This is a genomic window from Streptosporangium sp. NPDC004631 (genome assembly GCF_053601935.1).
Genome location: NZ_JBSGCR010000029.1, coordinates 1 through 57671, shown reverse-complemented (window position 1 = coordinate 57671; position 57671 = coordinate 1). Strand labels below are relative to the sequence as shown.

The 57671-nt window shown below is 69.7% G+C and carries 49 protein-coding genes, 2 tRNA genes and 1 other RNA gene (1 of these 52 running past the window's edge); 31 read left to right on the top strand and 21 right to left on the bottom strand.

Going from position 1 to position 57671, the window contains the following annotated elements; translation table 11 throughout:
* A protein-coding gene (upp, locus tag ACWEF2_RS24920; RefSeq protein WP_453818796.1) for a uracil phosphoribosyltransferase crosses the window boundary here: on the bottom strand, positions 1-548 show its 5' portion. It extends 91 nt beyond the left edge of the window; only the first 548 of its 639 coding nucleotides appear in the window; it begins with the start codon at positions 546-548; the stop codon falls past the left edge of the window.
* Between the two features lie 170 nt (positions 549-718).
* On the opposite strand from upp, the gene ACWEF2_RS24915 reads away from it, so the two are divergent.
* The 5 genes from ACWEF2_RS24915 to ACWEF2_RS24895 all read left to right on the top strand — a co-directional run bounded on the left by ACWEF2_RS24915 (position 719) and on the right by ACWEF2_RS24895 (position 4206).
* Positions 719-1228: a tRNA adenosine deaminase-associated protein gene (locus ACWEF2_RS24915; RefSeq protein ID WP_453818765.1), complete on the top strand. Its 510-nt coding sequence runs from the start codon at positions 719-721 to the stop codon at positions 1226-1228.
* Between the two features lie 16 nt (positions 1229-1244).
* Positions 1245-1736 carry a tRNA adenosine deaminase-associated protein gene (locus ACWEF2_RS24910; RefSeq protein ID WP_355600113.1) on the top strand — a complete coding sequence of 164 codons (492 nt, stop codon included), beginning with the start codon at positions 1245-1247 and terminating at the stop codon, positions 1734-1736.
* A 26-nt stretch (positions 1737-1762) separates the two neighbouring features.
* Positions 1763-2227, top strand: a complete 465-nt coding sequence (tadA, locus tag ACWEF2_RS24905) for a tRNA adenosine(34) deaminase TadA (protein WP_453818764.1) — start codon at positions 1763-1765, stop codon at positions 2225-2227.
* A gap of 24 nt (positions 2228-2251) precedes the next feature.
* A tRNA-Ser gene (locus ACWEF2_RS24900) sits at positions 2252-2341 on the top strand.
* Positions 2342-3225: 884 nt separating this feature from the next.
* The gene (locus tag ACWEF2_RS24895) at positions 3226-4206 is read left to right on the top strand and encodes an alpha/beta hydrolase (RefSeq protein WP_453818763.1); all 981 of its coding nucleotides are present in this window, start codon (positions 3226-3228) and stop codon (positions 4204-4206) included.
* A 205-nt stretch (positions 4207-4411) separates the two neighbouring features.
* On the opposite strand, the gene ACWEF2_RS24890 is transcribed toward ACWEF2_RS24895, so the two are convergent.
* From ACWEF2_RS24890 to ACWEF2_RS24880, 3 genes are all read right to left on the bottom strand, one after another.
* On the bottom strand, positions 4412-4750 hold the full coding sequence (locus ACWEF2_RS24890) for a type II toxin-antitoxin system VapB family antitoxin (protein WP_453818762.1): 339 nt from the start codon (positions 4748-4750) through the stop codon (positions 4412-4414).
* Positions 4751-4820: 70 nt separating this feature from the next.
* Complete coding sequence (ypfJ, locus tag ACWEF2_RS24885; protein ID WP_453818761.1) at positions 4821-5675, bottom strand: KPN_02809 family neutral zinc metallopeptidase; 855 nt, start codon at positions 5673-5675, stop codon at positions 4821-4823.
* Between the two features lie 322 nt (positions 5676-5997).
* Positions 5998-6086 (bottom strand) — tRNA-Ser (locus ACWEF2_RS24880).
* A gap of 82 nt (positions 6087-6168) precedes the next feature.
* Between ACWEF2_RS24880 and ffs the strand changes: the two genes are divergently transcribed.
* An RNA gene (gene ffs / locus ACWEF2_RS24875) (signal recognition particle sRNA small type) lies at positions 6169-6264 on the top strand.
* A gap of 31 nt (positions 6265-6295) precedes the next feature.
* Entirely contained in the window at positions 6296-8653 is a 2358-nt protein-coding gene (locus tag ACWEF2_RS24870) for a DNA polymerase III subunit gamma and tau (RefSeq protein ID WP_453818760.1), read from the top strand.
* A gap of 352 nt (positions 8654-9005) precedes the next feature.
* On the opposite strand, the gene ACWEF2_RS24865 is transcribed toward ACWEF2_RS24870, so the two are convergent.
* Positions 9006-10478, bottom strand: coding sequence for a GAF domain-containing protein (locus ACWEF2_RS24865; protein ID WP_453818759.1), 1473 nt, complete (start codon positions 10476-10478; stop codon positions 9006-9008).
* A 422-nt stretch (positions 10479-10900) separates the two neighbouring features.
* On the opposite strand from ACWEF2_RS24865, the gene ACWEF2_RS24860 reads away from it, so the two are divergent.
* From ACWEF2_RS24860 to ACWEF2_RS24840, 5 genes are all read left to right on the top strand, one after another.
* Positions 10901-11254: a YbaB/EbfC family nucleoid-associated protein gene (locus ACWEF2_RS24860; RefSeq protein WP_355600278.1), complete on the top strand. Its 354-nt coding sequence runs from the start codon at positions 10901-10903 to the stop codon at positions 11252-11254.
* A 3-nt stretch (positions 11255-11257) separates the two neighbouring features.
* Positions 11258-11857, top strand: coding sequence for a recombination mediator RecR (recR, locus tag ACWEF2_RS24855; protein WP_355600272.1), 600 nt, complete (start codon positions 11258-11260; stop codon positions 11855-11857).
* Entirely contained in the window at positions 11850-12380 is a 531-nt protein-coding gene (locus ACWEF2_RS24850; RefSeq protein ID WP_355600273.1) for a DUF5063 domain-containing protein, read from the top strand. Before recR ends, ACWEF2_RS24850 begins: the two co-directional genes overlap by 8 nt.
* A 91-nt stretch (positions 12381-12471) precedes the next feature.
* The gene (locus ACWEF2_RS24845) at positions 12472-13746 is read left to right on the top strand and encodes an aspartate kinase (protein ID WP_453818758.1); all 1275 of its coding nucleotides are present in this window, start codon (positions 12472-12474) and stop codon (positions 13744-13746) included.
* On the top strand, positions 13743-14810 hold the full coding sequence (locus ACWEF2_RS24840; RefSeq protein WP_453818757.1) for an aspartate-semialdehyde dehydrogenase: 1068 nt from the start codon (positions 13743-13745) through the stop codon (positions 14808-14810). The genes ACWEF2_RS24845 and ACWEF2_RS24840 overlap by 4 nt, the downstream gene beginning before the upstream one ends.
* A gap of 120 nt (positions 14811-14930) precedes the next feature.
* Here ACWEF2_RS24840 and ACWEF2_RS24835 read toward each other — a convergent pair whose 3' ends face one another.
* The 3 genes from ACWEF2_RS24835 to ACWEF2_RS24825 form a co-directional block, all read right to left on the bottom strand.
* Positions 14931-15668, bottom strand: coding sequence for a hypothetical protein (locus ACWEF2_RS24835; protein ID WP_453818756.1), 738 nt, complete (start codon positions 15666-15668; stop codon positions 14931-14933).
* A gap of 235 nt (positions 15669-15903) precedes the next feature.
* Positions 15904-16992 carry a type III PLP-dependent enzyme gene (locus ACWEF2_RS24830; RefSeq protein ID WP_453818755.1) on the bottom strand — a complete coding sequence of 363 codons (1089 nt, stop codon included), beginning with the start codon at positions 16990-16992 and terminating at the stop codon, positions 15904-15906.
* Positions 16993-17113: 121 nt separating this feature from the next.
* The gene (locus tag ACWEF2_RS24825; protein WP_453818754.1) at positions 17114-17923 is read right to left on the bottom strand and encodes a UTRA domain-containing protein; all 810 of its coding nucleotides are present in this window, start codon (positions 17921-17923) and stop codon (positions 17114-17116) included.
* Positions 17924-18135: 212 nt separating this feature from the next.
* On the opposite strand from ACWEF2_RS24825, the gene ACWEF2_RS24820 reads away from it, so the two are divergent.
* A complete protein-coding gene (locus ACWEF2_RS24820) occupies positions 18136-18912 on the top strand; it encodes a bestrophin-like domain (protein WP_453818753.1) in 777 nt (258 codons plus the stop codon).
* 171 nt (positions 18913-19083) lie between these two features.
* On the opposite strand, the gene ACWEF2_RS24815 is transcribed toward ACWEF2_RS24820, so the two are convergent.
* Positions 19084-19296: a hypothetical protein gene (locus ACWEF2_RS24815; RefSeq protein WP_453818752.1), complete on the bottom strand. Its 213-nt coding sequence runs from the start codon at positions 19294-19296 to the stop codon at positions 19084-19086.
* A 1598-nt stretch (positions 19297-20894) separates the two neighbouring features.
* On the opposite strand from ACWEF2_RS24815, the gene ACWEF2_RS24810 reads away from it, so the two are divergent.
* Positions 20895-22352 (top strand): amidase, encoded by a 1458-nt coding sequence (locus tag ACWEF2_RS24810; protein ID WP_453818795.1) that lies wholly within the window; start codon positions 20895-20897, stop codon positions 22350-22352.
* A 52-nt stretch (positions 22353-22404) separates the two neighbouring features.
* The gene (locus ACWEF2_RS24805) at positions 22405-22752 is read left to right on the top strand and encodes a YkvA family protein (RefSeq protein ID WP_453818751.1); all 348 of its coding nucleotides are present in this window, start codon (positions 22405-22407) and stop codon (positions 22750-22752) included.
* Here the strand turns inward: ACWEF2_RS24805 and ACWEF2_RS24800 are convergent.
* Positions 22733-23929, bottom strand: coding sequence for an amidohydrolase family protein (locus ACWEF2_RS24800; RefSeq protein WP_453818750.1), 1197 nt, complete (start codon positions 23927-23929; stop codon positions 22733-22735). The two genes, ACWEF2_RS24805 and ACWEF2_RS24800, sit on opposite strands and share 20 nt — an antisense overlap.
* 380 nt (positions 23930-24309) lie before the next feature.
* Here ACWEF2_RS24800 and ACWEF2_RS24795 point away from each other — a divergent pair, with 380 nt between their 5' ends.
* Together ACWEF2_RS24795 and ACWEF2_RS24790 are read left to right on the top strand one after the other, a co-directional pair.
* Entirely contained in the window at positions 24310-25014 is a 705-nt protein-coding gene (locus ACWEF2_RS24795) for a hypothetical protein (protein WP_453818749.1), read from the top strand.
* A 20-nt stretch (positions 25015-25034) separates the two neighbouring features.
* On the top strand, positions 25035-25739 hold the full coding sequence (locus tag ACWEF2_RS24790) for a hypothetical protein (protein ID WP_453818748.1): 705 nt from the start codon (positions 25035-25037) through the stop codon (positions 25737-25739).
* Here the strand turns inward: ACWEF2_RS24790 and ACWEF2_RS24785 are convergent.
* Entirely contained in the window at positions 25736-26551 is an 816-nt protein-coding gene (locus tag ACWEF2_RS24785) for an SURF1 family cytochrome oxidase biogenesis protein (protein ID WP_453818747.1), read from the bottom strand. The two genes, ACWEF2_RS24790 and ACWEF2_RS24785, sit on opposite strands and share 4 nt — an antisense overlap.
* Positions 26552-26716: 165 nt before the next feature.
* Here ACWEF2_RS24785 and ACWEF2_RS24780 point away from each other — a divergent pair, with 165 nt between their 5' ends.
* Positions 26717-27355, top strand: a complete 639-nt coding sequence (locus ACWEF2_RS24780) for a VC0807 family protein (protein WP_453818746.1) — start codon at positions 26717-26719, stop codon at positions 27353-27355.
* A gap of 274 nt (positions 27356-27629) precedes the next feature.
* Here ACWEF2_RS24780 and ACWEF2_RS24775 read toward each other — a convergent pair whose 3' ends face one another.
* Complete coding sequence (locus ACWEF2_RS24775; RefSeq protein ID WP_453818745.1) at positions 27630-28250, bottom strand: hypothetical protein; 621 nt, start codon at positions 28248-28250, stop codon at positions 27630-27632.
* Positions 28251-28873: 623 nt separating this feature from the next.
* On the opposite strand from ACWEF2_RS24775, the gene ACWEF2_RS24770 reads away from it, so the two are divergent.
* Entirely contained in the window at positions 28874-31192 is a 2319-nt protein-coding gene (locus ACWEF2_RS24770) for a M9 family metallopeptidase (protein WP_453818744.1), read from the top strand.
* 176 nt (positions 31193-31368) lie between these two features.
* Here ACWEF2_RS24770 and ACWEF2_RS24765 read toward each other — a convergent pair whose 3' ends face one another.
* The 7 genes from ACWEF2_RS24765 to ACWEF2_RS24735 all read right to left on the bottom strand — a co-directional run bounded on the left by ACWEF2_RS24765 (position 31369) and on the right by ACWEF2_RS24735 (position 38555).
* Entirely contained in the window at positions 31369-32055 is a 687-nt protein-coding gene (locus tag ACWEF2_RS24765; protein ID WP_453818743.1) for a response regulator, read from the bottom strand.
* Complete coding sequence (locus ACWEF2_RS24760) at positions 32052-33308, bottom strand: sensor histidine kinase (RefSeq protein ID WP_453818742.1); 1257 nt, start codon at positions 33306-33308, stop codon at positions 32052-32054. The genes ACWEF2_RS24765 and ACWEF2_RS24760 overlap by 4 nt, the downstream gene beginning before the upstream one ends.
* 104 nt (positions 33309-33412) lie before the next feature.
* The gene (locus ACWEF2_RS24755; RefSeq protein WP_453818741.1) at positions 33413-34255 is read right to left on the bottom strand and encodes an amidohydrolase family protein; all 843 of its coding nucleotides are present in this window, start codon (positions 34253-34255) and stop codon (positions 33413-33415) included.
* Positions 34252-35466, bottom strand: coding sequence for a pyridoxal-phosphate-dependent aminotransferase family protein (locus ACWEF2_RS24750; protein ID WP_453818740.1), 1215 nt, complete (start codon positions 35464-35466; stop codon positions 34252-34254). The genes ACWEF2_RS24755 and ACWEF2_RS24750 overlap by 4 nt, the downstream gene beginning before the upstream one ends.
* Before the next feature lie 20 nt (positions 35467-35486).
* A complete protein-coding gene (locus ACWEF2_RS24745) occupies positions 35487-36728 on the bottom strand; it encodes a M20 family metallopeptidase (protein WP_453818739.1) in 1242 nt (413 codons plus the stop codon).
* Entirely contained in the window at positions 36709-37227 is a 519-nt protein-coding gene (locus ACWEF2_RS24740; protein ID WP_453818738.1) for a pyridoxamine 5'-phosphate oxidase family protein, read from the bottom strand. Before ACWEF2_RS24740 ends, ACWEF2_RS24745 begins: the two co-directional genes overlap by 20 nt.
* Positions 37224-38555, bottom strand: coding sequence for an MFS transporter (locus ACWEF2_RS24735; protein ID WP_453818737.1), 1332 nt, complete (start codon positions 38553-38555; stop codon positions 37224-37226). Before ACWEF2_RS24735 ends, ACWEF2_RS24740 begins: the two co-directional genes overlap by 4 nt.
* A gap of 268 nt (positions 38556-38823) precedes the next feature.
* On the opposite strand from ACWEF2_RS24735, the gene ACWEF2_RS24730 reads away from it, so the two are divergent.
* The 5 genes from ACWEF2_RS24730 to ACWEF2_RS24710 all read left to right on the top strand — a co-directional run bounded on the left by ACWEF2_RS24730 (position 38824) and on the right by ACWEF2_RS24710 (position 44173).
* Positions 38824-39975, top strand: coding sequence for a mandelate racemase/muconate lactonizing enzyme family protein (locus ACWEF2_RS24730; protein WP_453818736.1), 1152 nt, complete (start codon positions 38824-38826; stop codon positions 39973-39975).
* Positions 39972-41420, top strand: a complete 1449-nt coding sequence (locus ACWEF2_RS24725; protein WP_453818735.1) for an aldehyde dehydrogenase family protein — start codon at positions 39972-39974, stop codon at positions 41418-41420. The genes ACWEF2_RS24730 and ACWEF2_RS24725 overlap by 4 nt, the downstream gene beginning before the upstream one ends.
* A gap of 193 nt (positions 41421-41613) precedes the next feature.
* The gene (locus tag ACWEF2_RS24720; RefSeq protein WP_453818734.1) at positions 41614-42261 is read left to right on the top strand and encodes a bifunctional 4-hydroxy-2-oxoglutarate aldolase/2-dehydro-3-deoxy-phosphogluconate aldolase; all 648 of its coding nucleotides are present in this window, start codon (positions 41614-41616) and stop codon (positions 42259-42261) included.
* Positions 42262-42358: 97 nt separating this feature from the next.
* Positions 42359-43321 carry an NAD-dependent epimerase/dehydratase family protein gene (locus ACWEF2_RS24715; RefSeq protein ID WP_453818733.1) on the top strand — a complete coding sequence of 321 codons (963 nt, stop codon included), beginning with the start codon at positions 42359-42361 and terminating at the stop codon, positions 43319-43321.
* 111 nt (positions 43322-43432) lie between these two features.
* Positions 43433-44173 carry a GntR family transcriptional regulator gene (locus tag ACWEF2_RS24710; RefSeq protein WP_453818732.1) on the top strand — a complete coding sequence of 247 codons (741 nt, stop codon included), beginning with the start codon at positions 43433-43435 and terminating at the stop codon, positions 44171-44173.
* Positions 44174-44267: 94 nt separating this feature from the next.
* Here ACWEF2_RS24710 and ACWEF2_RS24705 read toward each other — a convergent pair whose 3' ends face one another.
* On the bottom strand, positions 44268-45086 hold the full coding sequence (locus ACWEF2_RS24705) for a DUF4190 domain-containing protein (RefSeq protein ID WP_453818731.1): 819 nt from the start codon (positions 45084-45086) through the stop codon (positions 44268-44270).
* Between the two features lie 297 nt (positions 45087-45383).
* Between ACWEF2_RS24705 and ACWEF2_RS24700 the strand changes: the two genes are divergently transcribed.
* Positions 45384-45659 (top strand): CPCC family cysteine-rich protein, encoded by a 276-nt coding sequence (locus ACWEF2_RS24700; protein ID WP_453818730.1) that lies wholly within the window; start codon positions 45384-45386, stop codon positions 45657-45659.
* Positions 45660-45966: 307 nt separating this feature from the next.
* On the opposite strand, the gene ACWEF2_RS24695 is transcribed toward ACWEF2_RS24700, so the two are convergent.
* Positions 45967-48891, bottom strand: coding sequence for a peroxidase family protein (locus ACWEF2_RS24695; RefSeq protein WP_453818729.1), 2925 nt, complete (start codon positions 48889-48891; stop codon positions 45967-45969).
* Between the two features lie 626 nt (positions 48892-49517).
* Between ACWEF2_RS24695 and ACWEF2_RS24690 the strand changes: the two genes are divergently transcribed.
* The 6 genes from ACWEF2_RS24690 to ACWEF2_RS24665 all read left to right on the top strand — a co-directional run bounded on the left by ACWEF2_RS24690 (position 49518) and on the right by ACWEF2_RS24665 (position 57323).
* Positions 49518-49646, top strand: a complete 129-nt coding sequence (locus ACWEF2_RS24690) for a hypothetical protein (RefSeq protein ID WP_453818728.1) — start codon at positions 49518-49520, stop codon at positions 49644-49646.
* 107 nt (positions 49647-49753) lie between these two features.
* Positions 49754-51055 (top strand): YcaO-like family protein, encoded by a 1302-nt coding sequence (locus ACWEF2_RS24685; protein WP_453818727.1) that lies wholly within the window; start codon positions 49754-49756, stop codon positions 51053-51055.
* A gap of 263 nt (positions 51056-51318) precedes the next feature.
* A complete protein-coding gene (locus ACWEF2_RS24680; protein ID WP_453818726.1) occupies positions 51319-53445 on the top strand; it encodes an NACHT domain-containing protein in 2127 nt (708 codons plus the stop codon).
* A 278-nt stretch (positions 53446-53723) separates the two neighbouring features.
* Positions 53724-54836 (top strand): zinc metalloprotease, encoded by a 1113-nt coding sequence (locus ACWEF2_RS24675; protein ID WP_453818725.1) that lies wholly within the window; start codon positions 53724-53726, stop codon positions 54834-54836.
* 34 nt (positions 54837-54870) lie between these two features.
* Positions 54871-55188, top strand: a complete 318-nt coding sequence (locus tag ACWEF2_RS24670) for a hypothetical protein (protein ID WP_453818724.1) — start codon at positions 54871-54873, stop codon at positions 55186-55188.
* Between the two features lie 50 nt (positions 55189-55238).
* Entirely contained in the window at positions 55239-57323 is a 2085-nt protein-coding gene (locus ACWEF2_RS24665) for a trypsin-like serine peptidase (RefSeq protein WP_453818723.1), read from the top strand.
* The last annotated feature ends 348 nt before the right edge of the window (positions 57324-57671 follow it).

Genomic DNA, 57671 nt, shown 5'->3' with positions numbered 1-57671 from the left:
ACCAGGCGGATCGGCCGGTCGCCGCCCGCGAAGACCCGGTCCAGGTGCGCGATGCCCTCGGGGGCCGCCAGCAGGCACAGCGCGGTCACGTCGTCGGCACCGCGCTCGAAGAGGAACTCGATCGCCGCGGCCAGGGTGCCGCCGGTGGCCAGCATCGGGTCGACCACGTAGACCTGACGCCCGGACAGGTCGTCCGGGAGCCGGGTGGCGTAGGTCTCCGCCTTCAGCGTGGACTCGTTGCGGATCATCCCGAGGAAGCCGACCTCGGCGGTCGGCAGCAGCCGGGTCATGCCCTCCAGCATGCCCAGCCCCGCGCGGAGGATCGGAACCACCAGCGGGTACGGCTGCGCCAGCCGTACGCCCCGCGCCGTCGCCACCGGGGTCCGCACGGTCAGCTCGGTGACGCGGACGTGCCGGGTCGCCTCGTAGGCGAGCAGTGTCACCAACTCGTCGGCGAGCCGGCGGAAGGTGGGCGAGTCCGTGTCCGCGTCCCGCAGAGCGGTCAGTTTGTGTGCCACGAGTGGGTGCTCGACGACCAGGGTTTCCATGGGCGTCAACGGTATCCCGGATGGGCACCCGGGAGACAACGGGTGTCGCCCGGATGGTATGACCCGTATCACCTGCGCACTTTGGTCACAATTTGATCGTCGGAGCGTACGCCGGTGGGATGGTTCTGAAAGCATTGGCGTCCATAGACAACGCATCGGTGGGGATGGCCATGTCGGACGAAGAAGCCCTGGACTTTGCCATCGTGGTCTACCGCGAGGACGACGGCTGGGAGGCGGAGATGCTCCCGGTGGCGCTCACCTCCGATCTGCACGGCCTGATCCACGCCCTCCGCCAGCAGCCGAGCATGAACGGGACGATTGGCCTGGTTGCCGTGGGGGATGAGTTCTTCGTGGCATTAAGGGTGTTCGGTGAGCGGGCGGAGGTTTTCCTCTCCGACATCGCCGCGTCCTGGGACTATCCTCTCGCCCGGCAGGCGCTTGAGTATCTCGACGTGCCGGTGCCCGACGAGGACGAGCTCGACGAGATCCTGCAGGACGAGGAGACGGCGCTTCCCGCCGGGGACCTGTCGATCTTCGCCGACCTGGGCCTCGACGAGATGGAGCTCGGCATCCTCTCGGGGGACATCGACCTGCTCCCCGAGGACGTTCTGTCCAGCATCGCCGCACGGCTGGGGTTCTCCGAGCCGTTCGAGCGCGCAATCGACTCGGTGTTCGGCTGACCTCGGGAGATCGGCCATGGCCTCCAGACCATCCGGTAACAGCGTGTTCTCGGCAGCCTTCGTCCGCACCCCGGACGGATGGAACGGCGCTGAGGTCGATCTCAGCGCCGCCGAGATAGTCGACGATCTCAGCGACGCCGTCCAGGAGAACCTCGGGCTCAACGGCGACGAGATGGTCCTGCTCTGCGTGGAGGTGGAGGACGAGTGGTTCGCGATCGTCCGCTACCAGGACGACGCCGAGCCCCGCACCTTCCTGTCGGACGCCCAGGCCGGCCTCTCCGACGAGCTCGGTGAGCTCTTCACCGAGCTGGCCGGGGTCGCCGCCGACAAGGAGACCCCCGACCTGGGCGTACGGCCCGCCGGTGACTTCGAGCTCCTCACCGACCTCGGCCTGAGCGCCGAGGAGCTCATCGAGCTCAGCATGGAGGAGGGCGCGCTTCCGGCGGACACGCTCTCGGTGATCGCCGACCGGCTGGCCTTCGCGGACGAGCTCGACCGGCTGAGATGACGGGCGCCGTGGTGACGGGCGCCGCGATGACGGATTACGTCCCGGGGATGCGGCTCGCCCTGGCGCAGGCCGTACGGGCGGGTGCCAGGGGTGAGGTGCCGGTCGGCGCCGTCGTCCTCGCCCCGGACGGCGCGGTGCTGGCCGAGGCCGGAAACGACCGCGAGTCTCTGAACGATCCGACCGCGCACGCCGAGATCCTCGCCCTGAGGCAGGCCGCGCGGCTCCGAGGCGAGTGGCGGCTGGCCGGGTGCACGCTGGTGGTCACGCTGGAGCCCTGCACGATGTGCGCCGGGGCGGCGGTGCTGGCCAGGGTCGACCGTGTCGTCTACGGTGCCGTGGACCCCAAGGGGGGTGCCGTGGGCTCGCTCTGGGACGTGGTGCGGGACCGTCGGCTCAACCACCGGCCCGAGGTGGTCACGGATGTGCTGGCCGGCGAGTGCGCCGAGGTCCTCACCGAGTTCTTCGCCGCCCGACGGATGCGCGAACAATAGCGGATATCCGGTAAGCTGCTCGGCGGTGGAGTCGCCTAGTGGCCGAGGGCGCACGCCTCGAAAGCGTGTGATGGGGCAACCTATCCGTGGGTTCAAATCCCACCTCCACCGCCATCCGGGCACCATGGGAACCCCCGGCGAACGAAGGTTCGCCGGGGGTTCTCGCCGTCCAGGCCCCGGCGGGGCCGCTTGGCCGGCCCGTCGAGGCCGTTCGCGGCGCCGTCGGCGACGTGGAGGCCCCGTTCCCTGAGGGCCTTCGTCCGGTCGCCGCAGCCCTGAGCCACTCCGCTGTGATACCCGCGCCCTGTTCGGCGCCCTCGACGAGCTGCCCGGCATCGGTCGGCCCGGTGTCATGAGGGGCTCGTGGCCGCCGTAGCGGAGCGCTCTTTCGAAGAGCGCCCTCCCCCGGGTGTGCGTTCGCCTCACCGCTGATATCCGGGCAGGCGGCCGTGTTCTTGTCTTCGGCGCTTTCCGTCTGGCCCGTGGAAAGAGAAAGGGCCGTCGCCGGAATTTGGTGGGCGGCCTGCCGCGGAGGGGTTTTCTTCGCTTCCCGCGATTTCGAATATTCCGCCGCCGGGCGGATTCGCGGGGTGTCGCGTACTCGGGTGACAGGCCGGTCCGCCGATGCGAACGCCTGCCGTGTGATGGGTTGAGTCCCCTGCCGGGGTGGCGGTCGCCGCTGACCGGCGTGTCTGCCGTGGCTGGGGCGGGAACGGCTCGATGCCTGAGGGGGCGGGTCGGCCGGCGCGCGTGGTCGGAGGTGCGCCGGCCGGGGATTGACAATATTTCACCCGTACTTTATATCTTGATGAAAAATGCAGGAAGAAAAACGTGAAGAACGAGGGCGGCGCCGTAGGACTTGGTTGACGTGGCGTGGCCGGATGGACGGATAAAGCGAAACGAGAAGTGGTCAGAATCGCCGACTCTGCACGAAAGGCGACGCAATGAAATGGCTGCCGAGATGGCGATTTAAATGGAGGCGGCCAGTCAGGCTTCCGGTGATTGTGCTCGGCGTTTTACTGGCCTTCCTGGTCGTGGTGACCTACGTGACGCCATGGCCGTCGGCGATGGTGATCCGTTATGTCTTCGAGCGGGGCGGTGCGAAGACGGCCGAGGAGATGGCCCCACATGTCCCCGCGTCTGGAGTTTCCGCGCGGTTCGACCTCGGCTACGGAAACGACGGTGCCGACACCACACTCGACGTCTTCACTCCCGATCGGGGAACGGGCAGGCTCCCGACCGTCGTCTGGATCCACGGTGGAGCGTGGATCTCCGGCTCCAAGGCCGATGTCGCCCCGTACCTGAAGATACTGGCCTCTCACGGCTACACGGTTGTCGGTGTCAACTACTCGATCGCCCCTGGACACCGCTATCCCACCGCGGTGCACCAGCTCAACAAGGCACTCCGTTACCTGCGGGAGCACGCCGACGCGCTGCGGGCCGATCCGGACAACGTCGTCCTGGCCGGTGACTCTGCCGGTGCTCAACTCGCGAGCCAGCTGGCCACCCTGGTGACGAACGCGGACTATGCGCGGTCGCTGGACATCCAGCCCGCGCTTGAGCCGGAGGAACTCCGTGGTGTCGTCCTCAACTGCGGTGTCTACGACCTGAGCTCGATGCGTCAGGCGCAATGGCTCAGCGCCTGGGGTTTCAACGTCGCGCTGTGGGCCTATTCGGGATCACGCGAATGGGAGTCGACCCCCGTGGGTGATCAGATGTCCGTCATCGAACACGTCACCGCGGAATTCCCGCCCACCTACATCTCCGGCGGCAACGGTGACTCGCTCACGCCGATTCAGTCGGTTCCCTTCGCCGCACGGCTGCGGAGCCTGGGTGTTTCGGTGGACGCGCTGTTCTGGGACGCCGGCCACGAACCCGCCCTTCCGCACGAATACCAGTTCCATCTCAACCGCTGGGAGGCCGGCGAGGCTCTCACCAGAACGCTCTCGTTCCTTGGGGCTCACATGCCGGATTCCTAGGCGGGCCACTCGGCGGCGTTCGGGATTTCCCATGTCGTCCGGCCGATGACCCGGCCGGTTCTGCCGCGACCGGGTGGCCGGGGCCGCTTCGCCGGGACCGTCGTCGCGCAGAAGGGCTCCCGGTTCACCGGGAGCCCTTCTCGTCGTCCTCTTCGCCGTCTTCGTTTTTCCACTCTTCGCAGCTCGCTTCGCCTCTGTCCCGGCCTCAGGATCCCTGGTTCCAGGATCCCTGGTCGAGCCCCCCGCCGTCGGCGGGCAGCTCAAGGACCCGGGCGTGCAGGACGGAGCGCTGATGCAGGGCCGAGCGCAGCGCCCGGTGCAGGCCGTCCTCCAGGTAGAGGTCGCCCCGCCACTGGACCACGTGCGGGAACAGGTCGCCGTAGAAAGTGGAGTCCTTGGCGAGCAGGGAGTGCAGGTCCAGCACCGCTTTTGTGGTGATCAGCGTGTCGAGCCGGACCTGTCGCGGTGGTATCTGCGCCCACTCGCGATGCGAGAGGCCGTGCTCGGGGTAGGGCCGGCCATCGCCGACCAGCTTGAAGATCACACTATGTAGTTTATGAGAGATTCGGGTTTTTTGCCCGCAGGGTCGCCCCCGCCCCAGGTCAGCGGCCCTGTCAGATGCTCCCGGCGAATGTGTCGCACGTGGCGGGGTCGCCGCTCTGATAACCGGTGGTGAACCACCTGACACGCTGCGCCGACGTCCCGTGGGTGAAACCCTCCGGGTCCACCCGGCCCCGGGCGCGCTTCTGGATGCTGTCGTCGCCCACGGCCGAGGCCGCGCTCAGCGCCTCCTCGATGTCCTGCCTGCTGAACGGCTTCTCGAACAGGCCCGTCTCGTAGGCGTTCTTGGCCCACGCGCCGGCGTAGCAGTCGGCCTGAAGCTCCAGCCGGACCGAGCCGCTCGTCGGGCCCTGCCGGTCGCCCCGGACCCTGGCGCTGGTGCCGAGCAGGTTCTGCACGTGATGGCCGTACTCGTGCCCGATGACGTACGCCTGGGCGAACGGTCCGCCCTTGGCGCCGAACCTGCTCTGCAACTGGTCGAAGAAGCTCAGGTCGAGATAGACCCGCTGGTCGGCCGGGCAGTAGAACGGTCCCACCGAGGAGTCGGCGGCGCCGCAGCCGGTGTTCACCTGACCGGAGAACAGGACGGTCTTGGCCGGGCGATAGTCCCCCATGGCCTTGGACCAGTAGTCCTGGACGCTGTTGACCACGCCGACCACCCGGCACTCCTCGTTCTGGTCGGCGTCCTGCCCGGTCCTGCACTGGGCGCCCAGGTTGGAACGGGGGCCCACCGGGGCGGGGTCGGAGCCGGTGATGTCTCCGGGGTTGATTCCGAATATCAGCGCCACAACGAGCGCGATGATCCCGGCCGCGCCGCCGCCGATCGCCAGGCCGCCCCCGGGGAGCCCTCTCCGCCCGCCGCTCTCGACCTGTGAACTGTCCAGCCGGGCATCGTCTCTGAAGTCCATCGCCGACGTCCCTTCGATCCTCTTGGTACCCCCCACTGCCCTCGGGAGGACCGGACATGCCGGTGGTTCGCCCACCTCCGGAGCCGGCGCCGTGACGCCGTTGGCCGCCACCCGGGTGGCCCTCCCCGCCCCTCCACCGTCTCATGGCCGGCCCCGGAGGCCGTGAGCTCCCTCGCCCTTCGGGGACGCCGAGAGGGGGGCGGTGCGGCGGACGGGGGTGGGGAGTCCTCCGGACAGGCCGGCTGAGACCCGAATTGAGACCCTGACGCACGGAAGCCCGCTCCGGGATGGAAGCGGGCTTCTGTAGTGTGGCTGTGAGCCGTGGCGGAGGATAGGAGATTCGAACTCCTGAGGGGTTGCCCCCAACACGCTTTCCAAGCGTGCGCCCTAGGCCAACTAGGCGAATCCTCCGCGAGAAGCCTACCGGACTTTTCCGGGTGCGTTGACCACATATTCCGGCACCCGAGCACTCCGATCAGAGGCTAGACTGGGCCCGGACCCCTCGCGCGGCGTCATCCTGTGAACCTCCCCAGGGCCGGAAGGCAGCAAGGATAAGCAGGCTCTGGCGGGTGTGCGAGGGGTCTCTTCGTTTCAGGCTCCCTCGCAGGTGGGATCGTCGCATGAGTCTTGCGCTGTACCGCAAGTACCGGCCCGGGACCTTCGCGGAGGTCAAGGGGCAGGAACACGTCACCGAGCCGCTGCGGCAGGCGCTGCGGAGCGGCCGGATCAACCACGCCTATCTGTTCAGCGGGCCCCGAGGGTGTGGCAAGACCTCCAGCGCCCGGATCCTGGCCCGCTCCCTGAACTGCGAGAAGGGCCCGACCCCCGACCCTTGCGGCGAGTGCGACTCCTGCGTGGCGCTGGCCCCCACCGGGCCCGGGCACCTCGACGTCATCGAGATCGACGCCGCGTCGCACGGCGGTGTGGACGACGCCCGCGACCTGCGTGAGCGGGCCTTCTTCGCGCCGGTGTCGGCGCGCTTCAAGATCTACATCATCGACGAGGCGCACATGGTGACCCGCGAGGGGTTCAACGCGCTGCTCAAGCTCGTCGAGGAGCCTCCCTCGCACCTGAAGTTCGTCTTCGCGACCACCGAGCCGGAGAAGGTCATCGGGACGATCAAGTCCCGGACCCACCACTACCCCTTCCGGCTGATCCCGCCCGCGGCGTTGCGCACCCTCATGGAGGAGATCCTCACCTCCGAGAGCGTCCCCTTCGAGCCCGCCGCGCTGCCGCTGGTGGTCCGGGCGGGCGCCGGGTCGGCCCGTGACTCCCTGTCGATCCTCGACCAGCTGTTCGCCGGGTCGGACGAGGCGGGCATCACCTATGCCCGCGCGGTCTCCCTGCTGGGTTACACCGACGGAGACCTGCTCGACGACGTGGTCGCCGCCTTCGCCGCCCGTGACGGCGCGCGGGTCTTCCACGCGGTGAACCGGGTGGTCGAGGGGGGGCACGACCCCCGCAGGTTCGCGATGGACCTGCTGGAGCGCTTCCGTGACCTGGTGATCCTGGCCAATGTGCCGGAGGCGGCCGGCAGCGGGCTGCTTGACCGGCCCGCCGACGAGCTGGAGCGGCTCCAGGAGCAGGCCGCCTCGATGGGCCCGGCCGAGCTGACCCGTGCCGCGGAGATCTTCAACGCGGGCCTGACCGAGATGCGCGGCGCGGCCTCGCCCCGGCTGCTGCTGGAGCTGATGTGCGCCAGGACGCTGCTGCCCGGCGTCGCGCGGGACGAGGCGGCGCTGCTCGCCCGGCTGGAGCGGCTGGAGAAGGGGGGCGTCGCCACATCCCCCGGCACCTTCGCTCCGGCCCCCGTCCACCTTTCCGTCTCCACCCCCGGCTCCGGCCCGGCGACCTCCACGGTGCCGGTCTCCCAGGATCGGCCCTCCGCCGCGCCCGCGCACTCCGCGGCCTCCGCGTCCACTCCGCCCCCCGCCGCTCCCTCCCCCGCCGCCGGTACGGCTCCCGCCGCCTCGCCCGGCGCCCCCCGCGCACGGGACGACGACTGGCCCACCCCCGCCAGGCCCGGCGCCCCGATGACCGAACCTCGGGCCCAGACCCCGCGCTCTCCCCACGCCTCCCAGGACGTCCCCCCGGCCTCGCGGGCCTCCGGCCCGACGGCCGCCGCCGACTCCGGGCAGGAGGGGGGAGCGGTCCACCAGATGTGGCCGCAGGTGCTCGGCGTGCTCAAACAGCGCAGCATCGTCGTCTGGGCGAACGTCAACACCAACGCCCAGGTCGTGGGGGTCGAGGGCAACATCGTCACCCTGGGTTTCGCCCAGGTCGGCGCGATGAGGAACTTCATCGGCGGCGGTAAGGACGCGGTGGTCGCCGCCGCGCTGCAGGAGGTTCTGGGCGGCAACTGGAAGGTCGAGGCGGTGGTCGGCGGCGGCCCCGCCCCGGCCGGAGGCACCCGTCCCCCCGCCCCGCCCCGGCCCTCGGCCTCACCGCGCCAGGAGCACGCAGCCAGGCCCGCTCCCGCACCGGGCTCCGCGCCGCCCGCGGGGCCGTCCACCGGGCCGTCCGGCACGCCGCCCGCGGGGCCGGCCGCCGCGTCCCCGGCCGCCTCGCAGCCCCCGGCCGAGCAGGGCCGGCCGCGTCCCCGGCCGCAGGCCCGGCCCGCCACCGACGAGTCCTGGCCGGACGCTCCGCTCCCCGAGGATCCCGGCTCGCCTCCCGGCCCAAATCCCGGTTCAAACCATGCCTCAAACCGTGGCTCAAGCCACGGTTCAAACCCCGGCTCGAATCCCGGCCTCGCCGCCGCACGCTCGGCGGCCAGGGCCGCGGCCCAGTCGGGGCCGAAAGCCGGTGGCGGCAGGGCGGCCTGGCCGGACGCGGTGCCCCGCCGTGACCCCGCCCCCGACGCCGACGAGGTCGATCCGCTGAACGACGCCGACGCCGACGTCGACGCACTCACCGGCATGGCCCTCATCCAGCGTGAGCTGGGCGGCCAGATCATCGGTGAGATCGACCACACCTGAGCGGCCACCCCGTAGGAAGCTCTCGGACCCGCGGGACACGACGTTCCGCCCTCCGCGATCAAGTCGAGCGGCCACCCGTAGAAAGGTCTCGGACGGGGAAGGCCGGGGCCGCCGGTGTGCCGCCGTACCCGTGGATGCGGCCGGTGAGCATCGCGGCCCGGCCTGGGCCGGTTCCCGGGTGAGTGCTGTGGTTGCCCGGGTGAGGACCGTGGCGCGGCCGGTTGGGGCCGGACAGGTTGGGGGTGTTCGTGGCCGCGGCGTGGTCGGCTCCGCCTGTGCGGGTTGCCGGGAGGCGAGGGTCGCGACCGGTCCGGGAAGACCGGTTGCCCGGGGCGAGACGATGTCGGCCGGGCTAGGGCGGGCCGAGGCCGATGAGGCGGATCCGGGCCGCGGCCCCGCGATGGTCGTCTGCGGGGAGCATGGCGGCGAGCCGCTCCAGGACGTGCGGATCGTTCTTGGCGTATTCGGTGTTCGCGTAGGCCCACAGGTCGTCGGGGGAGCCCCGGAGCAGAAGGTGGGCGCGGACCTGGCCTTCGAGCTCGTCACGTTCGCCGCGGATGGCCGGGGACTCCGACCGGGGCAGCAGCGGGCCGCCGTAGGCGCGGGCGACCGGGGCGGCCTCCTGTCCGGCGAGGAGGCGTCTGAGATGGAGAAAGTCGGCCTCGACCGCGCAGGCCAGCCGGTACGGCTTGGCGGCGATGACGGGCCCGAGCCGGGCGCGGAGGCGGTGGATCTCGGCGCGGACGGTCACCGGGTTGCCCATGTCGCCGTACAGGTGGAAGGAGAGCTGGTCGGCCGTCGCCCCCTGGGGGTTGAGGGCCAGCAGCGTGAGGATCTCGGCGTGACGCAGGGAGAGTGGGACGCGGGCCCCGTCGAGGCCTGCGGACGGATGCTCGGCGCCGAGGAAGGACAGGGTGAGCACCGGGACGTGCGGCTGGTCGGGGAGACGGAGCAGGAAACCCTCGCCGAGCGGGTCGAGCAGCGCGGCACGGCCGTCGGGCAGGACCACCCGGTCGCCCGACTCGGGCAGGCGGACTCGGCGGTTCCACCGCTGGGTCCGGCCGCCGGCCACGACGCGTCCCGTCGCGGTGACCAGGGCGCCCGGCTCGCCGCGCAGTGCCCGCAGGTGTCTGCCGTGGTGGGTGCGGAACCGGTCGTCGCGTTCGCGCATGCGCAGCGCGAGATGGCTCTCGGCCAGGCGTGCCGTCGTCTCGACGAGGGCCACGGTCGCCGGGTGCAGGGTGTGCATGGTCCCGCTGAGGTCGACGCAGCCGAGCACCTCGCCGCTGTCCGGGTCGATGATCGGCGCGGCGGAGCAGGACCAGAGGTGAAGGGCTCTGACCAGATGTTCGGCGGCGAAGATGTGGACCGGCCGCCGGGTCGCGAGCGCGGTGCCCATGCCGTTCGTGCCGATCGCCCGCTCCCCCCAGTGGAAGCCGTCGGCCAGCCCCACCTCGTCGGCCCTGCTCATCGCCCGGTGGTCGCCGTCGCGCCAGAGCACCCGGCCGTCGGCGTCGGTGACGATCAGGATGTGCTCGCTCGCCGAGGCGGTATCCAGGAGCGTCTCGGCGATGAGCGGCAGCAGCGCGCTCATGGGGTGCGCCGACCGGACCTCCTGGATGTCGCGGTGTTCGAAGGCAGGCGGGGCCGACCTGGCGTCGGGATCGACGCCCGCTTCCATGGAGCGGCGCCACGAGGCGGAGATCAGGCTCCGCAGCGCCCTGTCCGGTGGCCGCCCGGAGTTCAGGGCGGCCTCGTGCAGGCGGCTTAGCCGTACCGAGTAGGCGTCCGGATCCGAGACGGCTCTCGGGCGGCCGTCGGGCATGTGCCACCCCCAGGAATCAGACCGGTGGGCGAAGCATCTGCGGTGGAGACCTCCGCCCGCAACCGATTCGGCCAAAAGGAAGTGCGAAGGGTGATGGGTCGATCGCAACGTGTGTGCAACCTGGAGTTGGATACCTTCGGGACCACACGCCGCCGTGTGCGGCCGCTCCGGTGCGTGTGACGTCGGGTCCCGGACGTCGTGGAGGGGGGCCGGGACCCGACGGAGCGCCTGCCTGTCCCGGCACCGTGACGGGGTGCCGCCGGGATGGCGCGGTGGTCGTGGAGGAGTTCCGCCGGCGCGGATCGGGACCCTTGAGTGGTTTGGCCGCAGTCCAGGGGGAACACGGCATGCGCCAGTGCGATACCGGCCTCCGACCCCGTAGGCTCGTGACGACTGACGTCACGGACGAGGAGCACACGACGGTGAATCCAGGGGATGTCAACCTGCAGCAGTTGCTGGAACAGGCGCAGCTGATGCAGCAGCAGCTGGTGAGCGCCCAGCAGGAGTTGAACGACGCCCAGGTCGAGGGCACGGCGGGCGGTGGTCTTGTCGTGGCCACGGTCAACGGCGGGGGCGAACTGCTCGAACTGAGGATCAGTCCCGAGGTCGTCGACCCCGGTGACCCCCAGGACACGGCCGACACCATCGCCGACCTGGTCATCGCCGCGATCCGGGATGCCGTCCGGGCGGCCGCGGACCTCCAGCAGGAGAAGCTCGGGCCGCTCGCACAGGGGCTGGGAGGCGGGAGCGGGCTCGGCCAGCTGCCCGGGTTCTGAGTCATGTACGAGGGGGTCGTCCAGAACCTGATCGACGAGCTGGGGATGCTGCCCGGCGTCGGTCCCAAGAGCGCGCAGCGGATCGCGTTCCACCTGCTGGCCGCGGAGCCGGCCGATGTGAAGCGGCTCGCCCACGCGCTGCTGGAGGTCAAGGACAAGGTCCGCTTCTGCCGGGTCTGCGGGAACGTCGCAGCCGAGGAGGAGTGCCGGATCTGCCGTGACGTCCGGCGCGATCCCCAGGTGATCTGCGTCGTCGAGGAGTCCAAGGACGTCGTGGCGATCGAGAAGACCCGCGAGTTCCGGGGCCGTTACCATGTGCTCGGTGGGGCGATCAGCCCGATCGACGGGGTGGGCCCCGACGACCTGCGCATCCGTGAGCTGATGACGCGCCTGGCCGACGGCCGGGTCACCGAGTTGATCCTCGCCACCGACCCCAATCTGGAGGGGGAGGCGACGGCGACCTATCTCGCCCGTCTGGTGAAGCCGATGGGGCTGAGAGTCACACGACTGGCCAGCGGCCTGCCGGTAGGCGGTGACCTTGAGTATGCCGACGAGGTCACCTTGGGCCGCGCGTTCGAGGGTAGGAGGCTGCTGGATGTCTGACGCATGGGGTGCTCTCGCGGAACGGGTCGCCGGTCACGCGGAGAACTACATCGACGGCCTGACCAGGCTGGCGGGCGGCGAGGGCGGTGACGCCATTCTGCCGCTGCTCCTTGTGGAGGTCGCGCAGGTCAGCTCGGCCGGCGCGCAGCTCGGGGCCAGCCAGGACGTGATCCTGTCCGGTAACTGGGAACCGCATCTGAGCGAGGACCCGGACGTCGACGCCGTCCGTACGGCCCTCGCCGAGCGGCTCGGCCCGGTGGACGACTACGCGGAGGTCTTCGACCCCTACAAGGACACCTCGGTCACTCCGTACCGGCTGTCGGACGATCTCACCGCCGTGGCCGCCGATCTTCTCCACGGCCTGCGGCACTATCAGGCGGGGCGTCCGCTGGAGGCGCTGTGGTGGTGGCAGTACTCCTACTTCAACACCTGGGGTAACCACGCGGGGGCGGCCATGCGCGCCCTTCAGGCGCTTGTCGCGCACACCCGGTTGGATGTGGCGGAAGAGCGCACAACGGTGTGATCGTCCACATACTGGGCCAGACCAGAAGTGCTCCGCCGGTGCGCCATTAGACTGAGAGCTCCACAGCCCTAGATTGCTTCGGAGACATCTCGTGGCGCTCGTTGTTCAGAAGTACGGTGGTTCGTCCGTCGCCGACGCGTCCTGCATCAAGCGGGTCGCCCAGCGTATCGTCACGACGAAAAAAGCCGGCAACGACGTCGTGGTGATCGTCTCGGCGATGGGCGACACCACCGACGAGCTGCTGGACCTCGCCCAGCAGGTCTCGCCGCTGCCGCCGGGCCGTGAGCTCGACATGCTGCTCACCTCCGGTGAGCGCATCTCGATGGCTCTGCTGGCGATGGCGATCGCCAACCTGGGACAGGAGGCGTGCTCGTTCACCGGTTCCCAGGCCGGTGTGATCACCGACTCCTCCCACGGCCGGGCCCGCATCATCGACGTGACGCCCGGCCGGATAAAGGGCGCGCTCGACGCCGGTCAGGTGGCGATCGTGGCCGGTTTCCAGGGGGTCTCCCAGGACACCAAGGACATCACCACGCTCGGCCGGGGCGGTTCCGACACGACCGCCGTCGCGCTCGCCGCCGCCCTGAACGCCGACGTGTGCGAGATCTACACCGATGTGGACGGCGTTTTCACCGCGGATCCGCGGATCGTCCCGGTCGCCCGCAAGGTCCCCAGGATCTCCTACGAGGAGATGATGGAGATGGCGGCCTGTGGAGCCAAGATCCTGCACCTGCGCTGCGTCGAGTATGCTCGCCGCTTCAACCTGCCGATCCACGTCAGAAGTTCGTTCAGCACCAAGGAAGGCACGTGGGTCGTCTCGGACCCCGACAGCGAAGGAACAGAGATGGAGCAGCCGATCATCTCCGGCGTCGCGCACGACCGGAGCGAGGCCAAGATCACCGTTGTCGGGGTGCCCGACAAGGTCGGCGAGGCTGCCACGATCTTCAAGACGCTGGCCGACGCCGAGGTCAACATCGACATGATCGTGCAGAACGTGTCGGCGGCGGCGACCGGCCGGACGGACATCTCCTTCACGCTGCCCGCGAGCGACGGCTCCACGGCGCTCACCGCGCTGAAGAAGATCCAGGAGAACATCGGCTTCGAGTCGCTGCTCTTCGACGACCAGATCGGGAAGGTGTCGCTGGTCGGGGCGGGCATGCGCTCGCACCCCGGCGTCACCGCGACGTTCTTCGCCGCCCTCGCCGACGCGGGGGTGAACATCGAGATGATCTCCACCTCGGAGATCCGCATCTCGGTGATCGTCGGGCAGGACGAGGTGGACTCGGCGGTCACCGCCGCGCACCGCGCGTTCAACCTCGACGCCGACCAGGTCGAAGCCGTGATCTACGGAGGTACCGGCCGATGAGCCGCAAGCCCACCCTCGCCCTGATCGGCGCGACCGGTGCCGTGGGCACCGTCATGCGCGACATCATCTCCAACCGGGAGGACGTCTACGGCGACGTCAAGCTCGTCGCGTCCGCCAGGTCGGCGGGGAGGGTCCTGCGGGTCCGCGGGGAGGACCTGGTCGTCCAGGAGCTGACCGCCGAGGTCTTCGACGGGGTCGACATCGCGATCTTCGACGTGCCGGACGAGGTCTCCGCCGTGTGGGTGCCGATCGCCGCCGGGCGCGGCGCGGTCGTCATCGACAAGTCGGGCACCTTCCGGATGAACCCCGACGTCCCGCTGGTCGTGCCGGAGGTCAACCCCGAGGCGGTGCGCAGCCGCCCGCTGGGCATCGTCTCCACCCCGAACTGCACCACGCTGTCGATGATGGCCGCGATAGGCGCGCTCCACGGGGAGTACGGCCTGCGCGAGCTGGTGGTCGCCTCCTACCAGGCGGTCTCCGGCGCGGGCGTGGCCGGCTCAGCCCGCCTCTACGACGAGATCGAGGCCCTCGCCGGTGACCGGACGGTGGGGCAGAGCGCCGGCGACGTGCGCAAGGCCCTGCAGAACAAGCTGGGTGAGGACGAGTCGCCCTTCCCGGCGCCGGTGGCGTTCAACGTCGTGCCGTGGGCCGGCTCGCTCAAGGACGGCGGCTGGGCCTCCGAGGAGCTCAAGCTCCGCAACGAGTCCCGGAAGATCCTGGGGATCGGCGACCTGAAGGTCTCGGCGACCTGCGTCCGGGTTCCGGTGATCACCACCCACTCGCTGGCCGTGCACGCGACCTTCGAGCGTGAGATCACCGTCGCCGACGCGCACCGGATCCTGGAGGCGGCCCCGACCGTGGTCGTCATGGACGACCCGGCCAACGGCGTCTTCCCGACCCCCGCCGACGTCGTCGGCACCGACCCGACCTACGTGGGCCGCATCCGTCAGGCCCTCGACTTCCCCAACACCCTCGACCTGTTCGTCTGCGGCGACAACCTCCGCAAGGGCGCGGCCCTGAACGCGGCGGAGATCGCCGAACTGGTCGCGGCCGAGTTCGCGTAGCCGGCCGTCCGCCGCGCGGTGATGTCACCGCGCGGCGGACGCCGGGCACCTTCCCCCGCTCCGCCGTCCGGTCCGCGGCCTTCACGCCGGTTCGCATCCGGCCCGTACGGCTCGCCGACGTCAGCGGAAGAGAATGTCCCAGTGGTCGGGCTCTCGGGCGTAGACGGTTCCCGCGGAGCCGTAGAGAGGGGCTCCGTCGCCGCGGACCCGCTGGTACGGGTACTCCCGCTTGATGTAGCGGCTGATGCAGCGGTTGGGCGTGATGTCCAGCTTGTAGCCCGCGTGGTGGCTGTAGGGCCCCGGGGAGTGGCCGATCTCGGTGCCCCCGGTGATGACGACCGGGCATCCGCTCCGGCGCTTCAGCGCGATCACGTCGGTCACGGTGGCGGTTCTGACCGCCTCCAGTGAGGTGCACTGCCTCACGTTGCGGTTGGTGCATCCTCCGGACGACTTCCAGCCCAGGCCGGCCCGCTTCAGACGCTGCGCCGCCTCCGCGTGGCGGAGCCGTAGCGGCGGCAGGTGCTGTGCCGTCCTCTCCGGTGGCCTGGCCTTCTCCGCAGGCCGGGCTCTCTCCGCCGGCCGGGTCTGGATCTCCTGCGCTCGCCGGTACAGGTTCCGGGTGTAGCGCCGGGCGGTCTCCAGGGTGCCGAGGCGGTGGGCGGTGGTCGCCGTGGCCCGCCGCGCCGTGGCGGACGGGACCACCAGGGGTGGGTCCACGACCATGACGGTGAGCGGTGGCCGGGCGGTGTCGGCCGAGGCCGGGCCGTCCGCGGCCAGCGCGATGAACGAGATCTGCAGAGTCAGAAGTGCTCCGGCGGTAAGCCGGGCCGCTCTCCGTCTACAGGGACGTGTCCCCATAATTTATCCCTTGTCGCGGGAGCCCTTCCGCCAGAAGGATCAATCCCACACCCGGACGGGTGTGACCCCTCCGGTAACCGGGAATTTGCCCTGGGATGGTGATCATCGTGCGCTTCAATGACCTAACCGCGTTATCGGTCGTACGGTGACGAACACGGCTGATCCGACACTCTGCGCGTAACGTGAGAGCTTGGTCGCCGCCCGAGCCCGGGGCCGGACGACGGTGACGTCTTGATCAGACGTAGGAGAACTCCGGGTGCGGGTGCATCAGGAAGTCGTGGTGGGAGATGTTCCAGGCGTAGGCGCCGGCCATGAGGAACTGCACGACGTCGCCGGGTGCCAGGGCCGCCGGGACCCGGCGGGTGAGGGTGTCCCTGGGGGTGCAGAGCTGGCCGACGATCGTGACCGGCTCGCCCGCCTCGGCGATGACCATCGGCTGGTCGTGGCCCTTGGTCGCGGGGGTGCGGAGGTGATGGGTGCCGCCCGCCACGACGGCGAACAGCTCACCGTGGACGCGCTTGACGTCGAGCACGCGGGTCACGTACCGGCCGCAGTAGACCGACAGCGAGCGGCCCGGCTCGATCCGCAGGGTCTCGCCGGGGCGGCGCAGGCCGGCCAGGCCCCTGCCATAGGTCTCCCAGTCGAATCGTGTGTCGGGGTCGGCGTAGTCGACGGCCATGCCGCCGCCGAGGTTGATCTCGGCCAGGCCGAGGCCGCGGGCGTACCGGAGCACGCCGTCGGCCAGCTCCAGCATGCGCGAGGCGTCCAGGCCGCTCGCCAGGTGGGCGTGGATGCCGTGCAGGCGTACGGCGTCCTGTCCTTCCAGGAGCGTGACGCACTCGGCGATGCCTGCCGGGTCCATGCCGAAGGGGGTCGCGCCGCCGCCCATGGCCAGGGCCACGTCTCCGATGGAGAGGGCGAGATTGGCCCGGAGGAGCACGTCGGCCTCCCGGCCGGTCGCGATCAGGCGGCGCAGCTCGTTCGGGCTCTCCACGTGCAGGCGCCCGACTCCGCGATCGAGGGCGAGCCGGAGCTCGCCGTCGGTCTTTCCCGGGCCGCCGAAGGCGATCCGGGCCGTGGGGAGCACGCCCAGGACGTGTTCCAGCTCGCCGCCGGAGGCGACCTCGACGCCGTCCAGATGCCGGGCCAGGACTCGCAGCAGCTCCGGGTCCGGGTTCGCCTTGGCCGCGTAGTACAGCTCGATTCCGGGCAGCGCGGCCCGCACCGCCGCTGCATGGGCGTCGAGCGCGGCCAGGTCGTAGACGTAGGCGGGCAGCCGCCCGGCCTCCGCCAGTTCACGGGCTCTTCGGGGGAGAGCGTCCACAAGGTCTCCGATCAAGAGGTGACGTGCCGGGGCTCAGATGAGGGGAACGTCGATTCGACGATCAGGTGCTCGGTGGGCGTGACCGTGGTGGTCGTCTCCCCGATCCGGCGATATCCGGCGATCAGAAATGGTCGAACCCGGCCACCTGGCCGACCACGAACACGTGCCGACCGGCCGCGCAGACGGTCTCCAGCGCGTGAACGGGTACGTCGGCGGTGCTGACGCTCACCCGCAGCACCTGCACCACCCACTCGCCGGGCACCTCCAGCAGATCCGCCTCGTACGGGGTCGGAGGCCGGGAGATCAGCGTCTCGACGGCGTGCCCGAACCGGTGCCCCAGATCCTCGATCGCAGCCTGAAGCGTGGGCAGGACGAAGCCCTCCTTCTCCAGCCGGGTGCCCCGGGCGACGTCGAGGCGGAAGTAACTGGTGGCGATCCGCACCGGCACACCGTCGGCCCAGAACATCTTCCGCCGCGCCATCACCTCCTCACCCGGCTCGACCCGCAGGGCGACGGCCACGTGCTCGCCGGCCGGCTCGGCCCCGATGAAGAGCATCTCGCGTTCGGGTCTCAGCCCCTGGCGGGCGGCCTCGGTGAGATAGAGGGACTCCGAGCCGCGCACCGACGGCGGCGTGGGGATCGCCCGCTCGACGAGGACACGCGGCCGCGGCTCGACCGGCCCGGCCGGGGCCTGGTGGGACGGCGCGCCCGCCTTCTTCATCTGGCTCACCCGCCCCGGAGTCACGCCCAGGTGGCGGGCGATGTCATTCTGCTTCATGCCGAGCTCCTGAGCCTCGATGATCGCCGCGCGGCGGATCCGGGAGAGCTCCACGGATTGGCCCTGCAGCGTGGCCATGGCGGCGGACGCGGCGCGCGCACGGTCAAGCGGGTCGGGGATGACTGCGATGTCGTGCAGCGTTCCGACGTCCAAGGCACCGGTCCCTCATCTCGCGTCCACTCGAAGTTTAGCCCCTCTATTTCTTCGTCGCCCACGACGGGTGGCGGCCGGACCCGCGCGGCGTCGCTCGGGCCTCGCCGGAAGGACGCGAACTTCGCGCGCGGCTTCCATGGGAAACGCGTACGTTATCGTAATTAAAAGATTACCCTCGGTAGTTAACTTCATGGTGAATTCGAGGGAGTCTCATGGGCTGGATAAGCGTGCTGGCGGTAGCCGCCGTCGCGATCACCCTGGTCGCGCTGCTCGTCCTCAGGAAGAAGGGCCGTGAAGGCGAGGATCAGGGGGTGGCGTCGGTGGACTTCGCCGCCAATCTCGCCCTCGCCGTCTATCTGCTGGTGCTGGCGTACGCCGTGGTGCTCTGCCGGGACGCGATCTCGACATCGGAGACCGATATCCGGGCCGAGACGGAGACGTTGAGCGAGATGTACTGGTCGATCGCGCCGATCCCCGAGGCGGCGGCGATCCGGGCTCAGATCAGGGACTACTCCGCCAAGAGCGCGTCCCTCGACTGGCCGCTCATGACACGGGGCGAACTGTCCCCGGTCCCCACGAAGCTGCTTGAGGACATGCGTGCGCAGGTGATCCGGCTCCGGCCGTTCGGCGACGAGAGCAAGACTCTCCTGCAGAACGCCGCCAGCCATGCCTCCGAGGTCGCTCACGCCCGCTCGGTCCGGGCGGACGACGCGAACACGGGGCTGGAGAGCATCTTCGTGATCTCGATGATCATCTCCGGGCTGCTGGTGATCGTGCTGCCGTGGACGGCCGGGACCAGGCCCACGCGCGTATCGATCATCGGTGATGCGGTCCGGGTGAGCGTGGTCGTCATCGGCATCGGCTTCATCACGCTGATCAGCCATCCGTTCAACGGTCTCAGCGCGATCGGGCCCGATGACTTCGTGGCCGTGCAGCAGCAGTACGACCAGATCGACGCCCAGTTCCCCGTGCGGTTCCCGGCCGGATAGCCGGCCCCGGCGGGGAACCGGTCTCCCACGGGGTAACCCGAACCGGTCTTCCGGGGAACCGTCCCCACCTCGCGCCAGAGGCTCGGCGGCAGAACACCTGCCGCCGAGCCTTTTCCCTCTGGTCGGCCCTTGACGGGTCCCGCCCCGATCCCGCCTGCTTCCCCTCCGGCCCTACCGGCGTGTCCTGCGGCTCAGCATGGCGACCACGGTGACCGAGATCACGCCGGTGAAGAGCACCAGGATGACCAGCTTGCGGTCGGTGCCCTGGCGCCGCTCGGCGAAGCGGTCGAGGATCTGCTGTTTCCGCAGGGCGAACGGCAACCCGGGTGACGTGGCGACCGGAGACGGGCTGGCCGGTGGCAGGGACGGGCTCGGTACGGGCACCGCCACCGGTGGCGTGATGGCCGGAAGAGGAGGGGCGGGGGCCGGTGGCCGGACGACAGGGGGCGTGGGCGGCGCCGGAGTCGCCGGTGGGGACGGTGAAGGGCCGGGAGATTGGGGTGTGGACACCGTCGGTGTAGGTGTCGCCGTGGGCGTGGGCGTGGGCGTGGGCGTGGGCGTTGGTGTCTGTGTTGGGGTTGGGGTTGGGGTGGAAGCGGGCGTGAGAGTGGGGGTGGGGGTAACGATGGGAGTTGGTGTCGGTGTCGGGCTGGGGCTGGGGGTCGCGGTCCCCGTGACGGCCGGTTCCGGTTCGTGGCATGAGGGGTCGGAGCCCAGCAGCACCGAGAGGATGCCCAGGCAGGACAGGGGGTTCAGGATCTGGGGCAGTGGATCGCAGTGACCGGACAGGCCGAGCAGCGAGTCCAGCGATCCGGCGTGACAGCCGGACGACGACTCGTCCTCGGGCGGCTCAACCCCGGGTGACTCGCCCCCCGACGACGACCCGGACCCGTCCGACGGCGCGGTCCCGGAGGGGGAGGGAGACGCGGACGCGGAAGGGGACGGGGAAGGGAAGGGGGACGGGGGCGCCGGCGGGGATATGGGCCCGATTTCCACCCCGACTCCCAGCGCGGCCCCGATTCCCGCTTCCCCAGACGGCGCTTCGGGCCTGGCCGGAGGCGCAGTCCCTACCTCGATTCCCGCCCCGGCTCCGACTCGGGCGCCGGCCCCCGTTGCCGTTGCCGTTGCCGTTGCCGTTGCCGTTGCCGCCCCGGCTCCGATCCCTGCCCCTGCTTCAGCCCCTGTCCCGGTCTCGGAACCGGGTGCGGAGGGTGGAGATGGGGGCCGGAGCGAGGCCGGTGGTGAGGCGGGGGGCGGGGGTGGTGACTGTGCGGGCGCCCTTCCATCGTCCGGAACCTTCCGGCCGTCCGGTGTCCGGGCATCCCAGGTCTCTCCGGAAGACCCGTTCTCCGCCTCTCCAGGAGCCGGGGAGCCCGGCTTGGGCAACGGGACAGCCGTCTCTTCGCACGCCGGTACGGAGAGGCTGACGGACGGTCCGCCCTGGCCCGTCTCCGGGCATCGGCCGGGAGAGTCGTGGACATCGGCGGACGCCACAACGGTGCCGGTCAGCGCCGGGGCGGCCATACAGGTCGCCAGCACCGCCGCGGCCAATAGTCCTTGTCGTCGCTTTCCCCGCCGGTTCTTCGTCACATAAACGTTCTAACATCTAACAGAGGGTCACGGAGGGGTAATGGGAGCCTATGTCGTCCCTTCCGCCGCCTCTTCGCCAGCTCTCCCGTCAGCCCTTCCCGCGGTCTTCCCACGACCGTCCCGCCGACCGTCCCGCCGACTGTCCCGCCGACCTTCCGCCGGCTGTCCCGCCGGTTGCCCGCCGGCGGTTCCGGCCTGCCTCCACCCGGTTGGCGCTCCCGGACGGCCGACGCGCCCATCGTCCGCGGTGACGTGGTCATCGGACAGACTGGGGATTCGGAATTATGTGCGGCGGGAACATCTCGGTGCTCGCCTCCACCGGGGGGAGAGCCCCCGATCGCGGGGACCGTACGAGGATCCGGTTTTCGGCGAGGAGTGAGGCGTTGGACGACGTGTTGGAGCTCGACGCGGTCGGTCAGGCGGAGGCCGTGCGGAAGGGGGAGGTCTCTCCGAGGGAGCTCGCCGAGGCGGCGATCGCCAGGATCGAGACGCATGACGGGGAGATCAACGCGGTCGTTCACCGCAGGTTCGAGCGGGCGCTGGCGGAGATCGGGGCGCTCCCGCCGGACGCTCCCTTTCGCGGGGTGCCGACGCTGCTGAAGGACCTGGGCTGGGGTATGGCGGGGGAGCCGTACCGGGCGGGATCGCGCACGCTCGACGGTGTGGAGGTGGCGCAGGACGGCTACGGGGTGGTCGGGCTGCGCCGGGCGGGGTTCACGATTCTGGGACGGACCAACACCCCGGAGTTCGGCACAGCGATCACCACGGAGCCTCGGGCGTTCGGGGCGACCCGCAATCCGTACGATCCCGGCTACAGCGTCGGCGGGTCGAGCGGAGGGTCGGCGGCGGCCGTGGCGGCGGGGATGGTCGCCGTGGCCGCGGGCAGCGACGGCGGCGGGTCGATCCGGATTCCGGCGAGCATGTGCGGCCTGGTCGGGCTGAAGCCGAGCCGGGGGCGGGTCAGCTACGGGCCGTCGATGGGCGAGGCGTGGGCGGGGTTCTCGGTCGCGGGCATGCTCTGCCGTACGGTCAGGGACAGCGCGGCGACCCTCGACGCGATCGCCGGGACGATGCCGGGCGACCCGTACGGCGCGCCCGCCTGGCCGCGCCACCTCGCCGAGGAGGTCGGGGCGGACCCGGGGCGGCTGCGGGTCGGCTTCCTGACCGAGCACCCGGACGGAACGGTTCCGGTGGACCCGGAGCCGGCGGCCGCCGTGCGCGCCGCCGCCGGGCTGCTGGAGGCGCTGGGCCACGACGTCGAGGCCGGTGGCCCGGGCGCGCTCGCCGAGGAGGACTTCGCGCTGCACTTCGGCACGGTCGTGGCGGTTCATCTGGCCGCCGAGGTGGAGGGCGTCGGCCGATGGCGTGGAAAGCCCGTGGACCCCGGCGAGCTGGAGACACGCAACCGCATCCTGGAGGCGACGGGCCGGGGGGTCGGCGCGGTCGAGTACGTGGCCTCGCGCGACTGGATCGACGGGTTCCGGCGCAGGATGGCCGGGTGGTGGGAGTCGTACGACCTGCTGCTCACGCCCTCCCTGGGGGTGGCGCCGTTCCCCCTCGGCTGGCTGCCGGACGACGACGTCAGCATGGCGCGGGGCCGTACGAACCGCGCTGTGGCCTTCACCTCGCCGGTCAACGCCACCGGACAGCCCGCGATCTCCCTGCCGCTCCATCGGACCGCGGCCGGGCTGCCGGTCGGAGTCCAGCTGGTGGCGGCGGCGGGCCGGGAGGATCTGCTCATCCGGATCGCCTCCCAGATCGAGGCCGCGCGCCCCTTCCCGCACCCGGCGACGCGGCGGATCGCGGCGCGTTGGGGGAACCCGGTACGGACGTCACGCGTTATATCGTGAGTCGGCGGGGTAAGACGCCGTCAGGCGAACGTGCTCCCAAGGAGGTTCCCCCATGGCAAAGGCGGCGCGTGCGGCGCAGGCGTGGCGGACGTACAAGGACGTGACGAGGCCGGGTTCGCCCGGTCTCGGCACCCGGCTGCGCGCCATCCCCAAGATGATCGGCGCGGTGACGCGCGGGCGATACCCCGGCATGGGCAGGAGCAGGCTGGCCATGATGGGGCTCGGCGTGGTCTACATCCTCTCGCCGATCGACGTCATCCCGGACTTCCTGATGGTCATCGGGGTGGCCGACGACTTCGGTGTCCTGCTCTGGCTGATGGGGTCGCTGCTCGGCGAGAGCGGGCGCTATGTCGACTGGCAGCGGAGGCAGGAGCAGCAGGTCAGAGCTTTTCCATCCTGAGCCAGGCGCGGGAGGGCAGTGGGTGGCCGAACAGGCGGGCGGCGTTGCCGTAGGCCACCCGGGCGATGTCGGCGGGCGGCAGGTTGCCCAGGTTCGCCGTGACGGCCTGCTGGGTGTCGGGCCAGGTGGAGTCGGAGTGCGGATATCCGCTCTCCAGCAGCACGTGCTCCAGGCCCACGGCGAACCGCACGCCCGACAGCGCGTGGTCGTTGAGCGTGCCGAAGAAGAAGTTGCGGCGCAGCACCTCGCTGGGTTTCAGGCCGCCCTCCCAGGAGGTCTCGCCCGCCACCGGGTGGTCCAGGGAGTAGTCGGCCCGCTCGGCCAGCATCGGCAGCCAGCCGACCCCACCCTCCACGATCAGGATCCGCAGCGCGGGGAAGCGCAGCGGCACCCCCGACCAGAGCCAGTCGGCGCAGGCGAACATCGCGCTCGCCGGCATCAGCGTGGTGATCGCCTCGATCGGGGTGTCCGTGGACGGCACCGGCGTCCACGATCCCGAGCCGGTGTGCAGGCAGATGACGGTGCCGGTCTCCTCGCACGCCTGGAAGAACGGGTCCCAGTGGTCGCTGTGGATCGACGGCAGGCGGAGCCGGGTGGGGAACTCGGGGAAGAGCACGGCCTTGAAACCCCGGTTGGCGTTGTCCCTGATCTCCTTGGCCGCGATGTCGGGGTCGGTCAGCCAGGGGAGCTGCAGGGCGATGATCCGCTCGGGGTAGGTGCCCGCCCAGACGTCCACGTGCCAGTCGTTCCACGCCCGCATTATCGCCAGGCCCATCTCCTGGTCACGGGTCTTGGCGAAGATCATCCCGGACTGCCCGGCCAGCATGCCGGGGAAGCACAGGGCCGCCCAGATCCCGGCGAGGTCCATGTCCTCGATCCGGGCGTCGATGTCGTGGCAGCCCGGCCGCATGTGCTCGAACCGCACCGGGTCGAGCGTCCACTGCGCACGGGGCAGACCGGCGCCCACGTCGAGCCCGGCGCAGGGGTAGGTGGCCCCGCCGTACCGCCAGACCTGGTGACCGGAGTCGGTCTCCACCACCTTGGGGGCGAGGTCGGCGTATTTCGCCGGGAGCCGGTCCTTGAACATGTCAGGCGGCTCGATCAGATGGTCGTCGGCCGAGATGATCACAAAGTCCCGCCGCCGTGGCTCGGGGTCGGGCAGCAGCGGCGTAGTCACGCAGTAAACCGTACGTTGCTGACATCACACTGAACAACCTGCAAGATATCCGCTTGGTCTCTCTGAGGTCCACCGCGCGTGCCCCGGGACTACCGGAGGGGGAGAATCGCCGCCCCCGCGGGGTGGATCCGTCTGGAAACCGCCGTCCCGGAGCGGTCCCTCGGACGTTTCCGTTTTTCACCTGTTTTCGGCCCGGATGTGTTTCCTTCCTAAGGTGTTTCCGGCCCGGGCGTGTCTCTGTCCCGGAGATGTTTCGGTCTGGGACGCCCCGCCCGGAGGGTGCGCTCGCCCCGGGGTGTCTCCAGCCCCGGACGTGCGCCCCGTCAGGCCGCGCGCCCTACCCTGTCGAACGGCGGGTATCTCGCGATGGGGGACGGACAATGCCGGAAACGCAGGACGTTCGGACCGTGGTTCCGGTGTGGAGGGGCGTCCCGTACGGCGCGCGCCTGACGCTGCTGTTCATCCTGGCACTGTCCACCGTGGTGGTCCACCTGAACCGGGATCCCGCCCTGCGCGACGCCGAGGAGCTCCTCGGCGACCTGCGCGCGGGTGGCGTGACCAAGGTGGTCTACGACCGGAACTGGCCCGCCTACGGCACCCTGACCTGGTCGGCAGGCCCGCTCTCCTGGAGCCAGGCCCGCTTCGACCAGCCCGGCGACGTCTGGGACCCGCGGACCACCCGGCTCGTCCCCGAGGCGCTGGAGCGCCGCCAGGAGGCGTTCCTGGTCCGGGTCTGGGCCGCCGCCGACCCGGCGGTGGAGATCGTGCGCTCCGACGGTCTCGGGCTGAGCCTGGGCTCGCCCGCGTACGCGCGCTGGTGGGAGCCGTTCGCGCCGTTCGCGGTGGCGGCCGAGGTGCTGGCCTGGCTGCTGATGCTCACCCGCCGGGACCACCGCTACGCCACCCGGTGGGCGTGGTTCTGGATGTTCCTGGTCGGCGGGTCGTGGCTCTATGTGCTGCTGGAGCCGTATCCGCTGTGGCGTGGGCCGTACGAGGTGCTGCCCGTGCGGGTCAGGCTCGACGGGACGCGGGGGTTCGCGCTCGCCGTGGCGCTTCTTTTCGGGCTGGGTATGGTCAATGCCTGACAATGAGGTAGTAAAAAGGTATGACTGTGGCCGTGGGCGAGGTGCGCAAAGGCTGGTGGATCGCCGGGACCGTCATCCGGATCGTGCTGCTGCTGGTGCTGCTCTGGGGGGCTCTCGCCGCGACGCTGAGCCTGACGTCCTTGCCCCGGACCCTGGACGAGTTCCGCGCCGCGGTGTCCGCCGGCCGGGTCTCCGCCGTCGTCTACGAGGAGGACTCGGGGGATGTCCGCCGGCTGACGTGGTCCGAGGGGCCGCTGATCTGGTACGGGATCGACACGCTGCCGGTCCACGAAGGTGGGCGGGCCTACACCGTCGAACGGTTCCGGAACGAGACCCGCGCGACCGTCTCCAGGGTGACCCTGGCGGAACCCCAAGATGCCGACCGGGGAGGGATCTTCCCCTCCTGGCCGTTTCGGGCACCTGTCCAGAGCGACGTCCGGTGGGTCGCCTTGGCCTGGGTGCTGACCTTCCTGATCATGCTTGGCTCGACGCCCCGGCTGGGGAACCGGTGGGCGTGGTTCTGGATGTTCACCGTCGGCCAGATCGGCGCGATCCTGTTCCTGCTGCTTGAACCCCGGCCGCTCTGGTATCGGCACGGGCGGCTGCCGAAACCGCGCGAACGGTTGAGCGGTGGAATGGGCTGCCTGACGTCGGTCGCGCTGTCCTTCGCCGCGATGGCCGCCGCGGTGGCCGTCGGCGAACTCGCGGGCCGGCTCCTCGGCTAGTCAGACTGGGCGTCGACGGGTTCCGGCCGGTCTTTCCCGGACGCCGCCTCCCGCAGGTCGGCGGCCTCCCTGCGGATCAGCAGCGCCCAGCCGCCGATCGCGATCCCGATGAACAGCCACCACTGCACGCCGTACGCCAGGTTGAGCCCGCCGCCTCCGCCGACGTCCGGCTCAAGCACCGGGGCCGGCGCCTCGGCGGCCTTCGGCGACTGCCCGGTCAGCTCCACGTATCCGCCGAGGAGCCTGTACGGCAGGCCCCGCCCGATCGTCTCGGTGCTGATCAGCAGGACCTGGCCCGGGGGAAGGCCCTGCCGGTCGCGGATCCCCGAGGACTCCTCGGTCTCGCTGGGCCGTAGCCTGCCGGTGACAGTCACCTGTCCCGGGCTCGGCGCGGGGACCGCAGGGAGGGCGTCGGCCGTGGCGCCCGCCTTGACCCAGCCCCGGTTCACCAGCACCGCCTGGCCGTTGCCGGTCTCCAGCGGGGTGAGCACGTAGAAGCCGACCGCGCTGTTCTGGGTGCGGCGGCGGACCAGCAGCTGGTGGGCCGTGTCGAAGGTGCCGGTGGCCGTCACCGTCCGGTATCCGTCCTGGACGCGCACGCCGCCACCGGGCGTGGTCAGCTCCTCCACGGGGACCGGAGCGGCCGAGAGGTTGGCGGTGATCCGGTGGCTGCTGGTCGACCGCTCCTCGTAACGCCCGAACTGCCACCGGCCCAGGAACACGAAGGCGGGGATGACCAGCAGCACCACCACGTGGAGCGTGAGCCATCGGGGAGTCAGCAGGAAGCGGTACACGCCTCCAAGGTTAGGCACCGTACGCACTGCCCCGTTCCCCGAGTGCGCCGTTGACCGTAGTAAGGTGCCCGGACCGCTCGATCGGCGATGTTCTGGAAAGTCTGTCCGACACTCCGGACATCGCGTACGGTCGGATGGATCCGTCTCCCCGGACCGTTCCATCACCTCCGGAGCCCATGCCCGATGACCGTGCTCCTGCCGCCTCAGACGGCTCCGGTCACCCTTCCCCGTCTCGGCGCGCTGCTGCGGCACGCCACCCCCCGGGTGCTGGAGGGCATGGTCCTCCCCGTCGCCGTCTTCTACGCCGGGCTGGTGTTCCTCGGCCTGTACGGCGCGCTGGCCGTGGCGGTGACGTGGGTCTACGGCGGCATCGCGTGGCGGCTGGCCAAGGGCACGCCGGTGCCCGGCACCGTGCTCCTGGCGGCCGGGACGGTCACGGTCCGGGCGGTGCTGGCCGGGGCGACCGGGAGCCCGGTCCTGTTCTTCCTGCAGCCCTGTCTCGGGGTGTTCTGCGTGAGCATGGGCTTCCTGTTCACCGCGCCGCTGCGCCGGCCGCTGATCCAGCGGGTCGCGACCGACCTGCTCCCGCTCCCCGAGCACGTTCTGGGACATCCCCGCATGCGCCGTTTCTTCGTGTGGCAGTCGGTGCTGTGGGGCGGCGTGCAGTTCCTCAACGCCTCACTGAGCCTCTGGCTGCTGCTCAGTCAGAGCGTGCAGACCTATCTCGTGGTGCGGACCTCGCTGGTCGCGGTGCTGCTCGGCGGTGCCGGGCTGGTCTCGGTGCTCAGCCTCCGGCACTGCCTGCGGAGGCTGGGGCGCTGACCGCCCGCCGGGTCCGGGAGGGCCGTGTCTGGGCGCGGGAGTCGGCCGGGTTGTCGGCGTGTGGTGGCGGGGTGGGGCCGACGGTCTCGGAGGCCCTCTCCTGTAATTTCCGGAGAGGGCCTGTCCGATCTTCGAGTGGGTGGTTCGGCCGGTCCGCTCTACCGTGCCTTACATTGTCGGCCGTTCGCCGGGCGCGATTCCCGGAGGGGGCGTATCCGGACAGGGCCGTTCCCCAAGAGGCCGTCGGGCCGATCCACGACTCCTCGATCAGGGGTTACGATTCCCGGATCAGTTCGGCTCGGACAATGGTGTCGTCGATCCAGAAGTCCGTGTTCGAGTTGGGACTGATCACCTGAACTGTGATTTTCTTGTCGCAGTTCGCGGTGGCGTTGCCCGCCGGGCATCTCACGATTCCGGCGCGGATCAGTGAACCGGAGTGCCAGCGCCAGGTGCCGGGCTCCGCGGTGTCCCAGGCGAAGTCGCCGTTGCCGTCATCGTTGCTCGGTTTGAGCAACTGACCGTCGGCGAGGACGCGGCCCCCACACCAGCCGGTGTCGCTCGGCCCCTTGCACCGGATCTCGGCGTTCACCCAGACCGTGAGGTGGGCCGCCGTGCCCTTGGGCACCTGGACGGTTACCGAACCACAGGTGAGGTCGGTCCAGTTGGTGTCGCTGATCGTCTGTGGTGTTCCATTGGTGACGACCTCGACCTGGGTGCTCCGCCCTCGGTGCCAGCTCCTGTTGCAGACGTCCGGCGCGGTGTTTTCGGCGGCGATCGTCGCGCCGGATGTGGTCGCCGCCCGCGCGAGTGCCGACGGCGCGGAGAGCAGAGCAAATGATGCGGTTGCTGTGACAAAAATCGGAACAAGGCTGGCTTTCCACTCCTGTTTCCGCATTCATCATCCTTTCCTGGTGTGGGCGATGGCCCACTCTCGTGGAGATCCCGATTAGTCGGCACCCGGGGTGCGGTGTCGGCTCTCTTCTATCCCACGGGAGGGAATTTTCCAGGTACGGCACGCTCAGGTGTGAAGCCGGGAACAGTCTTCGGGTGGTGATTTGAACATTCGATGACGTTGGTCCTTTTTCACCGGCAAACGCTTATCCGGGCAGCCGTGCGGACCGGTTCATCGTCTTCCCCGTCCGACGGGGTCTGCGGGGCCTGTGCGCTCAGGGCCGTGTGATCGGCGAGTGGCGACCACCCTGTGTGTCCGGGGCGCGACTCTCCGCCCGCCCGGCCTCGCGGGGTCGGCGAGATCTTTTCCTACGCCCTCGGGAGGGGCGGGTGTGTAACAAGATGAACAAGAAGCGGCTGATTCTTGCCGTAGCTGCCTGTTTCTGTGCAATTTTACATTGCACACAACGGATAGCGGTTGCCTAGCTCTGGAGATCGGTGATCCGCTCCAGCTCCCCAGGAGTAGTAGTGACATCCCCCCCACGTCGTTCCATCGGCACCACCCTTCTCCTCACCGCGGCTCTCACTCTGGGCCTTACCACCCAGGCGGCACTCGCAGGTGCGAGTGTGGCAGAGTCCCGCTCCGGCGCGGTAGCGGCGGTCGCCGCCCCCAAGCCCGGGCATGAGGTGTCAGGTTCGCTCACCGCGCCTCCCTCCCATGCCGAACGCGAACGGATACCCGTCAAGGAGCGTCCGCCTCTGACGTCCTCCACCGACGAGTTCAAGCGCGACTACGACACCCCGAGCGCCGTCCCCAACGCGGCGAAGAAGGCGAAGTCGGCTCAGTCGATGGCCAAGGCCGCGGCGGCGGCGTGTAACGTCTCCGACTTCACCAGCCGCACCGGCAGCGCTCTGGTCACCGCGATCAAGGGCTCCACCTCCGACTGCATCAACACGCTGTTCGGCCTCACCGGGGGCAACGCCTCCGCCGCGTTCCGCGAGTCGCAGATGACCAGCGTGGCCTACGCGCTGCGCGACAACGCGCTCTACTACACCGGTGACAACAGCGACAGCACCCTGCAACTGGTGATGTACCTGCGGGCCGGCTACTACGTGCACTGGTACTACCCGAGCACCGTCGGCACCTACGGCGCCGGCCTCAAGACCGCGATCCGCTCCGCGCTGGACGCGTTCTACGCCAACGGCCGCTCCAGCGACGTCAACGAGGCCAACGGCGAGATCCTGTCCGAGGCCGTCACCCTCATCGACAGCGCCGAGGAGAACGCCCGCTACCTCTACGTGGTGAAGCGGCTGCTCAACGCCTACAACACCTCCTACAACCAGTACTGGTACATGCGTAACGCCGTCAACGGCGTCTACACCGTGCTGTTCCGCGGTCACCAGGTGCCCGAGTTCGTCACCCTGGTTCAGAGCGACCCCAGCGTCGTCGACACCCTTTACAGCTTCGCCAACAACAACATGGCGCTGCTGGGCACCGACAACGACTTCCTCACCTCCAACGCCGGTCGTGAGCTGGGCCGCTTCCTGCAGTACGCCGGCCTCAAGAGCAAGGTCCGCCCGCTGGCCAAGGCCCTGCTCGACCGCAGCGACATCAGGGGCAACACCGCTCAGCTCTGGGTGGGCGTCGCCGAGATGACCGACACGTACGACAAGGCGAACTGCTCCTACTTCGGCACCTGTGACCTGCAGGCCAAGGTCAAGGCCGTCGCCCTGCCGCTCAGCCACACCTGCAGCTCCACCCTGCGGATCCTGGCCCAGGACATGACCGCGGCCCAGTTCAGCGAGAGCTGCAGCAGCCTGGCCAACCAGGACGCGTTCTTCCACAACATCGTCAGGGACGGCGGACCGGTCGCCAGCGACCTCAACACCGCCCTGGAAGTGATCGTCTTCAACTCCAGCTCCGACTACGGCACCTACGCGGGCATCCTCTACGGGATCGACACCAACAACGGTGGCATGTACCTGGAGGGCAACCCCGCCGTCGCCGGCAACCAGCCGAGGTTCATCGCCTACGAGGCCGAGTGGCTCCGCCCGACCTTCGCGATCTGGAACCTGAACCACGAGTACACGCACTACCTCGACGGCCGGTTCAACATGTACGGCGACTTCGACGCCGGCATCACGACCCCGACCATCTGGTGGATCGAGGGCTTCGCCGAGTACGTCTCCTACTCCTACCGCAAGGAGGTCTACACCGCTGCGATCACCGAGGCGGCCAAGAAGACCTACACCCTGCGCGAGCTCTTCGACACCACCTACAACGACGACACCACCCGCATCTACCGCTGGGGCTACCTGGCCGTGCGGTACATGCTGGAGAAGCACCCCTCCGACGTCACCACCCTCCTGGGTTACTACCGCGCCGGTAACTGGAACGCGGCCCGCACCTTCCTGACCGGCCTGAACTACAACACCGACTGGAGCAACTGGCTGACGGCCTGCGCCAGCGGTTCCTGCTCCGTCATCCCGACGCCGACCCCGAACCCGACCCCGACGGCGACCCCCACTCCCACCCCCACCGCGACCCCGACGGTGACCCCGACCGCGACCCCGACTCCGACCCCCACCGCGACCCCGACGGTGACTCCGACCGGGACCGTGTGCCCCGGCGCCGACACCCGGGTGCTCGGTAAGAACTGCAGCCGGAGCAACGCCACGGCGACCGCCGGCAACTACGCCTACTTCTACCTCAACGTCCCGGCCGGAACCACCCAGCTGAAGATCATCACCTCTGGCGGTACCGGTAACGCGAACCTGTACTACAGCCCCAGCACCTGGGCCACCACCAGCAACTACACCAAGCGCTCCGTCGCGGCCGGCAACGCCGAGACCCTGACCATCACCAACCCGGCCGCCGGCTACCACTACATCAGCCTGCACGCCGCCACCGCCTTCAGCGGTGTCACCGTGACCAGCCAGTACTAAACTCCCGGCGATCCCCCACCCCCCGAGGGCCCTTCCCCTTTCCAGGGAAGGGCCCTCGGGCTGTCCCGGGGTCTCGACAGCAATGGAGCGGAATCCAACGAACCCACCCATGACCTGGGGTTGTTTGAGGTTGGAGGACGCCTGGCGGTCTCGGCCACGGCCGTCACCCCCACCGGTCAAGCCCCGCTGGGTTCCGCCCCATTGCTGCCGGGACCCCGTTTCCGGGTTCCACCGCTCGGCGGGAGGTCCTGGGCCAGGATCGCGGCCTGGACCCGGCTGCGGAGGCCCAGCTTGTTCAGCAACCTGCTGACGTGGGTCTTCGTGGTCGCCTCCGCCATGTCCAGCTCGGCGGAGATCTCCGCGTTCGACAGGCCCCGCCCGACGCACGCCAGCACCTCGCGCTCGCGCGGGGTCAGACCGCCGATCTCATACGGCCTGCGCTCCGGAACCGCCGCGCCGAAGGCCGAGATCAGCCGCCTGGTGACCGAGGGTGCGATCAACCCGTCCCCCCGGGCCACCACCCGCACCGCCTCCACCAGCGCGGCGGCGTCGGTGTTCTTGAGCAGGAATCCGGCGGCCCCGGCCCGCAACGCGCCGAAGACGTATTCGTCGAGGTCGAAGGTGGTCAGGATCAGCACGTCGGACACCCCGCTGAGCCGGCGGGTCGCGGAGATCCCGTCCAGCTTCGGCATCCGGATGTCCATCAACACCACGTCGGGCCGTAGTTCGAGAGCCATGGTCACGGCCTGCTCACCGTCCGCGGCCTCCCCGACGACCTCGATGTCCTCGTGGCCGTCGAGGATGAGGACGATTCCGGCACGGACCGCCGCGTGGTCGTCCGCGACGAGGACTCGGACGGTCATGAGATCTCCCCGGTGGGTAGTTCGGCGTGGACACGCCAGCCGTCGCCGTACGGCCCGGCCTCGCAGACGCCGCCGACCAGCGCGGCCCGTTCCCGCATGCCGATGATCCCGGCTCCCGCGCCGGGAATCGCCGGTTCCGCGCCGGTGAGTGTCCCCCGGGTGCCGGAACGTGCCCGGTCCGCGCCGGGGATCGCCTCCCGGGTGCCGGGGAGCCCCCGCTCGACGCCGGAGACCGTCCCACGCACGGCCGAGGGCTCTCGCCCCGCGTCGTCGGCCGGGGTGTCCACGGTCAGCGTGACCAGGGCCGGCCGGTAACCGATCACCACGTCGGCGATCCCGTCGCCGTGCTTGAGCGCGTTGGTCAGCGACTCCTGGACGATCCGGTATCCGGCGAGGTCCACCGAGGCGGGCAACTCCCGGGCCTCGCCGTTCACGCGCAGCCGTACCTCCAGTCCGGCCTCCCGCGCCCGCGCCGCCAGGTCGTCCGCCTCGGTCAGCCGCAGCCGCGTCGCCTCGGCCTCCTCACCGTCCTGCCGGAGCAGCCCGATCATGGCCCGCATCTCGGTCATGCCCTGGAGACTGTTCTCGCGGATCGACGTCAGGACGCCGTGTACGGTCCGCGCGTCGAGGTCGTCCCGGGAGAGCACGGCCGTGGACTGGATGGCGATCGCGCTGAAGTGGTTGGCGATCATGTCGTGCAGTTCCCGGGCCATCCGGGTCCGCTCGGCGTTCACCGCCGCCCGCCGGTCCAGCTCCGCCAGTCGCGCCACCTGCTCGGCCCTGGCCCGCTCGGACTCGGCCTGGTCCTGGAGCTGCTTCATGAACATCCCGGTCAGGACGGGGGTGGTTCCGATCAGGCCGAGCTGGACGACGGTTACCGCGAGCAGGCCCAGGTCCTGGCGGATGAACCCGGCCACGGTCCCGCCGATGACGGCGAAGGCCGTGGTGCAGCCGAGCAGCCACCTGCCCAGCCTGGCCGGGCCGTACCTGGTGGGCGCGTAGAGGTTGTCGGTGAAGACCAGAATCGTGGCCATGGACGGCCCCGCCAGTAAGTCCGTCACGATGGCGACGAGGCCCAGCCCGAGGGCGGCCACCGGTGAGCTCCGCCGTACCGCGACGCCGAGACAGCCGATCAGCAGCGGTCCGACGAGAAGATAGGCGGGGGTCGGGCGGGTGAGGTGGGCACCCGCGGCGAGCAGGACAAGACCGCCGGCGAAGCACAGCGCGGCCCACAGCGCGTCGTCCCGTCTCATGCCCTCCATCTCATCATCTTGGAACGGACGATTCCTCCGGTGGGGAGGTCCGCCGTGCACACAAGGGTGTAGACCGGTCCGTCAGCGCGGACGGTGCCCGGCGGTCAGCCGGGGAACAGCCGGGCGACGTTGCCGCCCAGCACGGACTCGCGGTCCACGTCCGGCAGGTACGGCAGCGCCAGGTCCACCCAGTCGCGCTGGGCCGCGTAGTCCGCCCCCGCGACGAAGGGGAAGTCCGACCCCCAGATCAGTCGCCGGGCCCCGTACGCCCCGTGGAGTGACCGTGCGGCCGTGACGAGGTCGTCGTGGGGAGGCCCGCCGGCGCTCAGGGCGTACTGCCCGGAGAGCAGGACGTGGACGTTGGGGTGCCGGGCCAGCGCGCACACCTGGGCGATCCGCTCGTCGTCGACGGGTGCCAGGCGCGGCGGGCCGGTCTCACCGGTGCGGTGCCGGGCGGGGGCCGCTCCGAAGTGGTTCAGCACCACGGTCAGCCCGGGAACGAGATCCAGGACCCGGGCGAGCAGTGACCGCTGGTCGTCCCCGGCGAGCAGCCACAGCGGCAGGCGCTGCTCCTCCAGCCGGAGCAGCAGCGGGAACAGCGGCAGCGCCTCGGCGTCGGATGCTCCGGCCGGGCCCAGACCGCGCAGCCGGATCCCGCGCACGCCGACCTCGTCGATTTGGCGTCGCAGCTCGTCCACCGGGTCCGCCGTGGACTCCGGGCGCAGCAGGCCGACACCGAACAGCCGGTCGTGGTGGCGCCGCAGGGACCGGGCGAGGTAGGGCTCGTCCTCGACGACGCCGACGACGACCGCCCGGTCGACGGCGTGCGCGTCGAGCGTGCCGAGCAGGTCCTCCGCGGTGCACCGGGGCGGGATCTCGATGCCGCCGGGGATGGGGCCGGCCGCCCGGCGGGCGGCGGAGATCGCGTGGGTGTGGCCGTCGATCACGCGCCCGTCCCGGCGATGTCGAGGTCCGGCAGGTCGACGACCGTGTTCACCTGAGCCGTGTTCACCGGAGCGCCGCTCACCGCGGACGCCCCCTCGTCGGCCAGGGCGTCGAACACCGCTCGCAGCGTCCGCTCCAGAGGCTGCCTGCGGGCCTGCAGGCCCATGTGCGAGATCCGCAGGAGCCGGTCGGCGTCGGCGCCCATCCCGGTGGCGACGAGCACCCCGTGCTCGTCGCGGATCCGCCGCTGGAGCCGGATCGCCGACAGCCCCGCGGGCATCTCGATCGTGGTCAGCCCGGACGTCGGCGAGTCGCCGAACAGCTTCAGGCCCGCGCCCCGCAGCACGTCGCGGACGGCCGCCGCGGCGGCGTCGTGCCGCGCGAAGCGGGCCTCCGGCTTCTCGTCGAGCAGCAGGCGGACGGCGCGGTGCAGCGCCCGGACGAGCGAGGGGGCCGGAACCACGGGATATCCGGCGGTCGGGGCGTCGGGCCGCGCCCGCCACCGGGTGAGGTCGAGGGCGAAGCTGTCACACGTCGCCCGGGACTCCTCGGCCCACGCGGCGCGGGCCCGCGCCCCGATCCCGACGATCGACAGCCCCATCAGGGAGCCGAGCCCCTTCTGGGAGGCCGTTCCGCACAGGTCGACGAGGTCGGACTCCATGTCGAGGGGGATGACACCGGCCGAGGAGACGGCGTCCGCCAGCAGGAGGGCACCGTACTCGCGGCAGGCCTCCCCGAGCGGGCGCAGCGGCGTCACCGTGCCGGTGGCGGTCTCGCAGTGGACGACGAGGACCAGCCGGTACGGGCGCCCTTCCCGGTGCGCCTCGTCCAGGGCGGCCCGTACGGCCGCCGCGTCGGCGGGTGATCCGGGCGGCTCCGACACCACGTCGACGGCCGCGCCGGTACGGCGGGCGATCTGCTCCAGCCAGCCGGCGAAGAAGCCGTTGGAACAGAGGAGTACCCGGTCGCCGGGGCCCACGCTGGTCCGGATCGCCGCCTCCAGCCCAAGGCGGCCACCACCGGGCAGGATCTCCACGGAACCCGCGCAGCCCAGGATCTCGGCCAGCATCGCCCGGGTCTCGTCGAACAGCCGGTAGTAGCCGGGGGCGTGGTGGAACACCGGAGGCAGCGCCGCCGCGGCGAGAACCTCGGCGGCCACCGGAACCGGGCCGGGCACCATGAGCAGTGGCTCCTCGGGGTTCATTGCCGTCATCTCCAGAATCTCCAGATCTCCTATGCCGTCTCGGGCGTGGTCTCGCCCGGGGTCTCCGGCCCGGTGCCGCCCGGACTCCCGGAGGCGGTCTCGCCCGGATCTCCGGGGACGGTCTCGCCGGGAACGGCGCCGTTCAGATAGGTCAGGGCCAGGTGTTCGTAGACCGCCGACGCCCTCATCAGCGATCCCAGCGTGATGTGCTCCCCGGCGGCGTGGGCCCGGTTCCTCCGGAGGTCTCCCGGGCCGAGCACCACGCAGGCGGCGCCCGTCCTGGCGAAGACATACTGGTCGCAGGTGGCCGGGAACCCGATCCCGCCGGTGACGTCCGAGCCGGTGGCCGAACGGGCGGCGGCCACCAGGGGGTGGCCGGCGTCCTGCTCGGCGGGGGACGCGCCCGGCCGGGTCCGCACCACGACGCCCGCCAGGCCGTCCAGCGCCCGCCGTACCTGCTCGTGCGCCTGGTCGTGGGACTCTCCGGGCACGAGCCGCCGGTCCAGGACCAGCGTGGCCTCCTCCGGGACGGTGGCCGTGTTCGCCCCGTGCGCGGTCACGCGGGTGACCGCCAGGGTCGGCGGGCCGAGCAGCGGATGGGGTCTGGTGGCCAGTTCGTCGGCGAGCCGCTCCAGCCGCAGGAGGACCTCCGGCAGGTGCGCGGTCGGCGGGGTGAGCTCGCGTACGGCGGCGGCGTGCCCTCCGGTGCCGGTGACGCGCACCGTGATCTCGGCCCGCCCCTTGTGGGCCGTGCACACCCGCATGTCGGTCGGCTCGCCGATGACAACGGCGTCGCCGGTGAACCCGCTCTCCACCAGCGCCTTGGCCCCGGTGGCTCCGGCCTCCTCACCGCCGACCGCGGCGAGAACGACCTCGCCGCCGAGCCGGGGCCGGGCGGCCAGCCGCATGAACGCCCGCGTCATGGCCGCGACCTGCCCCTTGGCGTCGCAGACCCCGCGCCCTTCCAGCCGGTCGCCGGAGCGGGTCAGCCGGAAGGGGTCGCCGCTCCAGCCGTCCCCCGCGGGCACGACGTCGAGGTGCGAGCAGAGTACGAGCCGGCGGCCCGCGCCGGGGTCGCCCGTCCGGGCGATCAGGTTCGCCCGGCCGGGACCGAACTCCTGGACGTCCGCCTCCAGGCCGCCCGCCCGAAGGTGCGCCTCAAGGACGCGGGCGGCCTGGAGTTCGTCGCCCGGGGGGTTGACGCTGCGCGCCGCGACCAGGTCGGTGAGCAGGTCGAGCAGCCCGGCCTGCTCACGCATCGCCGACTTCACCGTCCTTCGTGTCCTTGAGGTATCTCTTGGCCCAGCCGCCGCCGCGCCAGGACGTGAGGTTCAGCGGTGTGACGGCGATGAGCCAGCGCGGGAACCGCTCGGTGCGGTCGGCGTAGCCGCTGTCCACCGTGCCGACATAACGGCCGGTCATCGTGTGCAGCCGGGCGACCCACTCGTCGTCCGCCCCGTCCGGGTTCATGATCTCGGCATGGCCGCGGATCGTCACACGGGTGTAGGGCAGCTCGTCGCTGGCGATCGAGACGCATACCCGGGGGTTCTCCCGGACATGCTCGGCGATCGCCGAGCGCGAGCGGCTGATGACCCAGACGCGCCCGGCGTCCCACTCAAACCACATTGGGGTTATGTGGGGAAACTGGTCCGCTCGGACGGAGGCGACCCTGGCGATGAGCGGGCGGGCGAGGAACTCCGACAGTTCGTCGGGGCTCAGGGCGCCCGGCTTGGTTCCGGCGCCGAGGGTCGCTTCGCGATCAGGGGTCACCGTGTTCCCTTCGAGGTGTCAAGGGTGGCGGAGGGCCTCGGCGTTCTGGCGTCGGCGGCGTTCAGGTCCTTCCGGAACGTCTCCTGGGTGGTGGCCACCGAGATGAGGCTGATGATCGCGAGTCCGGCCGCGTACACCGCGATCCAGATCGCCGAGCCGGTCGCCTGCATCAGCGCGGTGGCGACCAGGGGCGCGGTTCCGCCGCCGATCGTCCCGCCCCACTGGTATCCGACGGACGCGCCCGTGTAGCGGACGTCGGTGCTGAACATCTCGGAGAACAGGGTCGGTTGAATACCCGCCGTGGCGGCTCCCACTCCCGCGAAGCTCAGGGTGATCGCGAGGTACACCGCCCAGTCCGCGCCCACCGAGACGAGCGGGAAGAACCCGAAGGCCAGGCCGATCAGCGCGATGAGTCCGATGCAGTAGATCTTCTTGCGGCCGTACCGGTCCGACAGGGCCCCGGCGAACGGCACGGTGGCCAGTGAGATCGCCGCCGCGATCATCGTGCCGACCAGGTAGGTGTCCCGCTCGACCTGGTAGATCGCGATCGCGCTGAGGCCGAAGACGACGAAGATGTTGAACTGGGCCGCCTCGCCGACCTTGGCGCCCATGGCCTGGAGCATCACCTTGGGGTTGGTGCGCAGCAGCGTGACGAAGGGCATCCGCGAGGTCGCCTGCCGGCTCTCGGCGGAGGTGAACGCCGGGGTCTCGTCCAGGCGGCGGCGGATGTAGTAGCCGATGCCGACGAGGACGATGCTCACCAGGAAGGGGATGCGCCAGCCCCAGACGAGGAAGTCGTCCTGGGTGAGCTTGGAGCTGAGCAGGAAGATGGCGTTGGCCAGCAGCAGGCCGATCGACGAGCCGGCGGCCAGCAGACCTCCGTAGAGGCCGCGCTTGTCCGGCGGGGCGTGCTCGATGGTCATCACCGAGGCGCCGCCCCACTCACCGCCGACGGCGAGTCCCTGCACGAAGCGGAGGAAGACCAGCATGATCGGGGCGAGGATCCCGATGGAGGAGTAGGTGGGGAGACACCCCATCAGGAAGGTGCCCGCGCCCATCGCGACCATGGTGATCACCAGGATCGACTTGCGCCCCATCTTGTCGCCGAAGTGGCCGGAGATCAAACCGCCCAGGGGGCGGGCGATGAACCCGACGAAGAACGTGGAGAACGACAAGATCGTTCCAACGCCGGCGTCGAAGTTGGGGAAGAAGAGCTTGTTGAGCACCGTGGCCGAGGCGATGCCGTAGAGGAAGAAGTCGTACCACTCCACCGCACTGCCGGCCATGCATGCGGTTACGACTGTCCTGATGGACGACTTATGAGTCACCGGATGAGTCACCGGACACCATTACCTTCCCAGGTCCGCAGGGGGAGCATGCCCCGTCGTGGGGTGGTGGCGCCCGTCTGGGCCCCCCTCCAGCATCCGCTGAATCGGAACCCCTCGACCACATTGCATGCTCCATGTTACATGTAGAATGCATTTCTGAGCCAAGAGCTGTCAATGACCACTTTGCCACCGCCGGTGATCCCGGCCGCTCACCGTCGCCGGTGATCCCCGCCGCGAACGCCCGACAGACGAAGGAGCATCACGTGCCATGAACCTCCTCGACGGTTCCCGCCGAACGGGAGCACATGTTGTCGATGCGCGGGTCCGCGTTCTGCGCGGGCAGGTCACGGACGGGATCGCCATGTCGTTCGCGCCGCTGGCCTGCCGGACCACGATCCTGCTCGAACTGCGCACCGCGGACGGCCGGACGGGACGCGGCGAGAGCTGGGCCAACTTCCCGTCCTGGGCCCCTGCGGAACGGCTGGCCACCCTTCGGCACGGTGTGCTGCCGCTGGTCGTCGGGGCGGACGCGCGCGAGATCGGCAGGATCGGCGAGCTGCTGGTGAGGCGACTGGAGCCACTGGCGCGCCAGTGGGGCGCGCCGGGTCCGATATGGCAGGCCATCAGCGCCGTGGACGTGGCGCTGTGGGACCTTCACGCCCAGGAGGCCGGCGTCTCCATCGCCTCCTGCGGCGGCGGCCGGATCCGGGACGAGATCCCGGTGTACGCCAGCAGCCTGGGCCCCGAGGACGTGGGAGAACAGGCCCGGGGCGTGGGCAAGGCCGGATTTGGGGCGATGAAGGTGAAGGTCGGCTTCGGCCGGGACCGCGACGCCGCCAACCTGGCCGAGATCAGGACCGAGGTGGGGCCGGAAGCCGAGATATCCGTCGACGCCAACCAGGCGTGGACACTCGATGAGGCGGTGGCGATGGCGCCGATCCTCGACGAGTTCGGGGTGGAATGGGTCGAGGAGCCCCTGCGAGGCAACGACCTCGACGACCTCGAAGCCCTGCACCGGCGCACCGGGTGGCGGATCGCGACCGGCGAGAACATCTACGGACGGCGGGAGTTCGCCCGCTTCGCCGCCTCGCCGGCGATCGCGATGATCCAGCCGGACATCACGAAGATGGGCGGACTGTCGGAGGCCCTCGCCGTGTGCCGGATCGCGGAGGCGTACGGCACGGCGGTGGCCCCGCACCTGTACGGCGGCGCGGTGGGACTCCTCGCCACGCTCCAGCTGGCCGCGTGGTCACCGGCGGTCACCACGGTCGAGTACGACGTCCGTGAGAACCCGCTCCGCGATCCGCTGATCGTCAACCCCCCCGTCCCGGTGGCGGGACGGATCGTCATTCCCGACGGCCCGGGGCTCGGTGCCGAGCTCGTCCCCGAGGCCCTGGACATCTGCGAGGAGCAGCCGTGACCGTTTCCATGCAAGCCCAGAGCGCACTGCGGATCGCGGGGCGCGTAGCCGACCCCGAAGAGCCGTGGCCGGTCGTGGTCCACGAGCCGGCGACCGGTACCGAGTTCGCCCGCGTGGTCGGCGGCGGGCTCACCGAGGCCCGCCGGGCCGTGGACGCCGCGGACGCGGCCCTGACCGGGTGGCAGGACCTGGCGGACGACGCCCGCGCCGCCTCACTGCGGCGGATCGCCGACGATCTCGTCCGGCGGGACACGGCCAGGGACCTCGCCATCGTGATCAGCCGCGAGACCGGCAAGCGCCTGGCGGAGGCGGAGGCCGAGGTCCGGATGTCGGCCGGGTTCCTCCGCTGGTTCGCCGACGCCGCGGCGGCCCGGCACGGCCGCACCTGGAGCACGGTCCCCGGCATCACCCATCACGTCAGGCAGCGTCCCCTCGGTGTCGTCGCCGTCGTCACCCCGTGGAACTTCCCCCTCTCCATCCCGGCCCGTAAGATCGCCGCCGCGCTCGCCGCCGGGTGCACGGCCGTCTTCAAACCGTCCCAGGTCGCCCCCCTGTCCGGTCTCACCCTGGCCGAGATCGTCGATCGGCACGTTCCGGCCGGGGTGCTGAACACCGTCGTGGTGCCCGCCGGAGTCCTGGACGAGGCGTGGATGCGCGATCGGCGGGTCCGCGGGGTCACGTTCACCGGTTCGACGGCGGTCGGTATGAAGATCGCCGGTCAGGCCGCCGCCGGAATGAAGCGGACCGTGCTCGAACTGGGGGGCAACGCCCCCTTCGTCGTCCTGCCGGGCACCGACCCCGTGTCGGCGACCGAGCAGCTCATGGTGGCGAAGTACCGAAACAACGGGCAGTCCTGCATAGCGGCCAACCACGTCTGGCTGCCGCGCCGCCGATTCGACGACTACCTGGACGCGTTCCTCGCCGCGACGGACTCACTCGTGCTCGGTGACCCCCTTGAGCCCGCCACCACCCTCGGCCCGCTGGCGCTGCCCGGCGACCCCGCCAGGATCGACGAGCTGGCGGCGGGCGCCGAGGCGTCCGGCGCACGGGTGCACCGGTTCGGCGGCCCGACTCCCGGGTACGGATTCTTCGCCCCTCCCGTGGTGGTCGTCGATCCCGGCTTCGACTCCCCGGCGGTGCAGGGCGAGTCCTTCGGCCCCGCCCTGGCGGTGCTGGCCTACGACGACCTCGACGAGGTCCTCAGCGCCACCCGGCGCCTGGAGCACGGGCTGGCCGGTTACGTCTCCGGACCCGACACCCACCGGGCCACGGAGTTCGCCAAGAGGCTTGAGGTGGGCATCGTCGGTGTCAACACGGGCACCCCGAACACGCCGCAGGTGCCGTTCGCCGGGCTCAAGCACAGTGGCGTCGGCTGTGAGGGCGGCCACGCCGGGCTTGAGGAGTTCCTCTGCTACCAGACCGTCGCCGTGAACTCGGAGGTGTGACATCCGTACCGGCCGTCCGCCCCTGAACCGGTCGTCCGGACCGGTCATTGGGGACCGGTCGCGCGGAGGGGCGCGGGGAGGGGCCGCGTACGGCGGCCGCACGGAGCGCGGAAACCGGCCCGGGGACTGTGCGGAGACTGCAGGAGCCTGCCGGGGGAGCCGGCGGCGGAGAACCGTAGGAGAGGAGAACGCGATGTCCGACCAGAACGTGGCGGGTGCGGCAGCTGAGGCGGGCAAGGTGCCCGAATTCGTGGTCATCTACCGGGGGTTCACCCCCGACGAGGTCTGCGCCGCCACCGAGCACCTGATGGATGCGGGGCTCACGGCCTTCGAAGTCACCATGAACAGCGAGCGCCCGGTCGAGGCGGTCAGGCGGCTCACGGAGAACTTCGGCGCCCACGCCCTGATCGGCAGCGGTACGGTCCGCACCGTCGATCAGGTGAACGAGGTCGCCGACGCCGGGGCGCGGCTGATCATTTCTCCCAACACGAACCCTGAGGTGATCGCCGCGACCAAGGCGCGCGGACTCCTCTCGGTCCCCGGCGCCATGACCCCCACGGAGATCGAGCAGGCGTGGCGGGCCGGAGCCGACGTGGTCAAGGTGTTCCCGCTCGGTACCCTCGGCTCCTCCTACATCCGGCAGGTCCGTGAGCCGCTGGGAGACATCCCGCTCCTCGCCTCGGGCGGGGTGACGGCGGCGCTGGCGCGGGAGTGTTTCGACGTGGGCTGTGTCTCCGTCGGTGTGGGCGTCGGCCTGTTCGACGGCGAGGCCGCGGCCCGCCGCGACTGGCCCGCCGTCGCGGCCGCCGCGGCCCGGTACCGCGACACCGCCCTCCGCTGAGGGCGCCCCTCCGCCTGAGGCCGCCGGCGGCGCGGCCCGGGGACGGAGAGAGTGACAACGGAGAGCGGGATGGAGCGGGATTCGGAAACGGAGCGACATGCACATTCTTGTCATCGGAGGTACCGGTTTCCTCGGGCGCGCTTTCGCCGAGGACGCCGTCGCGCTCGGCCATGAGGTCACGATCGTCGACCGCCGCCCGCCCCGGGCGTGGCGGCCGGCCGAGCAGCTTAAGATCCATGTCGCCGATGTGACCCGGCGCGAGGAGCTCGCCGAGGTGTTCAGCGTGACGGAGCCGGATGCCGTCGTCTATCTCGCCGCGTTCGGCACGGGTGGCGCGGGACTCCTCACCTCCGCTCAGGCGGACCCCGACGCCGCGGTCCGGGTGAACGTCGGCGGGCTCCTGCTGACAATGCAGCTGTGCCGTCAGCACCGAATCCGTAAGCTCGTATGGACCTCGTCGACAACCGTCCTGGGCCGGGCGGGCATGTACCCGACCGAGGCGGTCGACGAGTCCGCGCTGGTCGGACCCGCCAGCGTCTACGGGGCCACCAAGGTGCTCGGCGAGCAGCTGTCGGCGGCTCTCGCCGCCGAGTACGGCATGCAGATCAACGCCCTGCGGCCGACCATGGTCTGGGGGCCGGGCGTTCAGTACCGGGGCATCCAGTCCGGACTCTGCGACCTCGTCCCGCACGCCGTACGCGGGGAGGCCGTCTCGGTGGCGGCACCGGCCGAGGCGTGGGATCTGATCTACATCCGGGATGTGAGCGGGGCCCTGCTCACCCTCGTCGAACTCGACACGGCGGCGCCGGTCGTGCAGGTCTCCGGATACCGGGCCTCCGTCGCCGACGTCGCCGAGGCCGTGCGGAAACGTTTTCCCACGGCCAGGATCGAGGTCCGGCCCGAGCCGGCCAGGCTGGGGATCCCGTTCGTCGACACCACCCTTGCCACTAAACTCGGTATCCGGCCGCGTTTCGACCTGGCTCGCTCGATCAACCACTACGCGGCAACGGTCAGCGGTGCGGAGCGCGCACCGGCGACCGGTGAATGCGGGGGCATCTGATGTGGCGCGACGTCCCGGCTTCGGAGCGGTCGTGTGCACCCGCGCACGCGAAGGTCAAGGCTCGGCGATTGACGAGCGACGGCTTGCCGCCCTCACGGTCTGGAGGTTGATGTGACCCTGGTGCCGCTTTCCCTGTCGGAGCGGATCCGGATCGGCGACGCCGTCTACGAGAGGCTACGCGACGCCATCTGCACGGGGGTTCTCCCGCCGGGCTCGAAGCTGAGCATTCCCGCGCTCGCCGAGAGCCTCGGAGTCAGCCGCAGCCCTGTCCGGGAGGCCGTCGTCCGGCTGACGCAGGAACGGTTCGCCCGGGAGGAACCGCGCCGAGGCGCCGTCGTCGCCACGGTGGAACTGCCGGATCTGGTGCGGCTGTACGAGGTCCGCGAGGTTCTCGAAGGTCTGGCGGCGCGTCTGGCGGTGCTGCACGGGTCCGAGAGGTTCATCGCCGAACTGACCCGTACCCACCAGGAGCACGAGCGGGCCGTGACGGCGGGCGACACGACGCGGCACATGAAGCTGGACATGCGTTTTCACCAGCTCAACAGGTCCGCGGCGAACAATCCCGAACTCCTGCGGCTGCTCGACGACATCCAGGGCCAGGTGCAGCTCGCGATGCTGACCACCACCGTGACCTCGGGCCCCTGCCTCGCGGTCGAGGACCACCGCCTCATCCTGGAGGCGATCACGGCCAGGGACGCGCAGCTCGCCGAGGAGCGGGCCCGCGCCCACATCGCCCGGTTGCGCCACACGCTCCACGCCCAGGGGGTCTCGCGGGACGACGCCGGGGCCGACCGGCCCCCCTCGACGGACGCCGGCCGCCGGCAGGCCGATGACGCCCCGAAAGACGGATGACCCGGTCAGGCCTGTCGACCGGTCAGGTCGGGAACTCGGATCCATGAAGCCGGTGACGGCCACGTGATACGTCCCATGGGGATGTCGCGGCGGCCTAGTTCTTGGTGCTGCCGTAGACCTTGATGCGGTCCACGTTGAAACTCGGAACAGTCGTGTTGCCGCCGATCTGCGTTTCGTAGCTGAGGCTGCCCAGCACCGTTACATACGCTTGGAACAGGTCGTCCTCGACGACGTCGGAGAGCCGGGACTTCGAGCCGGCGAAGGCGGCGTTCTGTCCGAAGTTGACGAACCCGTACGACGGTTGCTGTTTGATCGGGCCGGTGTCGGCGAGGAATCCCTCACTGCCCGTGGCGGCGTCGAACTGCGTCACCTCGCCGTAGACGATGAAGCGTTTCCCGATGTACGCGTCGGGGTCTTTCGCCAGCTTGGCAAAGCCTCTGGCGGAGACCTGCCGGTAGTCCTCCGCTTTGAAGACCGCTTTGGCGGGAGGGGGAGTGGCTGCGGTCTCATCCTCCGCGCCCTCATCCTCGTTGCTGTTGCTGTTGCTGTTGCTGTTGCTGCTCTCGGTCTCGGTCGCGATCGCCGCCGGGTCGTTATCGGCCGAGCCGGAGACGAAAACAGGAATGGCGACGAACAGCAACATCATGACCAGGCCCACATAGCCCAGGGTTACCCCCGTTATGGCCATGCCCTTACCCTTAGCTCGGGTTGTCCGAATATTGGAGATGGCCACGTGTCCGAAAATGATCGCGAGAAGGCTGGCCAGGCCGAACATCCAGAATATTCCGAGGATCATGGATGCGACGGCCAAGCCACTGGTGCGCGGAAGGGGCGGTGGAGGTGCGTGATGCGGATACCCGCCCTGGCCATACCCGTATGGCTGCTGGAAACCGGGAGACTGCTGACCGTGCATGCCTGTCCCTTGGATCGTTCCGAAAACAGCGACAGCTTATGCGTCTTTCATAACTACCGGGTCACATTCCTCCTACTCCAACTTGTGTAGTCTTTAATCCCATATGTCCCAATAAGTGGGAAGTTGGGGATGGGCGCCGCACTCATATTTCCCAGACAGTGGGAGCGGACTTTTCGTGTCCGGGCGCGAGTGCTGAAGCCCTCCGCCCCGGGACATGCCGCTGACTCGTAATGAGGTGATCAGTTACCGACGCTTCGGGCCGGTCGACAAGGGCGTTACCTTGGATAGGTGGTGTTCATGAACATCTTTCGGCCAAAAGGCGACAAGCCGTATCCGTGTCCATGCTGTGGGTTCCTCACCCTTGAGGAGCGGGGCATGCACGAGATTTGCCCGGCGTGCTTATGGGAGGACGATGGGCAGGACGAGCATGATGCCGACGAGGTTCGTGGTGGCCCCAACCGTGAGCTGAGTCTCACCAAAGGGCGGCGCAACTTCGCCGTATTCGGTGCGAGCAGTAAGCGGCACATCGACAAGGCGCGTGATCCCCTCCCACACGAGCACCCAATCGGCTGATCCTGCTAACGCGGATGCCAATCCCAAATCGGACCCGGACGGCTGTGGATGACCCTGGACGGAGGGAGTCCGTGAACCCCGCCCGATCAGGCCCGGAATGGACGGCCGGGTCCTGAGCGCGGCGCGGAACACCTGCCGCGGAGGCGCTCAGACAATGTGGCTCCCGCATGATGAGCGCTAAGTGAGAGGCCACGTCACAGCTCATGGGGAGGGCTGTCTCCAGTTGGTCTCCGGCAGTGGCCGGGAGAGGAGATCTTTCAGTCCCTCCCACCCGACCTCCGGTTTCACGGATACGTCGGCCCGGCTCTCAGTCGCGGCTGGTGCCGGGAGCGTGCTTGTCGGGCGTGGTCGGGCGCCACGGCGCGAACGCGCCGGCCGTTCTCGGCAGGAAGGCCGCCAGTTCGGGGCAGTGCCGCAGGATGACGCTCTTCATGCCGTTGCGCTCGATCCAGTCCAGCCCCAGCGGGGTGTAGATCTCGGGCCTGAAGTCGACCGTGAGGAAGCGGTCGCTCTGCAACCGCCGGCTGGCCATGAGGATGAAGACGCGAAAGGCCGTGTCGCTGAAGCCGAAGCCCTCGGGGGGATTCTCCGCATAGAGCCCGACCATCGTGTCGATGTCGTCGACCGTACGGTAGACGTCCTTGAGCCGTGCCACCGTCTCCGGGTTGGAGGTGAGGTCTTCGAAGCACCGGATGCGCGGCTTGTGGAGACCGGCGCGGAAGTCGTTGTAGCGCGGAACGCCCCGGCGGCGGGTACGCACGATGTCGACCACGGACAGGTCGATCATCTCTCCGTCCCGCTCGAACGCCTGGAGCGCGCGCGGGTAGTTGTTCAGGGTGATCGCACCCGGGTGGGCGATGCCGAGCGAGTAGAGCGAGTTCGTGAGACCGGCCCTGCGGATGAGGGCCTCCGTGGCGGCGCCCTGCACGTCGTTGAACCCCAGGGTGTCGAGCGTCCGGCCGGACCGGTGGTCGGCGATCTCGAAGTCGTCCGGGATCAGCGGGTGCATTCGGTAGACGGTGACGAAGTCCTCGGTGAGCGAGTAGGGAGCGGAGTGGTGGTCGGGCAGGGTCTTGGGGATACCGGTGAGCGCCTGCGCGTCGACCAGCCACACCCCCAGCCGGGTCAGCCAGTTCCTCGGCGGCCCCTCCCAGTTGGACGTCAGCCCGATATCGATCAGTTCGGTCGCGAGGATCGCGGGGGTCCACTCCACAGTGTGGATCTTGGCGATGAGAGCGGAGACGACGAGCCTCGCCGTGTGGTACACGCTGTCCTCGTCCATGCGGGGGTACTCACTCCGCAGGGCCTCGCACACGGCGTTGTGCTCACGGGCGAAGAGAGTGTGCATGACACTGAGCCCGAGCCACCAGTTCTCCCTGAAACCGGTGAGCGGTACACCGGTCGGACCGGACAGCAGGTGGCCCCCTTCCAGGTGCAGCGCCGCGCCACCGTCCGGCTCGCGCAGGGACTTCGCGACGGTCTCGTCCTCGCCGTAGACCTCCGAGCCGTCCCACCAGTGGGAGGCGGTGTTGGCGAACAGGATCGGCGGCTCCGCGCCGCCGTCCGGGCGCACGCCCTCGTTCTCGGCGAAACGCATCACCTTCCCGGGCGCTCCACCCGGGGTGTTGCTCCAGGTCATGCCGGGCGGCAGCGGCACCTCGACGCTCTTCATCCCGGCCGGGTAGCGCTTGTGGTTGACCCAGTCGTGCACCTGGAACTGGATCCACGCGGCGGCGATGATGTTCAGCGACCGTGCGGGGATGAAGGTGTCGCGGTGGAGCAGTTCCCTGCTGACGGTCACCGGATTGGGCGTGTCGAAGAGGTCGGGCCGATAGACGGGTGGGAGGTTGCGGCCGAAGGCCGAGCCGAGGGCCCCCATCATCGGCGCGGACAGGTCGTTGTAGGTGCCGTCGTAGCTGCGCCTGACCCGCAGGTGCTCGTCGATGGGCGGGGGCACCGGATGGGCCTTCGGCACGGCCTCGTGTATCTCGGTGTCGATGAGGTTGTGACCGCGCAGCACCTGCCGGAACGTTTCGAGATTGAGGAGTCCGAGCCGGGTCGGCAGCCTGTGCCAGGGGACGAACCGGTTGAGAGCGCGGAATCCGATCTCCAGGAGCCCGCCGATGACGACGTTGCGCTTCGGCCGCGGTGTGATGAACCGATATCCCCGGCGATGGGCACTGGCGGCCTCGTAGGCGGCCTTGCGGGCGCGGTTCAGGTTGCCGAGGGGCCGGAACTCGTCCGTGGTGTTCCACGGGTCGAACGCGAGCCGGTCGACCCGGAGCGCGACGGCGCGGGCGTCCGCGGTGTCAAGGTCCTGCCGCGGGATCGTCAGCGTGCCCACCGGGATGACGGGCGCGTCCTCCTCCCTCCAGTCGGCCGCGCCGTTCTCGATGGGCGTGCGCCCGGCGTCCGCGTAGCGCTGCACGCACAGTTCGAAGACGACGTCCGACCTTGCCAGCCGCGTGGAGAGCTCATGCCCCAGGTAGTCGGGATCGCTCCGCGACGGAGGGGGTGCCGCCGGGGCACCCGTGGCGGGACGGAGCCGGTAACGCACAGGTCCGGCGTCCCCCCACAGGATCGCGCCGCGGCTCCAGTAGGTCTCAAGCGCGAGGCTGCCCACCTTGCGCCTGGTTCCCGCGGTCATGTTCCGCCGCATGCGCGCGGCGTTGGACCAGCCCACCGCCATGGGCAGCTTGGCGAAGAGCGCGATCCCCCTGCGCAGGGGCGAGTCCGCGCCCGCCATGGCCCGCGCGAACGCGACGAACTCACGTGCGTTCCGCGCGGGGAGGACCGGATGGTTCGCCATGAGAAGGTCGTGGGCCTGATCGGGCCCTACCTGTATCCGCAGTGCCGCACCTCGCAGATCGGGCGCGAAGTCCGGCCGGCGGACGCCGCTCTCGTTGGACAGCCGGACGGTGACCGGGTATTCGGCGCCGGGCTGGGCGAAGCCGACCCGCAGGTCTTCGGGAAGGCCCGGGTGGAACCTCAGTCCGGCGTTCTCGGCGCCGAGGTTCGCCTTCGCGTGGAAGGTCCGCTCGACGTCGGCGGCACCGCTGCGCTCCTTGATCTTCAGCTGGACCAGCATGAGGTCGCGGGCGAGCTTCTCGAAGATCGTCCGCTCAACCTCGGGGGTACCACCGACATAGCGCTCGTACTGCTCGGCCGCGGGTGCTTCTGGCGCCGGCGGAGCTTCGCCGGCAGGGCGCTCGTGCCGCTTGGTCTCGTACATGTGGCTCTCCTGCCGGTGCTCGCCCTCATCGGTCGTGAGAGCTTTCGGGCGCGACGCGGAAATCTCCTCCCGTGATTCCGTGATTCCGTTTCCGTGGTTCACCGGAACCGGCGATAACGCGGCCCTCTGCTGTAGGGCCGACCGTCCTGGGGAGATCAGGCGATCGCCGCGTGGAACACCGGAAGCGAACAGAGGCGCGAACTCGCACGTGCGCGGGACGGTGCGTGAACCACCGATGCGGCCGACAGGAACGCGTGCCGGCCGTTCACTCCGCCGTTTCATCATCCATGAGACAAGAGCGGAACCGGACAATACCAGGACAAGCGACTGAAATATTATCTTTTTCAAAGACTTACAGCCCGTCAAGGAATGTCGCCGTTCTTACCAAGAGGGGAATGTAAGCATGTTGACCCTTCACCCGGGGAAGGGTGAGGGCTCCGTGCGCTTACCCATTCCCGGAGTGCCCGAGGCCCGCTCTTGGGGCGGACGCCCTCCCCGGCCGCTCGGCCGGCCGACGTCTGGTCCGGAATGTGGATTGAGCTTTTGCCGCAGATGCACTCCTCGTTGTTTTCATTGGGCATTTTCTCGGGAATCGTGAGAATCACATCCGAAGGGAGGCGATCCTCATGGGGCGCGGTGTCGACTACATAAAAGCCGAGTCACTGGACAGAGGCGAGCAGGAATTGACCGAGGCCGAGCGTGAGCGGCTGGAGGAGCTCCTGGACGCGAACAAACATCCAGACGGCGACGGCTGAGAAGGAGACAAGAAGGCGTACGGCCGGGGTCGATCCATGCCCGCCGTCTCCTTCCGATCCAAGCAGTGGCGAGGAGCGGGCAAAGAGTGCTCCGGCGCGGAGGTCGGTTGAGTGAGAGGGCGCGGATGAGCGGGCCGCCGTCGGGGGTGGAGCGTGTGGTACGGCTGCCGGAGGCCGCGAGGCGGGTGACGGCGGCGCTGGGGGAGTTGGGCCTGGAGCCGGAACTGACGGATCTGGGCCGGGGCCGCGATCCGACCGCCTGGGCGTGCCGCCTGCTCACACGCGACGGGGACGTGCCGCCGGCAGCCGAGGGGATGGGCAAGGGGCTGCGCGAGGAGGCCCGCGTGGGAGCGCTGTTCGAGGCGCTTGAGCACTATCTGACCGGCCCGGCGCTGTTCGATCCCGCGGCCGTGGAGCTGGTGGAGGCGGCCGAGATCACGGCCGGGCCGCTGCGGCATGAGGCCTGCGTGGTGCCGCTGGCGGGGACACCCGCCGAGCATGTGGCGTGCTGGCGTTATCGCCCCCTGGGCTGTCACCCCCCGGGAGGAGGGCGTGGGACGCCGGTGCCGCTGTTCCTGTCGGCCCCCTGGTATGTGGAGACCCACGCCGGCCCGCTGCGTGAGCAGGCGGGAGACGTCTGCGACTACGCTCACCTGATGCGCTACAGCTGCAACAGCGGCTCGGCTGTCGGCGTCACCGAGGAAGAGGCGCTGTTGCACGCGCTCAACGAGACCATCGAACGCGACGCGCTGTCCCTGCTTCTGGTGCGGGCCTTCCTGCGCACGGCCGACTTCCGCCCCGTCGTGATCGACCCGGCGACCCTGCCGGCCGGGCTGGAGCGCGTACACGCGGCGACCGAGGAGCTCATCGGCTCGCCGGTGTATCTGCTGGATATCGTCAGCGACGTGGGAGTGCCCACCATGCTCGCCTACGCAGCCCCGGCCCTCCGCCGGCCGCACCGGCGTGGCGTGGGCACCTCGCTCAGTCCCGTCTACGCCGCCTGGCGGGCGCTCACCGAACTCCTGCAGAGCGCCCTGGGGGAGACCCTGCCGTGGTCCGACGCCTCACACCGTGGTGAGCCGGTCGGCCTCGCCTGCTATCCCGAGCTGTACGCGTGCGGACGCTTCGACCTGACCGATCACCTGCGGGGCGCCCTCACGGTCCCCTTCACCTCGGCCTGCGGGGTGCCGGAGCACCCCCGTCGCCAACTGCGCGAGCTGTGCGCCGTCCTGGCCGCGCACGGCTACACGCCCTACTGGCGGACGGTGGCCGCTGTCACAGGGGAGATCATCGCGGTACACGCCATCGTGCCCGGCCTGGAACGCTTCATGCTGATCACGGATGGCAACCTGGTCCTGCCCGGCCTCCGCGGACAGGTCGCCGCCGGGGACCGCGGCTTCTCGGGGTGATTCCCGGGCGCCTCCCTCCCCAGCGGGCCGGCCACGCCGAATCGTACGCGTAACTCCCAATGGTGGTGTGCCTGATAATGCCGGAGGCTTGACCTGCACATAAGTGAATGTGCGTGGTTTTCCGCTTAATTAAGCCTCCATTTCAGGTTTCCTGGTTACTTTCGGCTGTCGAGCACTCGCATGATGGTTCTATGGGAAGGACTCACCGGCAACGGAGATCTGACCCCAAGGCCTCTGTGGCGGTGGGGATCCTGTTCTTGGTCTTGGCGATCTTGATCCTTCTGCTGGTGAGGGAGCTGCCGCTCCCGAGATGGGGGGTCAAGCTCCAGGTCCTGAACATCGCGCAGATCCTGGCGACGGTGACCGGCGTCATAGGAGTGGCGAACGGGCTGGTGCAGCTCTCGTCCTGGTGGCGAAAGTCAAGCAGGCCGTCGCCCGCTCCCGCCCCCGCCGACATCGACAAGGCCAAGGACGTTCTCGCGGGCCTGGTGACCGAGCAGTGGAGGAACGAGACGGTCCTGCGGTCGATCGGGCATCCCGAACCCATCCCGGTCCCGTGGCGATCGACCGAACACGAAGAACTGATGGACCGTCCACGGCTGATCGCCAGGGGTGCCCTGAGCTTTCCCAGCCTGAACGATCACATCGCCACCATGGCCAACGACTTCCGCGCGCTGCGATCCCGGCGTCTGGTCATCATCGGCGGGCCGGGAACGGGAAAGACGACCCTGGCCGTGCAGTTGCTCATGGAACTTCTGAGAACGCGACTTCCCGGTGAGCCCGTTCCGGTGCTGCTGTCTGCGGCACGCTGGAACGCCGAAACCCACCCTCGATTACATGACTGGCTGGCGGAATGCCTCGGCATGGACTATCCCGCGCTGCACGCCGAGGGATCCGGTCCGGACACCGCGAGGACGCTGGCGACCCGCAGTGAGGTGCTGCCCATTCTGGACGGGCTGGACGAGCTGCCCGGCGAAGCCCGGGCCGGCATTCTCGCGGCGCTGAACCGATCGATGTACGACTGCGATCAGCTGATTCTTACCTGCCGTACGGCCCAGTTCGCGGAATCCGTCGAAGCGGTCGGTGACGTTCTCGCCGCGGCGGCGGTCATCGAGCCCTACCCTCTTTCCGCCGGAGCGGCCGCCGACTACCTGCAGGCGTGCCTTCCCGCCCGGCCTCACCCCACCTGGCCTCGTGTCCTGGACGCTCTACGGCAGGGCACCGCCCCCGCCCTCGCCGAGGTCGGGGCGACGCCCCTCGGGCTCTGGCTGGTCCGCGCCGCCTACATCGCCTCCCGGCAGGACCCGAGTCCGCTGCTGGACCTCGGGCGGGGTGATCCCTCCACCCTGAACGATCACCTGTGCGACCGGCTCATCCCCGCCCTTGTCAGCTCACGGCCCCCCGCCGACGGCCCGGCCGAGCTTTTCCGGCCCCGCCACGCCTGGGATCCCGAACAGGTGCGTCACTGGCTGACCTACCTGTCCCAGCTGCTCGGCAGGGACAGTCACGATGTGGCCTGGTGGCGCCTGGCACGACACACCCCGACACGTTCGGTCCGCTGGGCGGTCAGCCTTTCGTGTGGACTCGTGGTGGGGATGACGATCGGCCTCCTGGCGGCGATGCCCGTGGCCGGAGTGGTGACCGGCCTCATGGCCGCACTCGCCGTCATGATCATGAGCAGGTCATGGTTCACGGAACTGCCCGGCTACGCCGATTTCCAGCTTCACGGAAGGCTCTCGTTTCTCGTCCGCTCCCTGCGGGACGGGCTGGTCGTCGGGCTCTTGGGCGCACTCGTGGGCTGGCTCATGAGTCACGGTCAGGTCAGTGGCGCGCTCACGGTCGGGCTGCTGTCCGGGCTCGCGTTCGAGTTCACGATCGGCCTGATCCGGTGGGTGGAGTATCCCACCGATACGACCACGGCACGATCGCCACGCTCAACCTGGCAGGCCGACAGGAACCTCACCCTTCTCCGGGCGCTCAGCGGTCTGGTGATCGGCCTCATGGGGGGAGTCATCGGACTGCGGGCCGGAATAAGCCCGCTGACCGCGCTCGTGGGCGGCCTTCTGCTGGGACTTCTGTTCGGGCTCATGCTGGGAAGTCACCACGCGTGGCTCGCCTATAAGCTGACAATTCCCCGTCTGGCCACCAAAGGGCGGCTACCGCTGCGGGCCATGCGCTTCCTGGATGACGCGCACCGCCTGGGCCTTTTACGAACCGAGGGGCCTTTTTATCAGTTCCGGCACTTCGAACTTCAAAAGCACCTTTCCCGGCAGTATCACGTGGAATTCAACAGCGGTGAGCGGCGCCGGACAACCTCTGACCTCCCCGGTCTCGACGGCGACCCGCTCTCCTGCGATAGTCGAAGGGAACCGCCGGAGGTGAGAGCGTAGATTTTCTGTGGGACGGGCCTGGTGTCCGAGTACGCAATGGGGTGTCGGCGCGACCGTTTGGCATCATATCCCTTTTTGGGCTTATAAAGATGGGTGCGAGTGTCGCCAACTCGCGACGCCCATCATGCGAATCTCCTCTTTGAACGATTTTCACAATATGAGACCTATATCGGCATACATAAATGGTACGACAGGCGGAGGGGCGTCAGAGGCGCCTTGGGTCTCCCACGGGCGCGGCTTGGTCGAGCCGGCCTGATCCGACTCTGGAAGGACTCGCCATGACCGAACTCGGCCTTCCACGGCCTCCGTCCCGCGATCTGTGCGGGACCATGCTCGTGCACCGCAGGCTGCTCAACGAGAGCATGACCTACCGTGCCCGGCGTGCGGTGATCGAGAACCGGGCGCTGCAGTACGAGACGGGACGGCGTGCCCCTGGACGGACCGAGGTGGTCACCATCCCGGTCGTCGTCCACGTGGTCCACAACCGGACCCTTCCGGAGCAGAACATCGGGGAGGAGCAGATTCACAGCCAGATCACCGTCCTCAACCAGGACTTCCGGGCAACCAACCCCGACGTGGTCAAGGTGCCGGACGTGTGGAAGCCGCTGGTGGCGGACGCCCAGGTCGAGTTCCGCCTCGCCACGCGGGACCCGAACGGCAAGCCGACGAGCGGAATCATCCGGACGGTCACCGACGAGGGCGACTTCAGCTGGGACGACGCCGTGAAGGCGAGCGCCACCGGCGGTTCGGACCCGTGGCCGAGCGACCAGTACCTCAACCTGTGGGTCTGCCAGCTTCGGGGAGGCCTTCTCGGCTACGCCCAGTTTCCCGGCGGCCCGCCGCAGACCGATGGCGTCGTCATCCTCCACTCCGCCTTCGGTACGACCGGTACGGCGGCGGCCCCCTTCAACGGCGGCCGTACCGCGACCCACGAGATCGGCCACTGGCTGAACCTCTACCACATCTGGGGCGACGACGACGGCGCGTGCACCAGCGACGACAAGGTCGACGACACGCCCAACCAGGCCGACGCGAACCACGGAACCCCGAATTTTCCCCGTATCACATGCGATAACGGGCCAAACGGGGACATGTTCGTGAATTACATGGATTACACCGACGACGAGGCCATGTTCGTATTCACCCGTGGCCAGGCCACACGGATGAACGCCTGCCTTGAGGGCGAGCGGGCATCGTTCGTCGTCGCGCCGACGGATCGCGTGCCCGTCACAGCGGCCGCGCCGACCAGTACGGCGGTACCCGAAATGGTGCAGCCCAGCCCCAACGGTGAGGTGGAGCGGCTGCTTCACGACAGCGAGCGACTGACCTCGGAGGTTCTCAACGACATTCGCGCCGCGCTCGGCATGGTCAGCGCCCATCCGGGCGGGTGAACGGGCACCGCGAGAGATCCGAGGGAGGTCACCTGTGAGCGAGACGCCGCCGGACATCGTCGGTGTGTGGCTCCATTCCTACGAGGAGGACACCGAGACCGCGGCGCTTTATCGCCCACAGCACTACCCGTTCCGTCCCTCCCGGCGACCGCGGCGAGGTCTGGAGTTCCGCGCGGATGGAACGTTTGTCGAACTTCTTCCCGGTCCGGCTGACCGCCCACGGGAGGTGACGGGCCGCTGGCAGCGCCGGGAGGACGGCCGGGTGCGTGTCTCGTTTCCCGAAGGAGGCCGCACGCCGTACGAACTCGTTGTGCTCTCTTGCGCGGACGGCGTGCTCAGGATCGCGAAATGACCGGGGTGGACGGCTGTTTACCGGTGTTAGGGATCGGAGCGTGATTTGACGTGAACATATCTGATGAAGTCCGCCAAAAGAGCTTAGATCACGTCCAAGCCGCCGCCGAACGGTACCGCCAGAGCACTGCCGAACGCGACGAGGTCCACCGCAGGCAGAAGCAGGGTGACGCCTTCCCCGACTCACCGGAGGTGCTCGCGGCCCGCGCCGCCCGCCTCATCCAGCGTCAAGGGGTGCCGGTCGAGGCGGTGATGGAGGCCACCCGAACCGTGTCCCTGGACCGGCCCTCGATGCACGAACGCATCCTGGGGGTGGCCAAGGAACTGCAGGCATGGAGCTTCCTTCCGCGCGGTGCCCGTGCGGCGCGGACCGTCGCCAGGATCTCGGTGAGCGAGAACGGCCGCGAGTTACCGATCGGCACCGGCTTCCTGGTCTCGCCGAGACTCCTGCTGACCAACCACCACGTGTTCCCCCGAATCGGGGCCGTACGGCAGGCCTTCGTGGAGTTCGACGCCCAGGCCACCATCGACAACACGCCCGAGCAGACCAAGCGGTTCACTCTGGACCCGGACACCTTCTTCGTCGCCGACCAGGACCTCGACTTCGCCCTGGTCGTGGTGAACGCCGACGCGTCCGGCAGGCCGGTGGGAGAGACATTCGGCTGGAACAGGCTCAGCGTCCAGCTCGGCAAGCTGGTCCTCGGGGAACCGGTCAACATCGTCGGTCACCCCAGCGGCCGGTTGAAGGAGATATCCATCCGCGAGAACAGGCTGGAGGTCCGGCTGGACAACTTCCTCCAGTACCAGACCGACACCGAGCCGGGCAACTCCGGTTCCCCCGTGTACAACGACCAGTGGGAGGTCACGGCCCTGCACCACGGCGGCGTGCCCAGAACCGACGACCAAGGCCAGATCCTGCGGCGGGACGGTCAGATCTGGCAGCCCGGCGACGGTGACGACGCCGTCGACTGGATCTCCAATGAGGGCGTCCGTATCAGCGCCATCCTCAAGCATCTGGCCACACTGCCGCTCGATGACGTCCGCAGAGGGTTCCTCGCCGAGATGGGCCCGGAGTCGGGGCTCCATGACGGCGCCGGTCCGCAGCCGGCCGCTACGGAGCCGGTCACGGCTCCAGCCGCCACGCGCCTGGTTCACGGACCATCCGGCGAGAGCACGGTCCGTCCCGGCGCCGGGCCCTCCCACACGACCGCCGCCCGCACCGGCCTGACCGCCGGCCCGGCGGCGTTCGGCGGCACTCTGCACCTGGTCTTCCTGCACGGTCGCGGCCAGCAGGGAAACAACCCCGAACACCTGCGCCGGTACTGGACCGCGGGGCTGAACTGCGGGCTCACGCGTGCCGGGCTGCCCACGATCGAACCGGGCGACGTCTACTTCCCCTTCTACGGAGACCGACTCGCCGAAGCCACGCGAACGTCCAGAGCCGTCCCGCACTCCCCCGAGGCGATCGTCGCCGATCCGGCCATGGCGGCCACTCCGATCTCCGGCACCACGCGGCGGCTGTACGAGCGGATAGTCACCGAGGCCGCGACTCGCGCGGGCATGCCCGCCGCGCGGCCGGTCGCCGAGGAAGGGCTGGCCGACGTCGTCCACCAGGGGCTGAGCTGGCTGGCCGCCGTTACCAATCTGGACCGGCTGGCCATTGCTGCGATCTTCGCAGACGTCGCGGCCTACCTCGACGACCAGCAGGTCCGAGAGACGGTCCTGGACTGCGTTCTGCAGACGATGCCGCGTACCGGCCGGGTGGTGCTGGTCAGCCACAGCCTGGGCACGGTCGTCGCGGTGGATCTGCTCACTCGCCTCGACCCGAAGATGGACGTCGAACTGCTCGTCACCGCCGGAAGCCCGCTCGGCCTGGACAGCGTCTACCAGCGCCTGCTCATCGGCGGGCCCGAATGCCCCGAGCGGGTGGCCCACTGGCTCAACGCGTGGTGCCCGAACGACCCGGTCACCATCGGCTGCCCGCTCGGTGACGACTGGCACGGAGAACTACTCGAAACCTCCGTCACCAATCCCGCCGAGCGGGTGCATCACATGGAGGAGTACCTCACTCACCCCGAGGTCGCCCGCGAGATCGGTGGCGTGCTCACCGGCCGATCGCTTGCCCCGAACCCCTGAGAGAGGGCGAATGTAGTCGGCCGACCAGGCCGCGGCCGCCGCCAGGAGCACCTCCTGATTTCCGCTGTCGTGCTCGGCGACGCCACCGGTCCACGGCCGGGAGAGCAGGTGAAGTCCCGCCGACCCGCCCGGCCCTCCCCCTGGGAGGGGGAACGGGCCCCTGCCCGGAAACGGCTCATGGGCCCTTCCCCGGTAGGGGAAGGGCCCATGAGGACTTACCCGGCGAGGAGCCGGGGTGGAGGGACTAGTACCTGCTGGAGACGGTCAGGCCGCTGAAGGCCGTCGCGGCGTGGGCGCTGATGTAGTGGTAGCCGGCGACCGGGCTGGTGATGGTCAGGGTCTCGGCGT

Coding starts and splice junctions, on each gene's coding strand:
- ACWEF2_RS24765 (WP_453818743.1), bottom strand. CDS start 32,055: ATGACCGTCCGAGTCCTCGTCGCGGACGACCACGCGGCGGTCCGTGCC.
- ACWEF2_RS24775 (WP_453818745.1), bottom strand. CDS start 28,250: ATGCGGAAACAGGAGTGGAAAGCCAGCCTTGTTCCGATTTTTGTCACA.
- ACWEF2_RS24820 (WP_453818753.1), top strand. CDS start 18,136: ATGGGCTGGATAAGCGTGCTGGCGGTAGCCGCCGTCGCGATCACCCTG.
- ACWEF2_RS24760 (WP_453818742.1), bottom strand. CDS start 33,308: ATGAGACGGGACGACGCGCTGTGGGCCGCGCTGTGCTTCGCCGGCGGT.
- ACWEF2_RS24790 (WP_453818748.1), top strand. CDS start 25,035: ATGACTGTGGCCGTGGGCGAGGTGCGCAAAGGCTGGTGGATCGCCGGG.
- ACWEF2_RS24715 (WP_453818733.1), top strand. CDS start 42,359: ATGCACATTCTTGTCATCGGAGGTACCGGTTTCCTCGGGCGCGCTTTC.
- tadA (WP_453818764.1), top strand. CDS start 1,763: ATGACGGATTACGTCCCGGGGATGCGGCTCGCCCTGGCGCAGGCCGTA.
- ACWEF2_RS24865 (WP_453818759.1), bottom strand. CDS start 10,478: ATGCCCGACGGCCGCCCGAGAGCCGTCTCGGATCCGGACGCCTACTCG.
- recR (WP_355600272.1), top strand. CDS start 11,258: ATGTACGAGGGGGTCGTCCAGAACCTGATCGACGAGCTGGGGATGCTG.
- ACWEF2_RS24720 (WP_453818734.1), top strand. CDS start 41,614: ATGTCCGACCAGAACGTGGCGGGTGCGGCAGCTGAGGCGGGCAAGGTG.
- ACWEF2_RS24915 (WP_453818765.1), top strand. CDS start 719: ATGTCGGACGAAGAAGCCCTGGACTTTGCCATCGTGGTCTACCGCGAG.
- ACWEF2_RS24850 (WP_355600273.1), top strand. CDS start 11,850: ATGTCTGACGCATGGGGTGCTCTCGCGGAACGGGTCGCCGGTCACGCG.
- ACWEF2_RS24690 (WP_453818728.1), top strand. CDS start 49,518: ATGGGGCGCGGTGTCGACTACATAAAAGCCGAGTCACTGGACAGAGGC.
- ACWEF2_RS24910 (WP_355600113.1), top strand. CDS start 1,245: ATGGCCTCCAGACCATCCGGTAACAGCGTGTTCTCGGCAGCCTTCGTC.
- ypfJ (WP_453818761.1), bottom strand. CDS start 5,675: ATGGACTTCAGAGACGATGCCCGGCTGGACAGTTCACAGGTCGAGAGC.
- ACWEF2_RS24750 (WP_453818740.1), bottom strand. CDS start 35,466: ATGACGGCAATGAACCCCGAGGAGCCACTGCTCATGGTGCCCGGCCCG.
- ACWEF2_RS24805 (WP_453818751.1), top strand. CDS start 22,405: ATGGCAAAGGCGGCGCGTGCGGCGCAGGCGTGGCGGACGTACAAGGAC.
- ACWEF2_RS24840 (WP_453818757.1), top strand. CDS start 13,743: ATGAGCCGCAAGCCCACCCTCGCCCTGATCGGCGCGACCGGTGCCGTG.
- ACWEF2_RS24835 (WP_453818756.1), bottom strand. CDS start 15,668: ATGGGGACACGTCCCTGTAGACGGAGAGCGGCCCGGCTTACCGCCGGA.
- ACWEF2_RS24780 (WP_453818746.1), top strand. CDS start 26,717: ATGACCGTGCTCCTGCCGCCTCAGACGGCTCCGGTCACCCTTCCCCGT.
- ACWEF2_RS24730 (WP_453818736.1), top strand. CDS start 38,824: ATGAACCTCCTCGACGGTTCCCGCCGAACGGGAGCACATGTTGTCGAT.
- ACWEF2_RS24705 (WP_453818731.1), bottom strand. CDS start 45,086: ATGCACGGTCAGCAGTCTCCCGGTTTCCAGCAGCCATACGGGTATGGC.
- ACWEF2_RS24695 (WP_453818729.1), bottom strand. CDS start 48,891: ATGTACGAGACCAAGCGGCACGAGCGCCCTGCCGGCGAAGCTCCGCCG.
- ACWEF2_RS24675 (WP_453818725.1), top strand. CDS start 53,724: ATGACCGAACTCGGCCTTCCACGGCCTCCGTCCCGCGATCTGTGCGGG.
- ACWEF2_RS24700 (WP_453818730.1), top strand. CDS start 45,384: ATGAACATCTTTCGGCCAAAAGGCGACAAGCCGTATCCGTGTCCATGC.
- ACWEF2_RS24870 (WP_453818760.1), top strand. CDS start 6,296: ATGAGTCTTGCGCTGTACCGCAAGTACCGGCCCGGGACCTTCGCGGAG.
- ACWEF2_RS24795 (WP_453818749.1), top strand. CDS start 24,310: ATGCCGGAAACGCAGGACGTTCGGACCGTGGTTCCGGTGTGGAGGGGC.